This window comes from Myxococcus sp. AM011 (genome assembly GCF_013372595.1).
In the GTDB taxonomy this organism is placed as follows: domain Bacteria; phylum Myxococcota; class Myxococcia; order Myxococcales; family Myxococcaceae; genus Myxococcus; species Myxococcus eversor.
The window spans coordinates 1-41,738 of sequence record NZ_JABXEM010000066.1; the positions used below are offsets into that span (position 1 = coordinate 1).

Sequence of the window (41,738 nt, forward strand, 5' to 3'; positions counted from 1 at the left end):
CCCTCGGCCCCCACCACCAGGGCCAGAGGCCCGTCCAGTCGGGCGCTCCACATGGGCTCGGTCGCGTCCACGTCCGCCGCCGCCACCCAGAGCCCCGCCTCCTTCAGCTGCTCCAGCGCGCGGGAGATGTTCACCACGCGGGCGATGAGGCAGTGCTCCACCGCTCCCGCGGACGCCTTCGCCACCGTTCCCGTGACTTGCACGGCGCGGTCCTTGGCGATGACGACTCCATGCGCGCCCAGCGCGTTGGCCGAGCGGATGATGGCGCCCAGGTTGTGCGGGTCCTGGATGCCGTCGAGCACCACCACCAGGGGAGGCCTCTTGCTGGCCTCGGCCGCGTCGATGATGTCCTCCAGCTCCGAGTACTTGAAGCCCCGCAGCTCGAGCACCACGCCCTGGTGGACGCCGCCGTCGGCCATGGCGGCGAGGCGCTCGCGCGACACCTTCTCCACGCGGACTCCAGCGTCCCGGGCGCGGCTGAGCAGCTCGCCCGCCGCCTTGGCGGCCAGTTGCCCCTCCACGATGAACAGCCGCTCCACTTCTTCCGGCTTGGCCCTGAGGGCCTCGAGGACCGGATTGACGCCATAGACGTGACGCGCCGCGGAGTCCCCGCCATCGCGCTCGCCTCGACCACCCTTGGGGGGACGCTCACGCATGGGAACTAGAGGACCTCGACGGGAACGGAGAACGTCTTCTGCTGGCGGGCGCAGATCTTCTCCGTGCAGATGAAGAAGACGAGCTTCGCGTCCACCGTGCCCTTGCCCGCGGCCGTGGCGGAGAACGGAACCTCGAAGCGGGGGTCCACGAACTCCTGGCCCGCGGCCTTCTTCGCGACGGAGTCCTCGCGCCCCAGCTTCTCCTTCGAGACGGCGACCTGGGTGCCCTTCACCTCGAGCTTCAGCGGGGCCTCTTCGGAGACATGCGCGCCGGGCTTCGTCTTCACCGAGAGCACGAACATGCCCTTCTCACCCGTCTTGACCTGGGTGGAGGAGCCATCCGTGGACACGTCATAGAGGCTGGCGGGGTCCACTTCATCGGCGGACGCCGGGGCCGACCAGACGCAGGCCACCAGCAAGGCGGCGACGGAGGTGAGGCTTCGGATGTGCGACATGGCGGGTCTCCTGAGAGCGGGTGCTGCCTATCATGCCTGCGACGTCGGTCACCCGCTTTCTCTTCACGCGCCCCCTGCTCCGCTCGTGGGCGTGCGACTCGACTTCTTCCTGCGCGGCGCAGGGGAGGAAGGCAGGCCCGGCGCGGGAATACCTCGGGGCGGCAGGAGGTCTGGCATGGACACCGGCTCCGCGCCCGCGACCAGTTCCTCGGCGCGGATGATGATGGGCGTGGCCAGGTCCATGCCAGTGACAGCCTCCATCTCCGGCAACGCGGGGGAGCTGTTCACCTCGAAGACCTTCAACTGCCCCTGGATGTCCAGCAGGTCCACGGCCGCCACTTCCAGCCCCACCAGTCGCGTGGCCTTCTCAGCCGTGGCGCGCTGACCAGGGGACAGCTCCATCGCCTCCAGCCGAGCCCCCTTGATGAGCGTGTGGGCGAGCCGACCGGGACGAGGCCTGCGGCGCACCGCGGCCACCGCCTTGCCCCCGACGACGAGCACGCGCACGTCCTGGCTCGTGCTCTTCACGTACTCCTGCATCACCAGGTTGTGGCCCAGGCCGAGCACCGCCTCGAGCGCGGCCTCCAGGGACTGGAGGCTCTCGCAGACCATCACTCCGTGGTTCTCCTGCCCCTGAAGCAGCTTCACCAGCACGGGCACCCCGCCCACCAGCCCCACCATCTCCTTCAAGTGGGCGGCATCCCGCGCCATCACCGTGGCGGGAATGTCGATGCCGTGTGCGGACAGCAACTGCAGCGAGCGCATCTTGCTGCGCGACTGGGCGATGGCCTGGGCGTGGTTGACGAGTGGCACCCCGCCCAGCGCGAACTGGTTCACCACCGCGAGCCCATACATGTTGATGGACTGGGCGATGCGCGGCAGGACGACGTCCGTGGGCGCCAGCTTCTTGCGGTCGTAGTAGAGGGTGGCGCTGCCCCCGTCCAGATGCATCTGCACCCGGAGCGGGTTGAGCACGCGCATCTTGTGCCCCCGCGCGCGGCCCGCCTCGACAAGACGCCGAGTGGAGGGAATGGAAGCGGACCGCGAGAGGAGGGTGACTTTCATGGGCAGGGGACGACGACCGGGCCGGAGGCGAGGGGACCTATAATCCCCGCACCCTCCCGGGTAAAGCCGCCCCCGGCCGCCTGCCTAGCGTTGACGGATGGCGCGAATCTCGATGCTGATGGGCGCTTCCGGACGGGAGTTCTTGATGCGCTCGCACGCCGCGCCGTTGAAGAGCACGCCGTCGTCCGTCAGGGCCCAGGTCCCATCACCCGCCAGGGTGCGCTCACCCTCGATGTAGACGACGACCAGCTTCGGGTCCGAGGGACGCTGCGGGCCCTTCAGCGGAATCAGGCAAGGCTCCGGGTTGATGACTTCCTTGCTGATGCGCTCCAGCGCCTCGGCCAGCTCCGTCTGGTTGCCCGCCTGGTAGAAGGCACGACCGCACAGGCCCGTCGCCGCGATGCACGTGTCGTTGGCACCACAGGCCGTCGCGTCATCCGCGCAGGAGCGGGCGAAACCACCCGCCGCCGCCATGGACTGGAGCACCACCGGGCCATCACCAGACGCCGTCTCGGCGCCGAAGCCGATGACGATGGTCGTGATTTCCTGGGCCTTCAGCGCCTGCACGGCCTGCACGGAGGCGTTGGTGTCGAGGCAGCCACGACGTTCAAAGGCCGCGCCGCTCGTGCCGCAGGCGCTATTGCCAGCGACGGTGCACTTGCAGAGCGCGGGCTGCTCAACGCCGGAGTACTCATTCTCAGCGTTGCAGTTGGGAAGACCGTCCGTCAGGAGGATGACGAAGTTCTTGCGGTCCTTGACCTGCAAGGCGGGTATCTGCCCGATGAAGTTCAGGCTTCCACTGGTCGGTGTTCCACCGAAGGGCCTGCCGGTGCCGCTGTTGGGGATGCCCTGGATGATGTCGTTGATGGAGTTGGCGTGCGCCAGCAGCGAGGCATCGTCCTCGACGATCGGCAAGTCCTTGCGGACCGAGTTCGAGGAGGCACTGGTGCAGGACTCGATGCTCGAGGAGGTCTCCGTGGCCTGGGGATAGGTCGTGAGCGCGAAGCGGACATAGGGACCGCTGTTCGCGAGGAACTGGGGCACGGCCGCCTGCAGCTCCGACCACCGCGTGGGGCACGTCGCCGTGGGGCACGGGTTGGTGTTGCCACACAGCGTCAGCGGGCCAGTGCCGCGATCCGGCACCTGGCAGGACGGCCGCGTCGTATCCACCGGGAGCGTCATCGAACCGGAGACGTCCACCAACATCATGATGTTGGGCTTGCTCGACAGCGCGGTGATGGTCTCCTCGACCGTCGTCTGCGCGATGGCGAGCGGCTCCACCGGCTCGAAGTCGTAGGACTGACAACCCGCGGCGACGACACCCGAGAGGGCGCCGAAGACGAGAGCGCTCAGGAGGGGCAACTTGGCGCGCATAGGTGATGAATTCCTTCTGCTTCTCATGGGGGGACGCGGAGCTCCGCGCGGCCGGGCTCTTCAGGGGACGGCTTGGGGGAAGAGTAACGCGTGACTCCCCTCGGAGGCTACAGCCTCAAAAGACAGGGTGCATCAGGTTCAACCCATACTGCGAGGTTACAGCAGGAGCCGATGGGCCCCGCTCGGCAGGCACACACCCGGTGTGGCGTGGACGACATTGGCGCCTGCCTGGCTCCTCCACCGGGCGGATCACCTAGAGCGTCAGCGTGCGCGCCCCTTGCGTCAGCCGCCACAGCGAGGCGAGGCCCATCACCTCGTCCAGGGGGCCCTGGAGTGACTCGGGATCGAAGCCGCACAGGCGCACCGTCGTGTCGCAGGCGATCAGCTTCGCGCCCAGCGCCCTCGCCTCCTCCAGCATCCTCAGCGGAGGAGTCACGCCCAGGGATTCCCCTCGCGCGTGCTCTTCACGCTCCCGCTCGCTTTCGGGCTGACCGAAAGTTCCACCCACCCAGGAGCGGAGCGCGTCGAAGGCGAAGACGAAGTAGACCTCGTCGCCCATCGCCACGGCGGTGATGCCCATGGAGCTCGCCTGAAAAGCCGGCTCGTACGTGGCGTGCTGCAGAAAGAAGAAGACGCGTCCGGCCATCAACGCGGCACCATAGCGGGGTTCGAGTCGGAGCGGGCAACCGGCGTATAACCCAGGACGTTCCCCTGCTCGAGGCGCCCCCATGACAACACCGACCTCGCCGCCACCTCGCCATCCCTACGCTCCCCTCCCCTCACGGGGCCGGCAGTGGTGGCATCTCCTGCTCGGAGCGGGACTGCTCGCGAGCTCAGGGAGCACCGCGCTCGCGTACTCGCACGGCTCGGGCGAATCACCCTCGTCCACCCCTTCCGCTCCCGCCCCGGTCCCACCGGTTGACCTGCGGGAGCAGGTACTGACGTTGCTGGATGCCTCCCAGGGGCCGCTTCGAGAGGAGCAGTGGCGGCGGCTCGGGCCACAGGCGGTTCCCGTCCTTCGCTCGCTCGTGGTGGACGGCGCGGTTCCCGCGTCGCGTCGCGAGCGGGCCATGGCGTCACTGGCTCTCCTCGACCCCCAAGGCGCGCCTGCCATCCAGGGAGTCCTGGAGGATCCGCGCGCTCCCGCTGACGTCCGCGCCAGCGCCGCGGGAGCCCTGGCTCGCTGCCTGGGCACCGAGGCCATCCGTCCCCTCGCGGCGCGACTGGTGGACCGTGAGGACCCCGTCCGGGAGGCCGTGGCCCTGGCGCTCGGGCGACTGGGCGGACAGCAGGCCCGTCAGGCACTCGAGGAACGCATCCCCCTGGAGGAACGCCCCCTCGTGCGCGAAGCACTCCAGCGAGGACTCAGCCTCGCGGAGCCCTGAGCGCTCTCGACGTGACTCGGGGCTCGCGTCGGCCCTGGCCTTCCGTTAGATGGGGACCATGCGCCCCACGGTCCTCCTGTTCGATATCGATGGCACCCTCGTCACCACCGGCGGCGCGGGACGCCGGGCCATGGACCGCGCCTTCGAACAGCTTCACGGTCGCCGCGATGCCTGCGACTCGTTCCATATGTCCGGCATGACGGACCGGGGCATCGTCCGCACCGCCCTGCGCATCATCGGCGTCGAGGACACCGAGGCCGCCATCGATGCCGGCATCGCCGCCTACCTCGCCTACCTCGCGGACGAAATCCAGAAGGTCGAAGACGCGCGCTACCGCGTGTTTCCCGGCATGCGCGAGGCCGTCCTCGCCGCGCGCGGTCGTCGTGGTTTCGCAGTGGGCCTGGGCACCGGCAACGTCCGCGACGGCGCGCGCCTGAAGCTGGAACGCGTGGGCATCCATGACCAGTTCGCCTTCGGCGGCTTCGGCTGCGACCATGAGAACCGCGTGGAGCTGATCCGCCGAGGCGCCGAGGCCGGCGCGGCGACGCTCGGCGTCCCTCGCGAGCAGTGCCGGGTGGTCATCATCGGGGATACTCCCAAGGACGTCGACGCGGCCCTCGGCATCGGCGCGGAGTGCATCGGCGTGGGCACGGGGACCTTCACCGCCGAGGCCCTCTTGCAGGCCGGCGCCCATGCGGCCTTCCCGGACTTCTCGCACCGCGAAGCCCTTCCGACGCTGCTCGGCGGAAGCTGACCCTTCCGCCCGCGCTCGGAGCCGAGCCCGGGCTGTGGTATCTCCCGCCGCCCTTCCGAGGAGCCCCGCGCATGTCATCCACGCTCGAGTCCTATGAGCTCATCCGCTTCGCCGAGGCCTTCGAGGGTCGGATCGCGACCGCGGGAGAGATGCTCGCCGGCCGTCCCGGCCTGGAGGCCGAGAAGAGCTGGCTGACCACCGCCCTGGAGCTGGTGCGCACCACCCGCGCTCCCTCCGCTGGCGTGGTCGACCGCGTCAAGGACCTGCCCGAGCTGGACGAGGCCCGGGAGGAATACGCCTTCCATCAACAGGGCCTCTGGGTCGATTCCCTGGAGAAGCTGCACGCGGGCATCACCTTCACCGCCAGCAGCCGCGCGCCTGTCATCGAGGCGCTCTTCCCCCACCTCAAGTTCGCCCAGCTCCGACGTGCGCCTCGAGAAGTCGTCTTCGAGTACGCCACGTCCTACGAGCGGCGCACCCGCAGCTCCTACGTGTCGCGCATCTTCGCTCGCGAGGACTTCGCGCTCGTCCGTCCCGTGATGGACCAGGTCGCCGCCGCGCATGCCGCGTGGCGCGCCAGTCATGAGCCCGCGCCACTCTCGCTCGAACAGGAGGCCGTGCTCCGCGAGGAGCTGGTGAACCTGGGTCGCAAGCTCGAGGTGGCGCTGCGACAGGCGCGACTGCTCTCCGAGGCCGCGCTCGTCCCCGTCCCCAGCGTCCATGAAGCCGCGGCGCTCGGACTCAAGCCCAAGCGCAAGGCAGGTCGTGGGCTGGCGCCTTCCGATGACGGACTGAGCGCGCTCGACCTCGAGCCCTCGGACTCCATGGAGCCCACCGAGGCCGAACTGGCGGAGGTCGCCGCCCTCGGTTCGTCCTCCGATGACGAGGTGCCAACCCGTCCGCCGCACGCGTCGAACAGGGGTGCTCTTCTCGATGGGGAGGCGGTCGACGCTCGCGTGGCGCATGGCAAGGAATCGGCAACGGCCGGACCTCACGATGGCGGCACTGACGCTGCTGGCTCCGAGGAACTGGCAACGAGCGAGCCAGAGACGTCGGTGGATGACGCCGAACCCGGCCAGGGTGGCGCTCGCGGACGCAAGCATGAGGCGCACGTCAACGCGCCCGTGGGCAAGGACACCTCCGATTCTCAGGGCGAAGCGGCTCCGTCCCCTCAAGAGTTCGAGGAGCCGCATAGCCGCGAGGATGAGCGCGGCAACGTGACGGCGGAACCTCGCGAATCGGCGCCTCGTGGACGCAAGCGTGAGCCGGGAGAGGCTTCCTCCTCCGGCGATGGCAGCACGAACTCGGCGGAGGCCTCACGTCCCGGCTCGGGTCGCGGACGCAATCGCGTCGCGGAGGCGGCCTCGACGTCGGGCGAAGCGTCCGGCCCTTCAGAAGTGGATCGAGGACGCCGTGCTCGCGATGAGGACTCGCCTCCAACCACCAGCGACACCTCCAACGCGGCAGAGGGGTCACGCGCACAACCGCCTCGCGGACGTACTCGCGACGCTGGCTCACCTCCTAGCGCTGGTGATGCTTCCAACGAGACAGAGGGCTTACGCGCACAACCGCCTCGCGGACGCGCTCGCGACGCGGGCTCGCCTCGGACCGCCGCCGATACCTCCAACGCGGCAGAGGGTCCGCGCGCGCAGCCTGCTCGCGGACGCACTCGCGACGCTGGCTCGCCTCCAACCGGCAGCGATTCCTCCAATGGGGCGGAGCGCTCACGCGCGCAACCTGCTCGCGGACGCGCTCGCGATTCCGGCGCTCCCCCTTCGTCGGATGACTCGGCCGCTCCGGCCCCCTCGCGTGCCCAGGCTCCCGCCGTCCGCAAGAAGAAGGGCGTGACGTCTACGCCTGGCGCGGCGGGAACCGAGACCCCCTGAGCGAGCTTCGGCTCGCGCGTTAGAGGAACCCGGACATGGCGGACGCAGCCCTTCCCATCGACCCGCTCCTTCCGGACATCGTCACCACCTTGCGCGGTGCTCGTTCGCTCGTGCTCGAGGCACCTCCCGGCGCGGGCAAGACGACGCGCGTGCCTCGCGCATTGCTGGAAGCGGGGCTCGGTGGAGGCAAGGAGATCGTCGTCCTCCAGCCGCGACGCCTCCCCACCCGACTCGCCGCCCAGCGTGTGTCCGAGGAGATCGGCGAGCGCGTGGGCGACACCGTCGGCTACCAGGTCCGCTTCGAGGACGTGCGCAGCGCCAAGACACGCCTGTCCTTCGTCACCGAGGGCGTGCTCGGACGCCGCCTGCTGTCCGACCCCACCCTTCGCGACGTGGGCATCGTCGTGCTCGACGAGTTCCACGAGCGCCACCTGTCCGCCGACATCTCCCTCGCGCTGCTTCGCCGACTGCAAGAGGCTCGTCGCCCCGACCTCAAGCTCGTCGTCATGTCCGCGACCCTGGAGGCCGAACCCGTTCGTGCGTACCTCGGAGGTTGTCCCTCCCTGCGCTCCCAGGGCCGGCGCTTCGACGTCAGCGTGGAGTACCTCCCCGCTCCGGATGACCGACACCTGGACCTGCAGGTCCTCTCCGCCATCAAGCGCCTGTTCACCAACGGAGTGGATGGCGACGTGCTCGTCTTCCTCCCTGGCGCCGGGGAGATTCGCCGCACTCGCGACGCCTGCGCGGAGTTCGCCGAGCGCCACGACACCGACGTCCTCCCTCTCCACGGCGACCTCTCTCCCGCGGAACAGGACCGCGCCGTTCGCAAGAGCCCGCGCCGGAAGATCATCCTCTCCACCAACGTGGCGGAGACGTCCGTCACCATCGACGGCGTCTCCGTGGTCATCGACACGGGACTGGCTCGCGTCGCCAGCCACTCACCCTGGTCCGGCCTGCCCACCCTCAAGCTGTCCAAGGTGAGCCGCGCCTCCGCCATCCAGCGCGCCGGACGCGCGGGCCGCACCCGCGCCGGCCACTGCATCCGCCTCTATACCCAGCATGACTTCGACGGCCGCCCCGAGCAGGAGGCCCCCGAAATCCGCCGCATGGACCTGGCGGAGACCGTGCTCTCCCTGCGCGCCTTCGGCGTCGTCGACCTCGGCGCCTTCCCGTTCTTCGAGCCTCCTCCCGCGGCCTCGCTCGACGCGGCGGAGACCCTGCTTCGTCGACTCGGCGCCGTCGACGCGAAGGGCCTCGTCACCGACGTGGGCCAACGCCTGCTGCGCTTCCCCGTCCACCCCCGCCAGGCCCGCGTCATCGTCGAAGGCGAGCGCCGGGGCGTCGGCGCCGAGGCCGCCACGCTCGCGGCCCTCATGGGCGAGCGGGACATCCGCCGCGAGGCTCGCGCCAACCTGGGCGGAGGTGGACGCGCCGCCGCGGTCGTCAGTGGCCCCTCGGACCTGCTCGAACTGCTGGAGCGCTTCCGAGAAGCCGAGCGCGCGGGATTCGCCTCCGGCCGGCTGCACTCACTCTCTCTCGAACAAGGTGCGGTGCAGTCCGTGGACCGCGTGCAGAAGCAGCTTCGTCGCGCCGTGCGTGGCCAAGGAGAAAAGCCCCACCGCGCGGAGGACATCGAGCAGGCCCTCATGCTCAGCGTCCTCGCGGGCTACCCGGACCGCGTCGCGCGCAGGCGTCGGCCTCGCGCTCCCGAGCTGCTGCTCTTCGGCGGCGGCACCGCGTCCCTCTCCGAGCTGAGCGTCGTACAGGACGCGGACCTCATGGTGGCCGTGGACGCCGAGGAGCGCCCGGGCAAGGGCGCCGTGGTGCGACTGGCCAGCGCCGTGGAACCCGAGTGGCTGCTGGACCTCTACCCGGACACCCTCGAAGAGGTGGACACCCTCCAGTGGAACGCCGAGGCCCGCCGCGTGGAGCGCCTCACCCGCCTCTCCTACGGCAATCTCATGCTCGAGGAGACCCGCGCCCCCGCGCCCGCGTCGGAAGCCACGGCACGGGTGCTCGTCGAAGCGGCGCTCGCCGCGGGCCCCGGTCGCTTCGCCGACCCCGAAGCCCTGCAACAGTGGCGCACGCGCGTGGCCCTGCTCGCCCAGGCCTTCCCGGAGGCGAAGTTCCCCACCGTGGATGACACGTTCCTGCGCGACGCGCTCGCATCCCTCTGCTCGGACGCGCGCAGCTTCAAGGACCTGGAAGGCGTGTCCCTCATCGACGCGCTCTACGCGCGACTCAACTCCGAGCAACAGCGGCTGCTCGCCACCCACGCCCCCGAGCGCGTCACGCTTCCCGGTGGCCGCGGCGTCAAGGTGAACTACGAGCCGGGCAAGCCGCCCTGGGTGGAGTCACGCCTGCAAGACTTCTTCGGGTTGGCCCAGGGGCCCAGCGTGTGCGCGGGCCGCGTGCCGCTCGTGCTGCACCTGCTCGCGCCCAACATGCGCGCCGTTCAGGTGACGACCGACCTGGCGGGTTTCTGGGAGCGGCACTACCCGGCGCTGCGCAAGGAGCTGGGCCGCAAGTACCCGCGCCACTCCTGGCCGGAGGACCCGAGGCACGCGCAGCCGCCCGCGCCCCGTCCTCCGCGCCGCTGACTAGAAGCGCTTGCGCATCTCGAGGTGGTCGATGCCACCCTCGAGGAACACGGTGCCCATCTCGGTGTAGCCGTGCTTCTTGTAGAACTCCAGGGCGTAGAGCTGCGCGTGCAGCATGATGCCCTGGACGCCGCGTCGCCGGGCTTCCTCCTCCAGCGACGTCAGCAGCAGCGAGCCCACGCGCGCCTTGCGGTGCGCCTGCAGTACCGCCATGCGCCCTACTTGGCCCCACAGGCCCTGCTCAGCCGAGGGAGGCTGAGGCAGCATCACCAGCCGCCCCGTGCCGATGGCGTGGCCTCCCTGGTTGGCGATGATGTGGTAGGCGTGCGCGTCTTCTGCATCCCGCTCGATGCCCTCGGGGACGTGCTGCTCCTCGATGAACACCACCTCGCGGATGGCGAGCGCCTGAAAGAGCTCCGCCTCACTCTTGATCTGAGTGATGGAGACGGGCGCGGAAGTATCCGTGGGACTGGCCATGTCGAGGGCAAGGTACACAAAAGGACGCGAGGTCAACAGGCGGAAACGCACCCGGCCATGTCAAGGTCCAAACCGTCCATGAGCCCCCGCCCTGTCGCCAGCCGTCTGCCGCTGGCGGGCTTCTACTTCCTCTACTTCGCCACGGTGGGCATCGTCCTCCCGTTCCTGCCCGCCTGGTACAAGTCGCTCTCCCTCTCGGCGACACAGGTGGGACTCCTGCTGTGCCTGAGCCCCTGCGTCTCGCTGCTCGTCCCGCCGCTGTGGGGGCACCTCGCCGACCGCACCGGCCGTACGTCCCGTGTCCTCACCGTGCTGGCGCTCGGCGCGGCGCTCGCCTTCGGGCTGGTGGCCAGCGCTCGCACCTTCGAGACGCTCGTGCCCGCCATGGCGCTGTACGCGTGCTTCGCGTCCGCCTTCACGCCGCTCATGGACACCCTCACCCTCCACCACGTCGCGCGCACCGGCGACAGCTTCTCGCACCTGCGCCTCTTCGGCTCGCTGGGCTTCATCGCCTCGTCCGTCCTCTTCGGACTGCTCGCCACGGACGTGGACCGGACCGTGGTGCTGGCTCCGCTCGCGCTGCTCGCCTTGCTGGTGCCCTGGAGCCTCACATTGCGCGACACCGCGGCCGCGAGCCGGGGACTGAGCCCCTTCGCGGGACTCCGGCTCCTGCGGCACAAGGACTTGCGCTGGCTGCTCGCCGCCACCTGTCTGCACTGGATGGCGTGCGCGCCGTTCCATGGGACGTTCTCCATCCACGTCATGGCCCTGGGCCTGTCCCCCGCCGTGGTGGGAACGGTGGCGGGCCTGGGCGTACTCGCGGAAGTCGCGGTGATGGCGCTCTACCCCCGCGTGGCGGGAGGGCTCGCGCCGCGCAATGTCCTGGCCTTCGCCTTCGCCATGAGCGCGCTGCGCTGGGGAGGCATGGCCCTGGTGTCGTCTCCCACGGGAATGCTGCTGCTCGCGCCCCTGCATGGCCTCACGTTCGGCGCCTTCTACGTGGGCAGCGTGGCGTTCCTCTCGCGGCGCGTGCCCCCGGAGATGCGGGCTTCCGGCCAGGCCTTGTTCGCCGCGTTCACCTTCGGACTGGGCGGACTGGTGGGGTACCTGTCGGCGGGAGCCGGGTACGACTGGCTCGGGGGACACCGGCTCTTCGCCGTGGCGGGGGTGCTGGAGCTGGTGGCCGCCGGCCTCGTCCTGCGGGCCGCCATCGCCCCCTCGGAGCCCGCGCCAGGCCCCCTCTCCGCGGGGGCCTCGGGGTGATAGGCTGGCGGCCTCATGCGTATCGCCCGACTGCTCGCACTTGCCCTGGGCCTGCTCGCCGGCCCCGCCATCGCTCAGCCGGAGTTCTTCTTCGGCACCGGTGAAGCCCCCACCTTCCGCGAGGAGGCCCTGGACAAGCGCTTCACCCGCACGCGCCTGTACCAGGCCCTCAACCAGGGCACCGCGGATGCGAACTGCGCACAGCTGGTCGGCGCGTTCCTCACGATGCTGGGCGAGGTGGGCACCCAGTTCCACAAGCGCGACGAGAACTTCATGCTGGACCCAGCGCTGGTGCAGGCGCTGAGCACGCAGCTGATGACGGACCGGTTCCCGGGCAACAGCTTCTTCGTGGCCATGGTGCGCCGGGTGCTCATCGACAAGAAGCTGAGCGCCGACTGGCTCCAGACCGCCGAGTCACTCGTCCCCTTCTATCCCGCCATCGACATGGCGCGGATGCGCTTCCTCGCCGACGGAGTGAAGCCCGTGGACAGCTTCCTGCTCACCCTGCCCGTGCTGCGCGAGCGCTACGCGGAGGAGGTCCAGCGCGTCAACTCGGTGGCCATGTCCACCGCCGAGGCGCTGTTCCGCGACAACTACCTGGACCACGAGCTGGCGTTCAGCGGCATGGAGCTGGTGGACGTCAAGCTGGAGAAGCCCAAGAAGAAGAAGCTCAAGAAGGGCGAGGAGCCAGAGCCGGAGCGCATGGTGGCTCGACTCGTCTGGGTGGAGCCCGAGCCGCCCGCGCAGGTCACCTACGAGTTCCAGTTCGGCAAGCCGCGCAAGCGCGAGCGCGTGGACATCACCGCCATCCTCCAGGACAAGCAGTACGTCGACCTCAACAAGCTGCTCAAGGGCAACCGCGTGCTCGTGCGCGGGCGCTTCTGGGAATACAAGAAGGGCATTTCGGCGATCGAGATTCGCGACGCGCTCCTCTTCCAGGAGCGGGACTGGGCGCGCGTAGGGACCCTCGTCGAGCCGATGGCCCTGGCCTCGTGCCCCCTGGCCGTCAACGACTTGTCCGGCATCGCCCCCGTCCAGCCCGGCGCCTTCGGCAGCAAGGGGCGCTGAGCCGTCCCGCGTCGGAGCCTCGCCTCCGAGCGTCGGGACGGTGACGTCCTCCTTCGACACGCGCCTCCACGGTGTCGAAGCCCTGGCATGACGACTGCTTCGTCCCTCGCGCCCATGCCTGCGAGGGATGACATGAAGGTCGACACCGAGGCCCGTACCGAAAGCAGCGCTCCGACGCGGCAACACCCCGACGGAGAGCGGTTCCAGCGAGCCCTCCAGGAAGCCACGTCGAAGAGGCCCGCGCCCCCCACGCCCAGCACCGCCACGCGTGACATCCGGCCCGTGCGGCCCGCAACGCTTCGCCCCCTACCCGCCGCGGTGGGGCCCGGCACCGCACGGACCACGTCGACCCTCCTCGCGACCTCCCGAGGCGCGCTGTCCACGCCCGAGCGACTCACGGTGACGCGACAGGCGATGCATGCCGAGTCCTTCCGACTGGGAAGCGTGCGCGGTGAAGCCCAGACGGCGAGCCAGGAGCGCACCGAGCACCGCCTCACGGACCTCCTCTCGCGGGAGCTTTCTCGGGAGCCTCGCGCGCCCGCCCCTCCGAGCAGCCCCTTCGGCACGGAGCCATCCGCCGCGCCACAGGAGCCCCTTCGGACGCCCAAGGCCGTGGAGGGAATCGGCGCGGAGGGGCGGAGCCCGGCGACTGGAGGCGCGGCGAGGAGCGAGGCCGCGCCGACGTCCCGCGTCGACTCCACGATGGAGGTCATCGAGCGCATCGAGGTCTTCGTGAAGTCGCAGCGTCCGGCGCTGAGCCTCAGTGTCCGGGGGACACTCGACGCCACCGTGGAGGTAGAGCGGACGGGCCCTCGTGAGGTGAGGCTCCACATCCAGGGACACCACGGACCGGTGCCTACCGAACAGGTCATCCGGCTGCGGGATGCCCTGGAGGCACGCGGGCTGAAGCTCCACTCACTGCGCACTGGATGAGCGGGCACGAAACGGCGAAGGCCCTCTCGCCAGCAGCGGGCGGGAGGGCCTCCATGAGACGCACGGGCGCGACAGGCGCCAGCGGGCTACTTGCCGGGCTTCGTGTCCAGCATGGCGCGCTTGCCGTCCTTCTCCTTGTACTCCTCGGCCTCGCCCAGCGGCGACTTCTTCTCCGCGATGTTCGGCCACTTGGTGGAGAAGTCCGCGTTCAGCGTCTTGTACTCGGACCACTTCGAGGGGAGCTCGCTCTCCGGGAAGATGGCCTTGGTGGGGCACACGGGCTCGCAGGCGCCACAGTCGATGCACTCGTCGGGGTGGATGACCAGGAAGTTCGCACCCTCGTAGAAACAATTGACCGGGCAGACCTCGACACAGTCAGTGTACTTGCACTTGATGCAAGGGTCCGCGACGACGTAGGCCATGAAAACTCTCCTCTAGATTTCTTCAGCGCGTCCGTGGGCGCGCAGACTAATGGTTCGTTCCAGGGATGGCACCCTGAATTTGTGGCAGCTGTCCGACGCGTGTCGCTGTCAGCCGAGCAACCCCTGGGCCCGCAGCTGTTCCGCCACGAGGATGGACCCGCGCGCGGCCCCCATCTTGGTGTTGTGGGAGACGAGCACGTACTTGAAGCCGTTCTCCAGCACACCATCCTCGCGCACCCGGCCGACCGTGGTGGCCATGCCCCCATGGGTCTCCCTGTCCAGCCGCGGCTGAGGACGGAAGGGGTCGTCCATCACCTCAATCCACCGGACGGGCGAGGACGGCAAATCCCTGGCCACCTCGGCGCCGCGCCACTCGCGCATCGCCTGGGTGACTTCCGCCACCGTGGCCTTGGTGCCGAGCGAGACGAAGACGGACTCGGTATGCCCCTCCAGCACCGCCACGCGGGTGCAGGTGCAGGACACCCGGACGTCGTGGGGGGTGAGGGCCGCGCCGCCCGCGTTCAGGGCCCCGAGGATCTTCTTCGTCTCCACCTCGACCTTGTGCTCCTCCTTGGGGATGTAGGGGATGACGTTGTCGAGGATGTCCATGCCGATGACGCCCGGAGAGCGTCCGGCGCCGGACATGGCCTGGAGGCTGGTCATCAGCACGGCCTTCACCCCGAAGCGCTCTGCGAGCGGGGCCAGCGTGACGGCCAGGCCCGTCGTGGTGCAGTTGGGGCTGGGGACGATGAAGCCCTTCCAGCCCCGCTTGCGCTGCTGCTCGCGCACGAGCGGCGCGTGAGCGGCGTTGACGGGGGGGATGAGCAGGGGGACGTCGTCGTCGTAGCGGAAGGCGCTGGCGGCGGAGAAGACGGGGATGTCCTTCGCCAGCCGGGGCTCCAGCTCACGCGCCACGTCCGCCTCCACGGCGGAGAAGACGAGGTCGTAGTCCTTGGACTGCAGCGCGTCGCCGCTGACGACCTGCATGCGGGCGACCTCGGGCGACAGCGGCTCGGAGACGAACCACGCCGTCATGCCATTGGCCGTGCGCAGGGCGTCCCCGTAGGATTTGCCCGCCGAACGAGGCGACGCGGCGAGGCCGGTCAGCTCGATGAACGGGTGGTTCCTGAGGGCCGCGATGAATTGCTGACCCGCGAGTCCGGTGGCGCCAACGAGGGCGGCACGAAGCTTGGCCATGGGGACGGTTCTCCGAGGGAGGAAGTCCGCCGCTCCATACACCCTTTGACGACGCACCGCATCCACCGAACCTCAGCGGGGCAGCGCCACCTGGGCACGGCCACGGCGCTCGGTGGGGTAGCCCCCTCGGATCCAAGCGGAGAGTCCCCCGTCGAGGCACACCGCCTCCCGCCCGTGCATGCGCAAGAGCCGGCAGACCCGGCTGACATCGGACCCGTCGTGCGTGCCACCACACAGGACGATGAGCTCGTCATCGGGGAGCATGCGGTGATCCCTGGCCACCTCCGAGGGGGACATTCTCAAGGCGCCGGGGATGTGCAGGTCATGGTGCTCCCATTCAGTGGGGGCGCGACAGTCGATGACGAGGATCTCATCATCGCCCAGGCGCAGGTACAGCTCGGTACACAGGATGCTCGACTCCACGAGGACCTCCGCGGGGGCTCTCGGGGCTCAACCAGGGACACCGCGGGCCTCTTCCATCCCGCCTGGTCGCCTGCTCCTCCCCCGCGGACCGCGGCCCTACAGCCCGAGTTGCTTGGCGATGATCTCGTTCATCACCTCGCTGGCCCCGCCTCCGATGGGGCCCAGGCGGGCGTCGCGCCAATGACGCTGGATGTCGTACTCCATCATGTAGCCGGCGCCCCCGTGGAGCTGGAGGCACTCGTCGGCGACGCGGCATGCCGTCTCGGTGGCCACCTTCTTCGCCATGGAGGTCTGCGCGACGGCCCACTCGCCCGCCGCGTGCAGCCGCAGCGCGTGGTAGGTGAGCTGGCGGGCACACTCGCGGGCGGTGAACAGGTCCGCCAGTTTGTGGCGCACCACCTGGAGCTGGCTGAGCGACTGGCCAAAGGCGCGGCGCGACTTCACGTGCTCGACGACGCGCTCCAGCATGTCCTCCATGGCGCCCAACGCGCCCAGCGCGAGCGAGAGCCGCTCCCACTGGAAGTTGCCCATGATCTGCGAGAAGCCCTGGTTCTCCACCCCCAGCAGGTTCTCCACGGGGATGAGGCAGTCCTCCATGAACAGCTCGGCGGTGTCCGAGGCCCGCCACCCCAGCTTCTTCAGCTTGCGGCTCACCGTGAAGCCAGGCGTGTCCTTCTCCACCACCAGCATGGACAGGCCCTTGTGCCCCGCCGAGGGGTCCGTCTTCACCGCCATGACGACGAAGTCCGCGCGCACGCCGTTGGTGATGTACGTCTTGGAGCCATTCACGACGTAGTGCGCGCCATCGCGCCGGGCCGTGGTGCGCAGGCCCGCGACGTCCGAGCCGGCGTCCGGCTCCGTGATTCCCAGCGCGCCAATCTTCTCGCCCCGAATCGCCGGGGCCAGCCAGCGGCGCTTCTGCTCCTCCGTGCCGAACAGGTGGAGCGGGCCGGTGGCGATGGTGAACTGCGCTCCCAGGCCCGCCGACACGCCGCCCGAGCCACACCGCCCCAGTTCCTCCAACAGCACCGCCTCGTAGTGGCAACCAGCGTCCGTGCCCCCGTACTCGACGGGGTACTTCAAGCCCAGGAAGCCCAGCTCCCCGAAGCGCGCGAAGAGCTCCCGGGGGAACTCCTCCGCCTCCTCCCAACCCGCGACGTGGGGGAGGATCTCCTTCTCCACCACCGCCCTGACGGTGCGGCGAAAGGCCTCGTGCTCTTCCTCGTACACCCCATGCCCATGCAGCATCTGAAACCCCTCGGCCCGTTCGTGCGCGCGCAGCCCACCCACGGGCTCGCTTTTTGACGCGAATCGTACCGGTACACCTCGCCCACCGCTTCCGTTGAATCCTTGACCGGGCGGTGGCGGGCTGCGTATAAACCCGGCCCCAAGCCGTTGGCGCCATAGCCAAGTGGTAAGGCAAAGGTCTGCAAAACCTTCATTCCCCGGTTCGAATCCGGGTGGCGCCTCACAAAGAAAAGGCCCGATGCGGAAGTCGCTCCGCATCGGGCCTTCTCTTTTTTCCGGCAAGCCTGGTGGCCTGCCGGACAGGCGTGGGCCCGCGCGTCAGCAGCCCATTTCGACCGCGCCGATGTCGGGAGCACCGCCGCAGTACGGCAGCCCCACGTCGATGCCCTTGTCCACGGCGAGCAGGCCCGGACCGAAGCCCTCGCCCAGGTCCGCGGAGCCGCTGGCGGACGACGCATCCCCCGCCGTGGTCTTGAACTGCTCCACGCCCACCACCGCGCCGTTGCTCTTGAACTGACCGCTGGCGGCGAAGAGGTTGTTGCCCAGCTTCATGCCCGGCGCCTGGGCACCCATGTCCACGGAGATGGCGCCGTCCAGGATGTTGTTGCGCACCACCGGAGACTGGGTGGCGCCGCCCGTGCCGTGGCCGAGGACGAGGCCGGTGGACACCTTGGTGATGGTGTTGTTCACCACCACGGTGCCCTTGGAGTTCTCCAGGCGGATGCCCGTCCCCTCGCCGCCCGCCGCCGTGGTGATGTCGTGCACGCGATTGCGGCGGATGACGATGCCGGAGGGCACGGGGCCCTCGTGATTCCCACCGACGGAGATGCCCTTGGCGCCGTCGTAGATTTCGTTGTCCTCCACCATCACGTTGTTGGCGGAGTAGTGAATCACCACCACGTCGCCCTTGGCGGTGCTCGTCGGGCGGAACTGGTGCATGCGGTTGTTGCGGATGACCACGCCGTAGCAGGTCTTGATGTCCACCGCGTTCTCACGGTTGCCGTAGAAGTGGTTGTTCTCCACCAGCAGCCCGTTGGCGGGCGGCAGCGAACTGAAGCCCTCGGGCCCGAGGCACTGCACGGAGTCACCCGAGTTGGCGTGGATGTCATTGTTGCGCACGGTGATGTTCTTGGACGTGGGCTGCACGACGACGCCGTGCGAATCCTGGTTGCCCGTCGTCTTCAGGAAGTCGTGGATGTGGTTGTTCTCGATGATGGCGCCCGAGGCATTGTTGTAGGTCGTCACGCCCGCGCCGCCACCACCGTGGTGCAGGTCCGAATTCGCCAGCGTGGAGCCGGCGACGTTGCCCTCGAAGGTGACGCCGAAGATGGGCTGACGCTGCACGTCCAGTTCGAAGCCGTCGATGACCCAGTGCGGCTGACGCACCTGCACCATGGCGCCGCTGCCGGCGCCGGGGATGATGCGCGGGCTGCCCTCGCCCTGGAGGGTGATTTTGCCGCCCTCGGTGCCCGCCTTCGCGTTGGCGCCGATGATGACACGCTCGGCGTAGATGCCGGCCTGCACGCGGATGACCTCGCCGGGGCCCGCCAGGCCGACGGCCTTGGTGATGGTCTTCAGGGGCTTCGCGGCGCTGCCGTCCCCCGCGTCATTGCCCGAGGGACTCACCACCCACTCGCGGGTGAAGGACTTCTTGGACGCCTGCGACAGCGCGTTCGCCTGGATGCCCGGCTGGGGCGAAGGCGTGACGATGCCGGCGTGGTCCGCGTGCGAGGGCAGCGCGGCCACGGGGGTGTCGGGGACGGCCTGCACCCCGATGGGAGGCAGGCTGCCGGTCGCCGCCGAGGCACCGGGCGTCGAGGGGGCGGTTGGCGTCTTGGGCGCCGAAGCGCCGGGGAGCTTCGGCGTCGGGATGAAGGAACCCAGGCCCGCTGCGTGAGCGGTCGAACCGAGCATGAGCAGGCTGGCGGCCAGGCTGGCCACGGGAGTCTTCAGCTTCAGGTACTTGCCTTTGAAAATTCGCATGAGCAGGACGAACGCGTTGCGCGCCGCGTTCTATTCGCCACGTGACAAGCCCACCCGGACGGGCCAGCGGGCGTCCGGTCCGTGACAGGCCCCGCCCCGGCGGGTACGGTGTCGCCCCCCGTGCGCACCGCCGTCCCGCTCCTGCTCTCCGCCGTGCTGCTCGCCTCCTGCGCGAGCCCCAAGCCTCCACCCCACCTGGCGAATCCCTCGGTGGAGGCCCTGGCCGATGAGGGCCAGGACGCCGGGACGGACGCGGGCAGCCTGCCCTCCTCCCAGGACGGGGGAACGAGCGACGGGGGCGTGGACACCAGCGCGCTGCCGGGCGCGCCTGGAGAAGACCCGCTGGCGCAAGGAATCCCAGGCCCCGGTGAGCTGAAGCGCCTGGACTTCCGGGGCGGAGAGCCTCGGCTCCCCATCCGCCTCATGGAGGGACGGCGCGAGGCGACCTTCTCCCCCCGAGGCCGGATGCGGATGCGCTTCGGCGGAGCGGTGGACAAGGTGCTGGACGCCGCGGCGGGGACGCGGTGGACGGTGCGCGTGACGCAGGGGACGCCCGCGGTGCTCTCCGCGCGCGTGCAGTTGGGCGAGCACCGGTTCGCGGACCGGGAGGGGCTCGCCGCCGCGCAGGAGGAGTGGAGGGCCCGGGGCCTCGCGGTGCGCACGCAGGTGCTGGGCGCGGTGTACGGCATCGCCGGCAAGGTCATCGACAACCGGCGTTCACTGCTCCTGGTGGATGAGGTGCTCACCCCCGAGGAGGCCGCGACGCGACAGGCGGAGCTGCTGCGCCAGTTCGGCGCGCGGACCCTTCTCTTCGAGGAGGTCCGCACTCCCGCGCGCGCCATCCTGGAGGTGCGCGATGAGTCCGGCGCGGTGGTGGGCCTGGCGCAGGACAAGCTGGACGCGGACTCCCCGGACGGCGCGGGCTTCGACGTGCGACAGGTGGAGTTCGGCGTCGGCTACGACTTCCACGGCTTCGAGGACCGGACGTTCCGGGGCGCGCTCCAGTTCTCCGTGGACCGCCTGGGCCTGCTGGCGGTGGTGAACGTGGTGCCGCTCGAGGACCTGCTCAAGGGCCTGGTGCCCGCGGAGATTTTCGCCCGCGCCCACTCGGAGGCGCTCAAGGCCCAGGCCGTCACCGCGCGCGGCGAGGTGCTCGCGAAGGTGGGAATCAAACACCTGGCGGACCCCTATCTGCTGTGCTCGGAGCAGCACTGCGCCGTGTACCGGGGGCGCACGGGCGAGGCGGCCAGCACGTCCGCGGCGGTAGAGGCCACCCGGGGCCAGGCCCTCTTCAGCGCGGACGGCCGGCTGGTGGACTCCGTCTACAGCGCGGTGTGCGGAGGCCACACCGAGGACAACGACATCGTCTGGGGCGGCCCGCCGGACCCAAGCCTGCGCGGGCGCCCGGACATCCTGGAGCCCTCGGGCAGCACGCCTTCCCCTTCCCGCCTGGAGGCCTGGCTGGCCGCGCCCGACGTGAGGGCCGCCTGCCGGCTGTCCAGCTTCGCCCAGCCCAGCAAGTTCCGCTGGGAGAAGCGCTTCACGGCGGCCCAGGTGGACGCGCTCGTCACCCGGCTGGGGGTGGGACGCGTCCAGGCCATGAGTCTTCAGGAGCGGGGCGTGTCCGGCCGGGCCCGGGTGCTCGCGTTATCCGGGGACCTGGGGGCCACCCAGGTGCGTGGCGAACTGAACATCCGCCGCCTCTTCGGGATGCTGAACAGCAGCATGGCGGTGGTGGAAGCCGAGCGGGACGCCGAGGGCCGACCCACCCACTGGCTTTTCCGTGGCGGCGGCTGGGGCCACGGAGTAGGGATGTGTCAGACGGGCGCCATCGGCCGAGCCGAGGCCGGGCAGCGCTACGAGGAAATCCTCCGTCACTACTTCAATGGTGCTGAAGTCGCCCCCATCTACTGACCTGAAGAGGGGGCGCGCCTGAGAACCAGTGCACGTCTCGTGAATGTCCTCCCCTGCCCAGGTGTTCCGCCGCGAACGGGACGGGACTAGGCAGCGGGCCCGGAGGTTTATCATCGCGCCGTGAGCACGGGTTCTTCTCCGAAGTCAGACTGGCGCCGCAAGCGGCGGCGAGCATCCCCTTGGCGAGTGGTCGCCGCGGTGCTGCTCGCCCTGGCGCTTCATGGCGCCTACCTGGCCATCGTGCTCTTCACGGGGACGCTTCCGCCGACGGGACGGGAGCGCAAGCCCGTCACCCGCCCCCCCACCTCCGTGGCCGTGCGGCCGTTGACGGAAGACCAGTGGGCCCGGAACCGGGGCAAGACGGACTCGAAGACGCAGACGACCCAGAAGCCCCGCGTCCAGGACAAGAAGCCCGAGGAGAAGAAGCCAGAGACCAGGCCCGAGGGGCAGGTGGTGGACCTGGCGCCGGGCAACGAGCAGCAGGCACCCGACGCGAAGTACCTCGCGGAGCACAACAACCGCGTGGACAAGGAGACGCGGGCCCGGGAGCAGACGCCCTTCTACCGCAACGCCATGCCGCAGCGCACCGCGCCCCAGGAGCAGAAGGGCGCGGACGCGGAGCCGCAGGCGCCGCGCATCGCCGGCAACAACGGCATGGGCAATGACGACCGGCCGCTCGCCGAGGGGGGCCAGAAGTTCGCGTTCGAGGTCCCCGACATCCACAAGAAGAACGAAGTGAAGGTGAAGACGGACCCGAACACGCCCGGCGGCGTGGCGGTGAACAACCAGAACGAGAGCGAAGAGCTGACGGGCAACGCGAAGCGCCTGCGAATCCAGCCGGGCACCGGGGGTGAGCAGGAAGGCTCCGCCGGACGCGTGGGCTCGCCGGGCATCGCCGCGTTGATGCCGTCTCGCGCGGTGATGGACAAGGTTCTGGGCGCCGCTCCCAATGACCACCTGCGCGACGTGGATGAAGGCGATGGCACGCTGCTCAACTCGCGCGAGTGGAAGTACGCCAGCTTCTTCAACCGCGTGAAGCAGAGCGTGGGCATGCACTGGAATCCCAACGAGACGCTGCTCCGGAGAGACCCCACGGGCAGCATGTTCACCGGGAAGGACCGGCACACGATGTTGGAGATCACGTTGGACGAGAAGGGCCGCGTGACGAACATCGAGGTGGAGAAGAGCAGCGGCCTGGACTTCCTGGACATGGAGGCGGTGTCCTCGTTCCAGCGCGCGCAGCCCTTCCCCAACCCACCGCCGGGGTTGTTGAGCGACGACTCGAAGGTGCGCTTCTCTTTCGGGTTCTTCCTGGAGATGGGGGGCGGCCCGCGCATGCGGCTGTTCCGCCAGCCCAACTGACGTTCGCTTCACCACGCGCGGCGTGAGAGGTCCTCGCCGCCGGACTCGGTTCCCACTACGGTGCCGCGCCGTGGACATGTCCTCCGCCGACAGAAGCACCGCGCTCCAGCAGCGCAGCCAGCGCATCCGCAACGTGCTGCTCGCCATCCTCGTGGCCAACTGGGTGGTGGCGGGCGCCAAGCTCCTCTTCGGCTTCCTCAGCCAGTCCGCCGCGGTGACGGCGGATGGACTGCACTCGTTCATCGACGGTGGCTCCAACGTCCTGGGACTGGTCGCCATGGGCGTGGCCTCGCGGCCGGCGGACGAGGACCACCCCTACGGGCACGGCAAGTTCGAGGCGCTCGCATCGCTGGGCATCGGCGCGATGATTGGCATCGGCATGCTGGAGCTGGGGCGCATGGCGCTCGACTCGCTGCTGTATGAGCGTCACGCGCAGGTGACACCGGCCATGGCCGTCGTCATGGTGCTCACCCTCGGCGTCAACCTGGCGGTGACGCGCGTGGAGAGCCACTACGGGCGCAAGTACCAGAGCAGCCTGCTGCTGGCGGACGCGAGCCACACGCTGTCCGACGTCTACGTCACGCTGGCGGTGCTCGCATCGCTGGGACTGGTGGCGCTGGGCTATCCGAAGGCGGACGGCATCATCGCCCTGGGCGTCATGGTCTTCGTGGCGTGGGTGGCCTACGGCATCGTCCGGCAGGCGGTGGGCATCCTCTCCGACACGGCGAGGTTGGACCCCGCGCAGGTGGCGCAGCACACCGTGGGCGTTGCCGGCGTGCGCAGTTGCCGCGACGTGCGCAGCCGGGGCATGGAGGAGAGCGTCTACGTCGACCTCAAAATCGAGGTGGACCCGAACCTCACCACCGCCCAGGCCCACGAGGTGGCGGACCGCGTGGAGCGCACCCTCCACGCCGCCTATCCCCAGGTGGTGGACGTCGTCGTCCACGTGGAGCCCGAGCACGCGGGCACCACCCGAGCAGAGGGCATCGCACCGCACGCGAGCTGAGTCGGACCCGCGCGAAAAACAAGGGCCGCCTCCCCACGTGAGGGAGACGGCCCTGGGACTCACCGAGCTTGCGCGGCCCGTCAGGCGACGGCGGGCTTGGGCTCCGGCGTCATGTAGTCCTCGATGGGCGGGCACGAGCACACGAGCTTGCGGTCACCGAGCACGTTGTTCAGGCGCCCCACGGACGGCCAGAACTTGTTGTCGCGCACCCATGGGGCCGGGAAGACCGCCAGCTCGCGCGAGTAGGGACGGTTCCACTCCGGGCTCGTAATCGTGCGGACGGTGTGGGGTGCGTTCTTCAGGACGTTGTTGTCCTTCGGCATGCGCCCCTCCTCGACTTCACGAATCTCCTGGCGGATGGCGATCATCGCGTCGCAGAAGCGATCCAGCTCCGCGCGGGACTCGCTCTCCGTGGGCTCGATCATCAGCGTGCCCGCGACGGGGAACGACACCGTCGGCGCGTGGAAGCCGTAATCCATCAGCCGCTTGGCCACGTCCTCGACCTCGACACCCGACGTCTTCTTCAGCGGGCGCAGGTCGACGATGCACTCGTGCGCCACCCTGCCCCGCTTGCCCCGGTAGAGCACCGGGTAGTGAGGCTGCAGCCGCTCCGCGATGTAGTTGGCGTTGAGGATGGCCAGCTTCGTCGCCTTCGTCAGGCCCTCGCCGCCCATCATCGAGATGTACATCCAGGAGATGAGCAGGATGCTCGCGCTGCCCCACGGAGCCGCGGAGATGGCGCCAATGGCGTCCGCGCCCCCCGTCTGGATGACCGGGTGCCCCGGCAGGTGCTTCACCAGGTGGCTGGCCACGCAGATGGGACCCATGCCCGGGCCACCACCGCCGTGCGGGATGCAGAACGTCTTGTGCAGGTTGATGTGGCAGACATCCGCGCCCACCAGCCCGGGCGCCGTGAGGCCCACCTGCGCGTTGAGGTTCGCGCCGTCCATGTACACCTGACCACCGCGCTCGTGGATGATGGAGCAGATCTCCTTGATCTCCTCCTCGAACACGCCGTGCGTGGACGGGTACGTCACCATCAGCGCGGCGAGCTTGTCCTTGTGCTCCTCCGCGCGGGCGCGCAAGTCGTTCAGGTCGATGTTGCCGTTCTCATCGCACCTGGTGACGACGACCTTGTAGCCCGCCATGACGGCGGAGGCCGGGTTGGTGCCGTGCGCGGAGGACGGGATGAGGCACACGTCGCGGTGCCCCTGCCCTCGCCCCTGGTGGTACGCGCGGATGACGAGCAGGCCCGCGTACTCGCCCTGGCTGCCCGCGTTCGGCTGCAGCGAGCAGCCCGCGAAGCCCGTGATTTGGGAGAGCATCTGCTCCAGCTGCTCGAAGATGACCTTGTAGCCGGCCGCCTGCGAGGTGGGCGCGAAGGGATGCAGCCGGCCGAACTGCGGCCACGTCACCGGAATCATCTCCGCGGTGGCGTTGAGCTTCATCGTGCAGCTGCCCAGCGGAATCATCGAGTGCGTCAAGGACAGGTCCTTCGCCTCGAGCCGCCGGATGTAGCGCAGCATCTCCGTCTCGGAGTGGTAGCTGTTGAAGACCGCGTGCGTGAGGAACGCGCTCGTGCGGCGCAGCTCCGGCACCACCGGCGTCTCCACGTTGGCGCCCACGTCGTCCAGCGACGAAGGCGCGGCCTTGCCCGCGCCCGTGGCGAAGGCCGCGAGGATGGCCTCCACGTCGGACACGCGGGACGTCTCGTCCAGCGACACACCCAGCGTCTTCTCGTCGATGCGGCGGAAGTTCATCCGCGCCGACTCGGAGGCCGCGAGCACCGCGCGCACCTGCGGCGTCGTCAGCTCCACGCGCAGCGTGTCGAAGTACTGCTCGTGCCGGACCTTCAAGCCCAGCTTCGCGAGGCCGCGAGCCAGCAGCACGGTGAGCCCGTGCACGCGCTCGGCGATGGCCTTCAGACCCTGGGGCCCGTGGTAGACGGCGTACATGCTGGCGATGACGGCCAGCAGCACCTGCGCGGTGCAGATGTTGCTCGTCGCCTTCTCGCGGCGGATGTGCTGCTCGCGCGTCTGGAGCGCCATGCGCAGCGCACGTCGGCCCTGCGCGTCCTCGGACACGCCGATGAGGCGGCCCGGCATCACGCGCGTGTACGCGTTCTTCGTCGCGAAGTAGCCCGCGTGCGGACCGCCGTACCCCATGGGCACGCCGAAGCGCTGCGCGCTGCCCACCGCCACGTCCGCGCCGAACTCGCCCGGAGGCGTCAGCAGCGTGAGGCTCAAGAGGTCCGCGGCGACGATGAGCAGTCCTCCCGCCGCGTGCACCTTCTCGCCGAACGCGCGGTAGTCCAGCACCGCGCCGTCCGTGGCCGGGTACTGCACCAGCGCGCCCACGTACTTCTTCGCGGACAGGTCCACCGTGCGGTGGTCACCGACAACGATTTCCACGCCCAGCGGCTCGGCGCGCGTGCGCACCACGTCCACCGTCTGCGGGTGGCAGCCCTCGGAGACGAAGAAGGCGGCCCCGGCGTCTTCACCCTTCAGGTGCAGCGCCAGCCCCATCGCCTCGGCGGCGGCCGTGCCCTCGTCGAGCAGCGACGCGTTGGCGACCTCCAGGCCCGTCAGGTCCATCACCATCGTCTGGAAGTTGAGCAGCGCCTCCAGCCGACCCTGGGCGATCTCCGCCTGATAGGGCGTGTACTGGGTGTACCAGCCCGGGTTCTGGAAGATGTTGCGCAGGATGACGTTGGGCGTGTGCGTGTCGTGGTAGCCCATGCCGATGAAGGACCGGAACACCTGGTTCTTCGCGGCGATGGTCTCCAGCAGCGCGAGCAGGTCATGCTCCCCCCGCGCCGGCCCCAGCCGCAGCGGCTCCTTGGAACGGATGGCCGGCGGCACGGTCTGGTCGATGAAGGCATCGAGCGAGTCCACGCCCAGCGCGGACAGCATCTGCTTCAGCTCCTGCTCATCCGGACCGATGTGCCGGCCGGCGAACGACTCCTGGTACTTCCAGTTCAGGGACATGGCGGTGGTGGCTCGCGTGCGACTCACGACGGCGGAGTCGGAAAATTCGAGGACCGTCACTAACAACGGCCCTGCGGCGCTTCACTCTCAGGCGTTCTTGAGCAGGTTGCCGTAGGCGGCGGCGTCCAGGAGCTCGCTCACCTGGCTGGTGTCCGAGAGCTCGATTTCGAGGATCCACCCCTCACCGTAGGGGTCCTCGTTCAGCGTCTCCGGGCTCTCGGTGAGCGCGTCGTTCACCTTCACGACCTTGCCGGAGACGGGCGAGAAGAGCTCGGAGACGGCCTTCACGGACTCGACGGTGCCGAACTCGTCGCCCTGGTCGAGGGTGGCGCCCACCTTGGGCAGCTCCACGTAGACGACGTCGCCGAGCGTGGCCTGGGCATGGTGGGTGATTCCCACCACCACCTTGTTCCCGTCGACGCGGGCCCACTCGTGCTCGTTGGTGTACTTGAGGTTACCGGGGATGTTCTGGTCGGACATGGATGCTCCTCGACAGGGCTAGAAGGAACTCACGGCTTCTTGTGGAACGGCGTCTTCACCACCACGGCGGGCACGGCGCGACCGCGAATCTCGACGTCGAACGTGGAGCCTTCCGCGGCCAGCTCCGCGGGCACGTAGCCGATGCCGATGGGCTTCTTCACCGTCGGGCCCATGGTTCCGCTCGTCACCTCGCCCACCGGCTTGCCCTCCTTGTGGATGGGATAGCCGTGACGGGGGATGCCCGGACCCGTCAGCTCGAAGCCCACCAGCTTGCGCTTCACGCCCGCGGCCTTCTGCGCCACCAGCGCGTCCTTGCCGATGAAACCCGCCTTGTCCAGCTTGACGATCCACCCCAGCCCCGCCTCCAGCGCGGTGTGCGAGTCGTCGATGTCATTGCCGTACAGCGCGTACTTCATCTCCGTGCGCAGGCTGTCGCGCGAGGCCAGGCCGCACGCCTTCACGCCGTCCTGCTGGCCCTCGGTGAGCAGCGCGTTCCAGAGCGCCACCGCGTCACCCGGCGCGCAGTACAGCTCGAAGCCGTCCTCGCCCGTGTAGCCGGTGCGCGAGATGATGGCGCCGACGCCCGCCACCTCGCCCTCCGCGAAGCGGTAGGTGCCAATCTTGGAGGTGTCCGTCTTGGTCAGCCGCTGCACCAGGCCCGCGGCCTTGGGGCCCTGCACGGCGATTTGAGCGAAGTCGTCTCCCCGGTCCACGGGCGTGACACCGCGCGCATGCTCCTTCATCCACGCGAAATCCTTGTCGCGGTTGCTCGCGTTGACGCAGATGAGGATGCGCTCGGGGCTGAAGCGGTAGGCGACGATGTCGTCGACGAAGCCACCCTGCTCGTTGAGCAAGCCCGCATAGACGGCCTGCCCGTCCGAGATGCGAGCGAGGTCATTGGAGATGAGGGCGTTGACGGTCTCCAGCGCGCCGGGACCCGTGAACTCCACCTCGCCCATGTGCGACACGTCGAAGAGGCCAACGTGGTTGCGCACCGCCTCGTGCTCGGCGATGACGGAGGTGTACTGAACGGGCATGTCCCAACCCGCGAAGTCGACCATCCGAGCGCCCAGCGCGCGGTGGGCGTCGTTGAGCGGCGTACGCCGGGCCATCGGCTTCTCCTGATGAAGGGGGGGTGAAAACGGCGCGGACTATAGCCGCGCACCTTCGCCGATCAAGGCCAACGGGGACCGTCTACACTGGGTCCAACATGAAGATTCGTAATCGCTTGAATCCGTCCAACCCTTGCTTCTCCTTCGAGTTCTTCCCGCCGAAGACGGATGAAGGGGTGGCCAACCTGCTCAAGGCGCTGGAGGACCTGGCGCCCTTGGAGCCCGGGTTCGTCTCCGTCACGTACGGGGCGGGCGGCAGCACGCGCGACAGGACGGTGGAGCTCGTCACGCGCATCAAGGCGGAGACGGGCATCGAGGCCATGGCCCACCTGACGTGTGTTGGCCACTCGCGTCAGGAGCTGAAGGAGCTGCTCCAGCGACTGGCGGACGCGAAGCTGGACAACGTCCTCATCCTCCGAGGAGATCCGCCGCAGGGACAAAAGTCCTTCGTCACCGCCGAGGGCGGCTTCACCTACGCCTCGGAGCTGGTGCGATTCATCCGAGAAGAGGATTTCAACTTCTGCCTCGGGGGCGCGTGTTATCCGGAGGGCCACGTGGAGACGGCCTCCCGTGACGACGACTTGCGTCATCTGAAGGCGAAGGTCGACGCGGGGCTGGACTTCGTGGTGACGCAGCTCTTCTTCGACAACGCCTTCTACTTCGACTTCGTGGAGCGGGCCCGTCGCGCGGGCATCAACGTCCCCATCGTCCCCGGCATCATGCCCATCACCAACTTCGAGCAGGTGCAGCGCTTCACGCGCATGTGCGGCGCGACGGTGCCCATGCGCCTGGGCCTGCAGTTGGAGCGGGTGAAGGACCAGCCGGACGCGGTGGTGCAGCTCGGCGTGGCGCACGCCACGGTGCAGTGCATGGAGCTCTTGTCGCGCGGCGTGCCCGGCATCCACTTCTACACGCTCAACAAATCCCCGGCGACGCGGATGATCGTGAGCGCATTGAGAGCCCGTACATGAGCGGTCCTGGCATCCAGCTTCCCCCCGATGACCCGCGCGCGAAGGTCATCGAAATCGTCCGCGCCCCGGCCTTCTTCCTGCTGTGCACGGGCGTGCTGAACGTCTTCTTCAACATCCTGGGCTTCGTGCTCGCGGCGCTGAACGTGACGTCGCCGTTCGCGGGCCCGGGCGGGGCGCCGCTGCAGTTGTCGGTCTCGCTGGCGCTGATGCTGCTGGTGGGAATCCTCTGCGGCGTGCTGTCCGCGTGGGGCGCGCTGAGCGCGCTCAGCCTCAAGGGCTACGGGCTGGCCACGGTGGGCGGCATCACCGCGCTGTACATCCTGTCCCCCGGCTGCGTCGTGGGCGTGCCGGTGGCCGTCTGGATGCTCTTCACGCTGCGCCGGGATGGCGTGCGCGAGGCGTTCCGGAGCTGACGGGCCCGCGAACCCGGGTGGGGTTCCAGACAGGCCCGTGCGACTGGCGGTCGGACTGGTGAGGCTCCTTCGCGGGGCTCACTCATCCGACCCCGCGCCTCTTCCGCCGGCAGCCCACGGAGCCGTCCATGTCGTCCAGAGTCCTCCCGTCCACTCTTCCCGCGCTGCTGAGCGCACTCGCCCTCCTGGCCGCGCCCGCCTGGGCGCAGGTGGGCTCGACGGAGCTGACCTGCGCGGGAGGCGCCTATCAGACGTGGGACCCGGGACTGAGGCTGTCGAACCGGCACGTCATCGCGTCGAACTACACGAGCTACGACACGTGCACGTCGAGCGACGCGCTCGTCACCTCGGGCGTGCTCGTGGCGACGACGGAGCTGTCCACCAGTTGCGCTGGCAACCTGGGGCCCACCGAGGCGACCGTCACGTGGGATGACGGCTCGGTCTCCACCTTCACGCTCCAGGGCTCCGGGGTGGACGTCATCAACGGCGCGCGAGTCCACGTCTCCGTCGGCCTGGTGACGGGAGGCCGCTTCCAGGGAGACGCCGTCACCCTGACGCAGGCCATGACTCCCGTGGACCTGCTGTCGTGCCTGTATCCCTCGGGCCTCACCTCCCTCTCGGGCCCGAGCACCCTGCGCCTCACCCGCCTGCGCTGAGCCTCCCTCACGACGGGCAGGCGACCCCGGAGACGGCCCGCACGCGCGGCAGGGAGATGGTGAAGACACTGCCCTCCCCCTCGCGGCTCTCCACCCGCAGCGTCCCACCATGCTGCCGCACGGTGCTGGAGACCACCGTCAGGCCCAGGCCCGTGCCGTGCGCCTTGGTGGTGAAGAGCGGGTCGAAGATGTGGTCCAGCACCCCCGCCGGAATCCCGCCGCCGTTGTCGGCGACGCGAATCTGGAACGCCCGACCGACGCCCAGCTCCGCGCTCACCTCCACCCTGCCCTCGCGACCCAGGGGCATCGCCTCCATCGCGTTCTGCACCAGGTTGATGAGGACCTTGCGGAGCAGCTCCCGGTCCACCCAGGGGGGCTCGAGCGCCGCGGGCACGCGGTTCATCACGGACACTCCGTCGCGCGCGGGCACCACGTCGATGACCTCTTCCATCAGTCCGTGCAGCGAGCACGGCTGGAGCACCAGCGGACGCTCCCGCACGAACTCCAGCATCTCCGACGTGAGGCTGGCGCAGACGCCCAGCTCCCGCTCGATGATGTCGAGGAAGCGCCGCAGCCGGGGGTCGTCCAGCGCCCCCTCCACGTTGCGCAGTCTGCGCACCACCGCCGCGTTCGCCGTGCGCGCCGCCGCCAGGGGATTGCGCAGCTCGTGGCTCACCGTCGCCGTCAACTGCCCCACCGCCGCGAGCTTCTCCAGGCGCGCCATCACCTCCTGGTTGTCCGCCAGCTCCCGGCCACTTCGCTCCGTCGTCCGCTCGCGCTCCTGCTTCTCGCGCTCGTACGCGCGCTCCAGCCGCACCTGCCGCTCCGCGACACACCGCATCTCCCGCGCCACGCCCCGGCACGCGAGCACCAGCACCCCATCCACCAGCCCCACCCAGAACGCCAGCTCCAGCACGCTCCACCCCGACGCGCCGGAGAACGTGGCGCCCGGCGCCGGCCAGCCCATTCCTCGCAGCATGTGCGCGAGCACCGCCGTCACGCCCGCCGTCAGCAGCACCCGTGGGTCTCGATAGAAGCTCAGGAGCGCCAGCGAACCGAAGACATGGAAGTGCGTCTCCAGCCGCGCGCCCGACAGGTGCACGAGCAGCACGGACCACAGCACCTGCGTCACCGCCATCACCTGCCGCGTCACCACCGCGCCAGGCCGCAGCAACGCCAGCGTCACCGGGATGATGCACAGCGGCCCGCCCAGCAGCAGCGCCACCCACAGCGGCTCGGGGCCCGGGTGCATCCGCCAATCCCAGGGATGCGCGGACGTCACCACCGCCAGCGCGAGCGCGAAGACCCACTGGCCCGCCATCAACCAGATGCACAGCCCGTCCGCCCGCCTTCGCACCGCGCCCAGGTACTCCGACAACAGCCACCGCACGCGCGACTCCTGCGTCGCGTCCAGCGGTTTGGATTCCTGTCGTCCGGGCTCCGTCACCGGTGGCAGGGAGCGCAAGGCCTCCCACGTGCCGGAATGACTCGCCAGCGCCCGTCCAGCGAGCGCACCCATTTCATGTTTGTTCGACATCCTCAGGCTCACCCCGGCCGCGCTGGCCCCTCAGGATCCGCCCCATACTAACGCGTCGCGCATATCCAGCAATGCAGTTCTTTCAGCTTAGGCTGGTTGTGGCGCCGTCAACACCTGACTCCGCCCCGCGGGCCGAGGCGCGCCGCATGCCCGCAATGACTGGCATTGTACCTGGGTACAATTCCAAAGCCAGACACCACGACATCCAGTCAATCCGGCTTTGAATCGAGTTGCAGGAAGGCACCCTGGGCATATCATTCGCGGGGTGGTGATGGTGGAGGACGCGGCCCCGCAGGTCAGAGCCTGCTCTGGCCCGGGCCGGTGGACTCCCCGACGGCTGGCGTTGGATTGAAGGCCTCGCTCCGCCCCCGGGGGGGTGGGCGGAGCGAGGCCCGCGGTATCCGGTCAGCGGGAAGCGTGCACCAGCAGCTTGCGCAGCAGGGGCTCCAGCAACTCGCGGCCCCGGAGCGCCGAGCGCCACCGCTCCGGAATGGCCCGCGCGCCCAGCATGACTCCAGCGATGCCGCCGGCCACCGCCGCCGTGGTGTCCGTGTCGTGGCCCAGGCGCACCGCCGCGCGCACCACGTGCTCGAAGCCGTGGTCACCCGCCACGCAGTCCCGCGCCGAGCGAAGGCAGTCCACCACGTACCCGGAGCCGCGCCCGGGCGTGTCCTCGGCGCCGAGCGGGAGGACGGCATCGTCCAGTTCGGCGCGGGCCTCGGTGCCCTCCGGGTACAGCGCGCGGAAGGCCCCGAGCGCGTCGTCCCACGGGCGGGCGGAGCCCTCCAGCGCGCGGCGGGCCCAGAGGCAATACAGCGCGCAGCAGACCCGCGAGCGCAGGTGGCCGTGCGTCACCAGGGACTGGAGCATGGCGTCCGACGCGAGCTCCGCGTCGCTCCCGCGATGCCACAACGCGAGCGGCAGCACGCGCATCAGGGAGCCATTCCCGTTGTCCCGCTGCTCCGAGGGGCCGGAGCTCGCGCCGGGCACACCGGCGCGGAACATGGCCAGGGCGCGGTCGGTCTGGATGCCGACGTCGAAGACCTGTCCATCCACGGCGAGGTAGCCCCACTCGCGCCAGTTCACCAGGCGCCTGCCCAGGTCCTCCAAGTCCAATCGCCCCTGATAGAGCAGCGAGTCCAGGAGGCACAGCGCGTGCGCGCCATCGTCGGACCAGGTGCCCGGGGGCACGCCGGCGTGGGAGCGCTCGAAGCCCGCGGGCGGCTCGAACTCAATCGCGCCTGGGGAGGGAATCCCCTCCGGCGCGTGGAACTCATAGGGCACGCCCAGCGCATCTCCCACCAGCAACCCCAGCAGCCCGCCCTCGATTCGCTCCTCGCGCGTCACCATGGTCCAACCCCCTGGGGCACTCGTCCCAACGTCGGATGACGGACGCTCGCGCTCGCGCCCGCCCGACGTCAAGCGGGCACGCCGGCTCCCGGCGCGGCAAGTGCCTGGCCGGGAGCAGGCGTGCAACGGCCCCCCTGACCGAGCCCGCCGCCAGGGCGATGTTCCCTCCCCGGGAGGTTCGCACCTTCGTCCCCTGAAGAGTCGTTCGCTCCGGAGCCCCCGGCGCCATGCAGGCGATGAGCGACTCCCCGCACCGGGCCAACTGGTGCCAAACACCGGAGGAGGCATTCGCATGGCTTTCAATCTCATCGACATGGTGCGTGAGCGTTTCACTGGCAACGTGATGCAGCAGATGGGTTCCGCGATGGGGGAGGACCCGAGCACCCTGGGCAAGGCACTCCCTGGCGTCATCGCCACCGTGGGTGGAAGCGTCGCGGAGCGAGGCTCCACGGAAGCAGGCGCCCAGCGGCTGATGTCCCAGCTCAACGAAGGCGGCTACACGGGGCCCAACGCGGGCAACGAGGAGATCCTCTCCGCCGACACCGAGGAGCGCGGCCAGGGCATGCTCAATGGCCTGTTCGGAGACAAGCTGGGCAGCATCACCAGCGCGCTCGGTCGCGCGGGCGGGTTCAGCAACAGCAAGTCCGCGGGCGGGATGATGGCGCTGGTGGCGCCCATGATCATGGGTGTCATCGGCAAGCACGTGCGTGACAACCGCATGGGCGCGGCGGGGCTGGGGCAACTGCTCGGCGGCCAGAAGTCGCTGCTGTCGGCCGCGCTTCCCGCGGGGCTGGGCAGCATCCTGGGCATGGGGGGCGCCGCGGTGGGGCCTCGCGTCGTCGAGGAGGTCCACGAGACGCGCGCCGTCCCCACGGTGGAGACGGTGCGGCGGCAGCAGCCGATTGAACGCGCGCCGGTGCACCACGCGGAGCCCAAGAAGAAGAACCTGTCCTGGGTCATCCCCGTGGCGCTGCTCGCGCTCCTGGCCGGTTGGTTCCTCACGCGTGGGCGGCGCCACGAGCCTCGACGCGAGCAGGCGGCCGTCACCCAGCCGGCGCGGCCCCAGGCGCAGCCCCAGCCCCAGCAGCGCCCGGTGGACACGGGCGTGGGCGGTGCCGGCACGGCGGGCACCACGCCTCCCGTCGCCCGGGACGCGCAGACCATGCGTCAGGCCATCGACAGCGGGGCGCGCAGCTTCATCCTCGCCGGCGTGGGCTTCGAGGAAGGCTCCGCGACGCTGACGCCGCAGAGCGACGCGAGCGTCGGGCAGCTCGCCTCCGTGCTGCGTGAGAAGCCCAACTCCCGCGTGCGCATCGCCGGCCACACGGATGCCACGGGCGACGCGAACGTCAACCGCCAGCTCGCCCAGCGCCGCGCCGAGGCGGTGCGCACCGCCCTCGTCGCCGACGGCATCTCCGCCAACCGCGTGGACGTCGCCGCCGTGGGTGCCGAGCAGCCCGTGGCGTCCAACAACACCGAGCAGGGCCGCGACGCGAACCGCCGCATCGAGGTCCAGGTGCTCAGCCGCTGACGCCACCTGACGCGCCCGGCTCATCTGGCGCGTCACCTTGAACGAAGTCAGCCCGGGCCCCCGCGTGGACACTCACGCGGGGGCCCGCTGCGTCGAACAGGCACCACCCGAGGGCCGCGTGTCACCCACCTGGCGCGGAGGCTTCACGAGGCCCCCGCCGCGCATCACACCGTCGGCCCTGCCCTCTCGCGTCAACACCCATTGCCTGTCTGGAAGGGCATGCCGCGTCGCGCCGTCGCCCGCATGGGCTTGCCCGCAAGCAAACCTCCCAGTTCGTTGACTCCGGCAATGAATCCAACAACGCTGACACGCGTCAAGAACGCTCGGAAACCGCCACATCGCCAGGAGTCGCCGACCCATGCTGTGAATTGGCCATCACCTCCCGGCGCGCCTGGGACACGTCGCCCGTCCGGGTTCCTCGTCTGGAAGCGGATGCAATTGTCCCAGCCGAGACAGCACACACCGACCGGCGTCGCACCATGTCGGGCTTTCCAGGCTACTCGGTTTGGCTCACTTTCAGGGGCGAGTCCGGACGCACCACGCCTCCGCGCTCGAACTTCCAAGTCAGGGGGGAAGTCCATGACAGTGATTGCGTTCCGGAGCAGGGAAAGAGAAGTCCTCGACCCTGGCTGCGAGTTGGAACGGCGACTGGGACTGGCTGCGAGCGAGGACCGGGCCCGGGGAATGTTCTTCCTGGGAGTGTTGGATGTGGTGCGCCGCGAGTCGGGCGAGACGGCGGCGGCGAGGTGCCTGGCGGCCTCCGGCGAGCGCCGCTTCGTGCCCTTCTTCCTCTATCCCGTCAGCGCCTTCCTCCGGATGTCCTTCGCGGCGGCGGAAATCCTCGCCCCCAGACTCGGCGGCTTCGAGACGGCGATGCGAATCATTGGCGCCCAGGCGACCCATGACTTCCTGGACTCGGTGGTGGGCCGCAGCTTCTTGATGCTCGCCGCGGGAGACCCTCGGCGCCTCATCAACAACCTGCCCTCCGGCTACCGCACCGCCGTCACCTACGGAGAGCGCCATGTCACGTGGACGGGCGCCCACGAAGGCTGCATCAACGTGTTCAGGGACTTCATGCCCCACACCTACCATGAGGGGGTGTTGCTGGCGGTGCTGCAGGCGGTGGGGACGCGCGTCGCGAGAGTCCGCGGGCGGCCCTTGAGCCTGCTCGACTGCGAATACGTCATGTCCTGGGCGTAGGAAACGCCCTCGTTCCGTCATCCGCCCCGGCGGATGTGAAGTGGCGTTCATCTCCCCGGCGGGGAGGCGTGGGTTTCCCCGCCAAGGGGCGTACCACCAGGAGATGGACGCGAGCACGCGCGGGGACATGGACATGGAGACGGGCGAGGAGCGCGGCGGGGTGGACCCGCTCACGGAGCTCGCACGGAGACTGGCGCTGACCACCGCTCGCGACATGACGCGGGGCATGTTCTTCCTGGGCGTGCTGGAGGTGGTGCGCCGCGTGGCTGGAGAGGCGGCCCGGACGCGGTGCTTCAGGACGTCGAAGGAGCGGCGCTTCGTCCCCTTCTTCCTCTATCCCGTCAATGACTTCCTCCGGCTGACGTACTGCGCCGCCGGCCTGCTCGCGCCACGGCTCGGCGGGTTCGACTCCGCCTTGCGGTCGATGGGTGAGCAGGCCACGCGGGACTTCCTGGCGTCGGCGCTGGGCAGGACGCTGATGACGGCGGCGGGCGGTTCACCGCGTCGGCTGGTGGAGCACCTGCCCTGGAGCTACTCCGCATCCGTCAGCTATGGAGAGCGGCACGTGTCGTGGGAGAGCGAGCGCCAGGGCTGCCTCCACATGCGGCGCGACTTCATGCCGCCCCCGTATCACGAGGGGGGGATGCTCACCGTGCTGCGGACCCTCGGCGCCACGAACGTGCGCGTCGAGGGCCATGAGCGACAGTTGCTGGACTGCGACTACGCGGTGGCGTGGGAGTGAGCCACGCGGTCCCGCGTCACTCGTTCTGGCTGATGTAGTGGATGAGGGCTGAGTAGAACTTTCGCTCGTTGAAGAGGTCCGGCCCGAAGCCCACGACATCCAGGTGGTCCTGGTCGATGACGCTGGACATCGACGTCATCTGCTCGGAGCCCGGAGCGTTCAGGTTGGTGACGGGGTCGATGGACGTGTCCCTGACGATGGTGTCCATCTTGAGCGAAGAGGTGACGGGGGTGTAGCGCAGGCGCGGCCCCATCTGCTGGGAGTTGATGCCCACCACTCCGTCATCGTCGCGCTCGTTGGGAATGCCGTCGCCCCGCCCCGCGGCACCGTCGTTGTCGCAGTCATCCACGCAGTAGCCGTCACCGTCGATGTCGACGAACAACTGCTGAACCGCCAGGAAGGAGGGGTTGAGGTTCAGCCCCCACTGCGCGGTCATCAACGACGCATAGTGGGAGGCATAGCGCGAGTCCATGGGATTGGCCGCGTTGAAGGCCTTCGCACCCGTGGTGACGCCGTCGTTGGGGTCATAGTCGTTGTAGACCAGCTGCTTGACGGCCGCGATGGGGTCGCTGTCCTCGTCGTAGACCGCGTCCCCGTAGATCTTCGCCAGGAAGTCAGCCAGGTCCGTCACCGTCGGCCCCGTGTCGAGCACGAACTTGGCCACGGGCGAGCCCCGGAGTGGAGAGGAGACACTCACCATGACGTCCACCACGGCGCGACGCTTGCGCGTGTAGAGCGTGCGCGCGGCCTTGAGCGAGTCGCTGCCACCCTGGGAGTGGCCGATGAGGTTCACCCGCGTCGCGCCGGTGGTCGCCAGCACGCCCTCAATCTCATCCGCCAGTTGCAGCCCGCGCACCTCCGAGGATTGGAAGGGCGCGACCTGCGCGCTGTAGGCCCGCTGGCCTGCATTCAGGTAGGGATTGCAGGCCACCTCGAACGGCTCGTCACAGGCGTCACCCACGAAGGTCCCCAGGTCGTCCCCGAAGTAGAGAAGCCCCAGCAGGTTGTCGAATCCGCCCAGGCCATGCGCGAAGACCACCGGATAGCGCGTCTTCTGCGCGCGTTCGTTGAACTGTGCCCGCGCGCTGTCCGGACTCGTCAGGAGGAATACACAGACGAGCAGGGCCGCGTTTCGAATGCCACTCATGTCACACCGCTCCTTGCCCGCGCCACGCGCGGGACGCAACGCCATGCGGGCATCCCCCGTTCCCGCACGACTCAGGTCCGGCCCGTGGAAACCAGGCAGGCACTCGCCGACGGACAAGGTGCGACGCGAGACAGACAGGCCTTGCTGGAGGACTCGTCGGAGAGTGCGCCCTAGTTAGTCACGAGCGGACGCGCGCGAGCCTTCGAACCCGGGAGCGTCGCGAAACACACACGCCATCTGTGTATCGGCGCGACACCGCACCAGTCAAAGTCTGTCAATGAGAGGAAGGGACAACACTCCGGATGGCGGCCTCGAGCGTGTTGCGGATGAGCATGGCGATGGTCATCGGCCCCACCCCGCCGGGCACGGGGGTGATGAACGACGCACGCTCGGAGGCGGCGGCGAACTCCACGTCCCCCACCAGCTTGTTGTCCTCTTCCTTCCGGTTCATCCCCACGTCGATGACCACCGCGCCGGGCTTTATCCAGGCGCCCTTCACCAGTTCGCGCACGCCCACCGCCACGACGAGGATGTCCGCCCGCGACACCTCGCTCGGCAGGTCGCTCTTGCTGTGGCAGAGGGTGACGGTGGCGTTGCGCTGAAGCAGCATCAGCGCCATCGGCTTGCCGACGATGTTGCTGCGGCCCACGACGACGGCGTTCTTGCCGGACGGCTCACAGCCAATCTCCTCCAACAGCCGCATGACGCCCAGCGGCGTGCACGCCCGCGTCGCGGGGCGGCCCAGCAGCAGGCTGCCCGCGTTCATCGGGTGGAAGCCATCCGCGTCCTTCTCCGGCCTCACCGCGGAGATGATGACGTCCGCGTCGATGTGCCGGGGCAGCGGCAGTTGCACCAGGATGCCGTGCACCGTGGGGTCCTCGTTGAGCCGGTGCACCAGGGCGAGCAGCTCCTCCTGGGACACCGTGGAATCCCGGTGGTGCTCCCAGGAGTGGAAGCCCACCTCCTCGGCGGCCTTCTTCTTTCCGGTGACGTACGTCTTGGACGCGGGGTCCTCCCCCACCCGCACCACGGCGAGGCCAGGGACGAGGCCCCGCTCCGCCTTGAGCCGGGCCACCTCCGCCTTCACCTCCGCTCGCACCCGCGCCGCCACTGCCTTGCCGTCAATCAACTGGGCCATAGCGCGGCCCACTCTATGAGAGACTCCCCACCCGGCAGGGAGGGAAACCGCGGCCATGGGCTCAGGAAAAGTGCTCGGGGTGATGATAGGTCTCTGTGTCGGGCTGCTCATCGGCAGCCCGTGGGCCATTGTCTTGCTGGGGGCCGTGGGCGGCTTCGTCGGGCATCGCTTCGACGAGATGAACGCCCTGCCGGCCGAGTCCCCTGACGCGCTCGCCGACTTCCCCCCGCTGTCGCCCTCCGCCTTCGTCGCACGCGGCGGGCCGCGCGATGCCGCCTCCGTCCAGGAGGAAGCCGACGCGCACCTGACGCGCAGCCTCTGCGCCCTCTTCGTGGAGGTCGCCCGCGCCGACGGTGAGGTGCGCCGCGAGGAGGTTCGCGAAATCCGCCGCTACTTCGAGGAGGTCCTCAAGTACGGCCCGGACTCGCTGGAGTTCGTGCGGGGGCGCCTCAAGGACTTCATCGCCGTGCCGCCGAACCTGGATGACGCCGTGGCCGCCTGCCAGGAGGCCATGCCTTCCAGCGAGCGGCGGCGGCTGTTGGACGCGCTCTTCGAACTGTCGCTCGTGGACGGCTCCCTCCAGCGCTCCGAGCGCGAGATTCTCAGCCGGGTGGGCGACGGCCTGGAGCTGTCCCCCGAGGAGCAGCACACCATCGCCACGCTCCACCTGGGTGACAGCTCGTCGCACTACGAGGCGCTCGGGCTGACGCCAGACGCCACGAACTCCGAGGTGAAGAGCGCCTTCCGGCGGCTCGCCGCGGAGCTGCACCCGGACAAGCATGCCCACCTGAAGGGCGAGGACGCCGACGAGGTGGCCCGCCACTTCCAGGATGTCCGCGACGCCTACGAGGAAATCCGGCGCCTGCGCGGGATGTAGCCCAGGGTTACATCCCGCCATCGCCCACGACGAGGTCTTCTCCCGCCATGAGCTCGCAGAAAAAAGCCCCCCCGAAGAAGAAGGACGAGGCGTTCCACAACAACCCCTTCAAGGGCGCCATCAAGTCCCTCCAGGAGCAGGAGAAGAAGGAGGCCCAGGCCCGCGCCGCCGCCGAGGCCGAGAAGCGCAAGCCGGCTCCCGCTCCCGCGCGCGCCACCAAGGCGAAGCCCGTCCGCGAGAGCGCCGAGGACGACGCCGCCCTCTTCTATTCCGCCATGGACGGCGTGGCCCAAATCACCCACCGGGGCGAGCCGCCCAAGTCGAACCCGCGCCTGCCGGAGCTCATCGACGAGAACGCGGAGGCGCTCGCGCAGCTCTCCGAGCTGGTCGCCGGCCAGGGAGACTTCGACATCTCCTCCGGCGCGGACGAGTTCCTGGAGGGCACCAGCCCTGGCGTGGACCGCAACCTGCTGCGCGCCCTGCGCCGGGGTGACTTCTCCATCCAGGGCCAGTTGGACCTGCACGGCATGACACAGGCCGAGGCGAAGGCGGCGCTGGAGCGTTTCCTCGCCGACAGTCGCCGCGCCCGTCACCGGTGCGTGCTCATCGTCCACGGGCGCGGTTTGCACTCCAAGGATTCGATGCCGGTGCTGAAGGAGCTGATGAAGTCGTGGCTGTCACAGAAGCGCATTGGAGGACTGCTGCTGGCGTTCTCCACCGCACGTCCGCAAGACGGAGGAACGGGGGCGGTCTACGTCCTGCTGAGACGGTGACGGCGGTATCCTTTACGTGTGCCCGGCACTGTGCATACATACCGCCATGGCACGTGAACTGATCGACCTCCACATCCACGTGGGCGGCTCGGTGGCCCCCCACATCCTCTGGTCCATCGCCCATCAGCAAGGCTTCAAGCTCCCGGTCAAGACGTACTTCGACTTCGTGGAGCTCATCACCTCCCGTCCGGGCAAGGTGGGGAGCCTGGATGACTACCTGAAGATCCTCCACACCTGGACGGAGAAGATTCAGTCGTCACCCAGCGCGATTGAGCGCTCCGTCTACGAAATCATCGGCAAGGAGTACCGGGGCAGCCGGGTGACGCAAATCGAGCTGCGCTTCAATCCGATGAAGCGCAACCTCCAGTCCGAGTTGGATCTGGACCACATCATCCACGCGGCGCTGCGGGGCATGGACCGCGCGGTGCTCGAGTACGGCGTGAAGGTGGGCTTCATCTTCTGTCTGGCCCGTGAGTTCGACCACCGGCTCAACAGCATCCTCGTGGACAAGGCCATCAAGTACCGCACGCGCGGCGTGTACGGCATCGACCTGGCCGGCACGGAGACCAACGCCATGGAGCTCAAGCCCGAAGTCGTGGCGCAGTACGAGGACCTCTTCGGCCGGGCGCGGCGCGCGGGCCTGAAGTGCACGGTGCACACCGGCGAGACACGCGGCACGGGCGCCGAGGGCGTCATGTCCGTGGTGGAGAAGCTCAAGCCGCACCGCATCGGCCATGGCATCCGCGCGGCCTATGACGAGGCGGCCATGAAGGTGCTGCGGGAGAACGACATCGTCCTGGAGTTGTGCCCGACGTCGAACCTGCACACCAAGGCGGTGGAGGGCGTGGAGGAGCTGCGCCACATCATCCGCACCTTCTGGGACCGCAAGGTGAAGTTCACCATCAACACCGATGGCCCCTACCTGCTCGAGACGGACATGCGCCGTGAAATCGAGCTGGTGGAGAACAACGGCATCCTCACGCCGGAGCAGGTGGACCAGACGCTCGCCTGGGCCCGCCAGGCGTCGTTCATCCCCGCCTGAGCCCCAAGCGCATGTATGGACTGACTCGTTCGCTGCTCTTCCGGCTCCCGGCGGAGCCCGCGCACCGGCTCGGCCTCTTCGGCCTGCGGGAGCTGGGGCACTCCCAGGAGCTGTGCCAGTCCCTGCGAGGACGGGCCCTCCGGGGCGTCTCCGACGCGCTGTCCGTGGAGGTGGCGGGCCTGCGCTTCGCCCACCCCGTGGCCCTGGCCGCGGGCCTGGACAAGGACGCGGAGGCGGTGGACGGCCTGTTCGCCTGCGGCTTCTCCGCCGTGGAGATTGGCACCGTCACGCCCCGCCCCCAGCCCGGCAAC

Annotated in this window: 37 protein-coding genes, 1 tRNA gene and 1 pseudogene; 21 read left to right on the forward strand and 18 right to left on the reverse strand. The window is 69.3% G+C overall.

All coding sequences use genetic code 11. The annotated features are described in order from the left end of the window. From rlmB to HUW62_RS15990, 5 genes are all read right to left on the reverse strand, one after another. On the reverse strand, positions 1-656 hold a 656-nt coding region (gene rlmB, locus HUW62_RS15970), incomplete at its 3' end, for a 23S rRNA (guanosine(2251)-2'-O)-methyltransferase RlmB (protein ID WP_176434957.1). A gap of 5 nt (positions 657-661) precedes the next feature. Beyond that, positions 662-1,111, reverse strand: coding sequence for a hypothetical protein (locus tag HUW62_RS15975; protein ID WP_176434958.1), 450 nt, complete (start codon positions 1,109-1,111; stop codon positions 662-664). 63 nt (positions 1,112-1,174) lie between these two features. Next, positions 1,175-2,176, reverse strand: coding sequence for a RimK family alpha-L-glutamate ligase (locus HUW62_RS15980; RefSeq protein WP_163865523.1), 1,002 nt, complete (start codon positions 2,174-2,176; stop codon positions 1,175-1,177). A gap of 84 nt (positions 2,177-2,260) precedes the next feature. Then, positions 2,261-3,550, reverse strand: a complete 1,290-nt coding sequence (gene cglB / locus HUW62_RS15985; RefSeq protein ID WP_163865524.1) for an adventurous gliding motility lipoprotein CglB — start codon at positions 3,548-3,550, stop codon at positions 2,261-2,263. 253 nt (positions 3,551-3,803) lie between these two features. Further along, positions 3,804-4,196: a hypothetical protein gene (locus HUW62_RS15990; protein WP_176434959.1), complete on the reverse strand. Its 393-nt coding sequence runs from the start codon at positions 4,194-4,196 to the stop codon at positions 3,804-3,806. Between the two features lie 82 nt (positions 4,197-4,278). Here HUW62_RS15990 and HUW62_RS15995 point away from each other — a divergent pair, with 82 nt between their 5' ends. The 4 genes from HUW62_RS15995 to hrpB all read left to right on the forward strand — a co-directional run bounded on the left by HUW62_RS15995 (position 4,279) and on the right by hrpB (position 10,175). Further along, a complete protein-coding gene (locus tag HUW62_RS15995; RefSeq protein ID WP_163865526.1) occupies positions 4,279-4,935 on the forward strand; it encodes a HEAT repeat domain-containing protein in 657 nt (218 codons plus the stop codon). Between the two features lie 49 nt (positions 4,936-4,984). Then, complete coding sequence (locus HUW62_RS16000; protein WP_163865527.1) at positions 4,985-5,689, forward strand: HAD family hydrolase; 705 nt, start codon at positions 4,985-4,987, stop codon at positions 5,687-5,689. Between the two features lie 71 nt (positions 5,690-5,760). Beyond that, positions 5,761-7,575, forward strand: a complete 1,815-nt coding sequence (locus HUW62_RS16005; RefSeq protein ID WP_176434960.1) for a hypothetical protein — start codon at positions 5,761-5,763, stop codon at positions 7,573-7,575. A 35-nt stretch (positions 7,576-7,610) separates the two neighbouring features. Continuing rightward, positions 7,611-10,175, forward strand: a complete 2,565-nt coding sequence (gene hrpB, locus HUW62_RS16010; protein ID WP_176434961.1) for an ATP-dependent helicase HrpB — start codon at positions 7,611-7,613, stop codon at positions 10,173-10,175. Here the strand turns inward: hrpB and HUW62_RS16015 are convergent, their stop codons facing one another. Continuing rightward, on the reverse strand, positions 10,176-10,652 hold the full coding sequence (locus tag HUW62_RS16015) for a GNAT family N-acetyltransferase (RefSeq protein WP_163865530.1): 477 nt from the start codon (positions 10,650-10,652) through the stop codon (positions 10,176-10,178). Between the two features lie 78 nt (positions 10,653-10,730). Between HUW62_RS16015 and HUW62_RS16020 the strand changes: the two genes are divergently transcribed. The 3 genes from HUW62_RS16020 (at position 10,731) to HUW62_RS16030 (ending at position 13,916) form a co-directional block, all read left to right on the forward strand. Further along, entirely contained in the window at positions 10,731-11,915 is a 1,185-nt protein-coding gene (locus HUW62_RS16020; protein WP_176434962.1) for an MFS transporter, read from the forward strand. Positions 11,916-11,930: 15 nt separating this feature from the next. Continuing rightward, a complete protein-coding gene (locus tag HUW62_RS16025; protein WP_163865532.1) occupies positions 11,931-12,983 on the forward strand; it encodes a hypothetical protein in 1,053 nt (350 codons plus the stop codon). A gap of 132 nt (positions 12,984-13,115) precedes the next feature. Then, a complete protein-coding gene (locus tag HUW62_RS16030; protein ID WP_176434963.1) occupies positions 13,116-13,916 on the forward strand; it encodes a hypothetical protein in 801 nt (266 codons plus the stop codon). An 86-nt stretch (positions 13,917-14,002) separates the two neighbouring features. Here the strand turns inward: HUW62_RS16030 and fdxA are convergent, their stop codons facing one another. From fdxA to HUW62_RS16050, 4 genes are all read right to left on the reverse strand, one after another. Beyond that, positions 14,003-14,338, reverse strand: a complete 336-nt coding sequence (fdxA, locus tag HUW62_RS16035) for a ferredoxin FdxA (protein ID WP_163865534.1) — start codon at positions 14,336-14,338, stop codon at positions 14,003-14,005. 108 nt (positions 14,339-14,446) lie between these two features. Next, positions 14,447-15,535 carry an aspartate-semialdehyde dehydrogenase gene (gene asd, locus HUW62_RS16040; RefSeq protein ID WP_176434964.1) on the reverse strand — a complete coding sequence of 363 codons (1,089 nt, stop codon included), beginning with the start codon at positions 15,533-15,535 and terminating at the stop codon, positions 14,447-14,449. 72 nt (positions 15,536-15,607) lie between these two features. Next, positions 15,608-15,958 carry a rhodanese-like domain-containing protein gene (locus HUW62_RS16045; protein WP_163865536.1) on the reverse strand — a complete coding sequence of 117 codons (351 nt, stop codon included), beginning with the start codon at positions 15,956-15,958 and terminating at the stop codon, positions 15,608-15,610. Positions 15,959-16,054: 96 nt separating this feature from the next. After that, on the reverse strand, positions 16,055-17,206 hold the full coding sequence (locus HUW62_RS16050; RefSeq protein WP_163865537.1) for an acyl-CoA dehydrogenase family protein: 1,152 nt from the start codon (positions 17,204-17,206) through the stop codon (positions 16,055-16,057). A 149-nt stretch (positions 17,207-17,355) separates the two neighbouring features. On the opposite strand from HUW62_RS16050, the gene HUW62_RS16055 reads away from it, so the two are divergent. Further along, positions 17,356-17,427: transfer RNA gene (locus HUW62_RS16055), tRNA-Cys, on the forward strand. A gap of 97 nt (positions 17,428-17,524) precedes the next feature. Here the strand turns inward: HUW62_RS16055 and HUW62_RS16060 are convergent. Continuing rightward, positions 17,525-19,189 (reverse strand): nitrous oxide reductase family maturation protein NosD, encoded by a 1,665-nt coding sequence (locus HUW62_RS16060; RefSeq protein WP_163865538.1) that lies wholly within the window; start codon positions 19,187-19,189, stop codon positions 17,525-17,527. A gap of 120 nt (positions 19,190-19,309) precedes the next feature. Between HUW62_RS16060 and HUW62_RS16065 the strand changes: the two genes are divergently transcribed. From HUW62_RS16065 to HUW62_RS16075, 3 genes are all read left to right on the forward strand, one after another. Next, positions 19,310-21,103, forward strand: coding sequence for a SpoIID/LytB domain-containing protein (locus tag HUW62_RS16065; protein WP_368670423.1), 1,794 nt, complete (start codon positions 19,310-19,312; stop codon positions 21,101-21,103). 120 nt (positions 21,104-21,223) lie between these two features. Further along, the gene (locus tag HUW62_RS16070) at positions 21,224-22,465 is read left to right on the forward strand and encodes an energy transducer TonB (RefSeq protein WP_163865540.1); all 1,242 of its coding nucleotides are present in this window, start codon (positions 21,224-21,226) and stop codon (positions 22,463-22,465) included. Positions 22,466-22,541: 76 nt separating this feature from the next. Beyond that, positions 22,542-23,471 carry a cation diffusion facilitator family transporter gene (locus HUW62_RS16075; protein ID WP_163865541.1) on the forward strand — a complete coding sequence of 310 codons (930 nt, stop codon included), beginning with the start codon at positions 22,542-22,544 and terminating at the stop codon, positions 23,469-23,471. A gap of 80 nt (positions 23,472-23,551) precedes the next feature. On the opposite strand, the gene gcvP is transcribed toward HUW62_RS16075, so the two are convergent. From gcvP to gcvT, 3 genes are all read right to left on the reverse strand, one after another. Next, entirely contained in the window at positions 23,552-26,458 is a 2,907-nt protein-coding gene (gcvP, locus tag HUW62_RS16080) for an aminomethyl-transferring glycine dehydrogenase (RefSeq protein WP_163865542.1), read from the reverse strand. 87 nt (positions 26,459-26,545) lie between these two features. Next, the gene (gcvH, locus tag HUW62_RS16085) at positions 26,546-26,938 is read right to left on the reverse strand and encodes a glycine cleavage system protein GcvH (RefSeq protein WP_176434965.1); all 393 of its coding nucleotides are present in this window, start codon (positions 26,936-26,938) and stop codon (positions 26,546-26,548) included. A 29-nt stretch (positions 26,939-26,967) separates the two neighbouring features. Next, a complete protein-coding gene (gene gcvT / locus HUW62_RS16090; protein WP_163865544.1) occupies positions 26,968-28,050 on the reverse strand; it encodes a glycine cleavage system aminomethyltransferase GcvT in 1,083 nt (360 codons plus the stop codon). Between the two features lie 98 nt (positions 28,051-28,148). Here gcvT and metF point away from each other — a divergent pair, with 98 nt between their 5' ends. From metF to HUW62_RS16105, 3 genes are all read left to right on the forward strand, one after another. Beyond that, a complete protein-coding gene (metF, locus tag HUW62_RS16095; protein WP_163865545.1) occupies positions 28,149-29,021 on the forward strand; it encodes a methylenetetrahydrofolate reductase [NAD(P)H] in 873 nt (290 codons plus the stop codon). Continuing rightward, positions 29,018-29,434 carry a hypothetical protein gene (locus tag HUW62_RS16100; RefSeq protein WP_163865546.1) on the forward strand — a complete coding sequence of 139 codons (417 nt, stop codon included), beginning with the start codon at positions 29,018-29,020 and terminating at the stop codon, positions 29,432-29,434. Before metF ends, HUW62_RS16100 begins: the two co-directional genes overlap by 4 nt. Before the next feature lie 128 nt (positions 29,435-29,562). Beyond that, positions 29,563-30,090 (forward strand): hypothetical protein, encoded by a 528-nt coding sequence (locus HUW62_RS16105; RefSeq protein WP_163865547.1) that lies wholly within the window; start codon positions 29,563-29,565, stop codon positions 30,088-30,090. Between the two features lie 7 nt (positions 30,091-30,097). Here the strand turns inward: HUW62_RS16105 and HUW62_RS16110 are convergent, their stop codons facing one another. Then, positions 30,098-31,627 (reverse strand): sensor histidine kinase, encoded by a 1,530-nt coding sequence (locus HUW62_RS16110; protein WP_163865548.1) that lies wholly within the window; start codon positions 31,625-31,627, stop codon positions 30,098-30,100. A gap of 405 nt (positions 31,628-32,032) precedes the next feature. Then, positions 32,033-32,977 (reverse strand): ADP-ribosylglycohydrolase family protein, encoded by a 945-nt coding sequence (locus HUW62_RS16115; RefSeq protein WP_163865549.1) that lies wholly within the window; start codon positions 32,975-32,977, stop codon positions 32,033-32,035. Positions 32,978-33,269: 292 nt separating this feature from the next. Here HUW62_RS16115 and HUW62_RS16120 point away from each other — a divergent pair, with 292 nt between their 5' ends. From HUW62_RS16120 to HUW62_RS16130, 3 genes are all read left to right on the forward strand, one after another. Continuing rightward, positions 33,270-34,508: an OmpA family protein gene (locus HUW62_RS16120; RefSeq protein ID WP_176434966.1), complete on the forward strand. Its 1,239-nt coding sequence runs from the start codon at positions 33,270-33,272 to the stop codon at positions 34,506-34,508. Between the two features lie 579 nt (positions 34,509-35,087). Continuing rightward, entirely contained in the window at positions 35,088-35,708 is a 621-nt protein-coding gene (locus HUW62_RS16125) for a TIGR02265 family protein (protein ID WP_163865551.1), read from the forward strand. A gap of 103 nt (positions 35,709-35,811) precedes the next feature. Continuing rightward, complete coding sequence (locus HUW62_RS16130) at positions 35,812-36,450, forward strand: TIGR02265 family protein (protein WP_255203459.1); 639 nt, start codon at positions 35,812-35,814, stop codon at positions 36,448-36,450. Between the two features lie 16 nt (positions 36,451-36,466). On the opposite strand, the gene HUW62_RS16135 is transcribed toward HUW62_RS16130, so the two are convergent. Together HUW62_RS16135 and folD are read right to left on the reverse strand one after the other, a co-directional pair. Beyond that, on the reverse strand, positions 36,467-37,597 hold the full coding sequence (locus HUW62_RS16135; RefSeq protein WP_176434967.1) for a triacylglycerol lipase: 1,131 nt from the start codon (positions 37,595-37,597) through the stop codon (positions 36,467-36,469). Positions 37,598-37,871: 274 nt separating this feature from the next. Next, a complete protein-coding gene (gene folD, locus HUW62_RS16140; protein WP_163865554.1) occupies positions 37,872-38,735 on the reverse strand; it encodes a bifunctional methylenetetrahydrofolate dehydrogenase/methenyltetrahydrofolate cyclohydrolase FolD in 864 nt (287 codons plus the stop codon). Between the two features lie 55 nt (positions 38,736-38,790). On the opposite strand from folD, the gene HUW62_RS16145 reads away from it, so the two are divergent. The 4 genes and pseudogenes from HUW62_RS16145 to HUW62_RS16160 all read left to right on the forward strand — a co-directional run. Further along, entirely contained in the window at positions 38,791-39,612 is an 822-nt protein-coding gene (locus tag HUW62_RS16145; RefSeq protein ID WP_176434968.1) for a TerB family tellurite resistance protein, read from the forward strand. Positions 39,613-39,659: 47 nt separating this feature from the next. Then, entirely contained in the window at positions 39,660-40,385 is a 726-nt protein-coding gene (locus tag HUW62_RS16150) for a Smr/MutS family protein (protein WP_163865556.1), read from the forward strand. Between the two features lie 46 nt (positions 40,386-40,431). Beyond that, the gene (locus tag HUW62_RS16155) at positions 40,432-41,427 is read left to right on the forward strand and encodes an adenosine deaminase (RefSeq protein ID WP_163865557.1); all 996 of its coding nucleotides are present in this window, start codon (positions 40,432-40,434) and stop codon (positions 41,425-41,427) included. 11 nt (positions 41,428-41,438) lie between these two features. After that, positions 41,439-41,738 (forward strand): annotated as a pseudogene (locus tag HUW62_RS16160) (dihydroorotate dehydrogenase (quinone)); the annotation flags it as partial.

Excerpts from the sequence above, each read along its gene's own strand:
- HUW62_RS15975 (WP_176434958.1), bottom strand. The coding sequence starts at position 1,111 with ATGTCGCACATCCGAAGCCTCACCTCCGTCGCCGCCTTGCTGGTGGCC.
- HUW62_RS15980 (WP_163865523.1), bottom strand. The coding sequence starts at position 2,176 with ATGAAAGTCACCCTCCTCTCGCGGTCCGCTTCCATTCCCTCCACTCGG.
- cglB (WP_163865524.1), bottom strand. The coding sequence starts at position 3,550 with ATGCGCGCCAAGTTGCCCCTCCTGAGCGCTCTCGTCTTCGGCGCCCTC.
- HUW62_RS15990 (WP_176434959.1), bottom strand. The coding sequence starts at position 4,196 with ATGGCCGGACGCGTCTTCTTCTTTCTGCAGCACGCCACGTACGAGCCG.
- HUW62_RS15995 (WP_163865526.1), top strand. The coding sequence starts at position 4,279 with ATGACAACACCGACCTCGCCGCCACCTCGCCATCCCTACGCTCCCCTC.
- HUW62_RS16000 (WP_163865527.1), top strand. The coding sequence starts at position 4,985 with ATGGGGACCATGCGCCCCACGGTCCTCCTGTTCGATATCGATGGCACC.
- HUW62_RS16005 (WP_176434960.1), top strand. The coding sequence starts at position 5,761 with ATGTCATCCACGCTCGAGTCCTATGAGCTCATCCGCTTCGCCGAGGCC.
- hrpB (WP_176434961.1), top strand. The coding sequence starts at position 7,611 with ATGGCGGACGCAGCCCTTCCCATCGACCCGCTCCTTCCGGACATCGTC.
- HUW62_RS16015 (WP_163865530.1), bottom strand. The coding sequence starts at position 10,652 with ATGGCCAGTCCCACGGATACTTCCGCGCCCGTCTCCATCACTCAGATC.
- HUW62_RS16020 (WP_176434962.1), top strand. The coding sequence starts at position 10,731 with ATGAGCCCCCGCCCTGTCGCCAGCCGTCTGCCGCTGGCGGGCTTCTAC.
- HUW62_RS16025 (WP_163865532.1), top strand. The coding sequence starts at position 11,931 with ATGCGTATCGCCCGACTGCTCGCACTTGCCCTGGGCCTGCTCGCCGGC.
- HUW62_RS16030 (WP_176434963.1), top strand. The coding sequence starts at position 13,116 with ATGAAGGTCGACACCGAGGCCCGTACCGAAAGCAGCGCTCCGACGCGG.
- fdxA (WP_163865534.1), bottom strand. The coding sequence starts at position 14,338 with ATGGCCTACGTCGTCGCGGACCCTTGCATCAAGTGCAAGTACACTGAC.
- asd (WP_176434964.1), bottom strand. The coding sequence starts at position 15,535 with ATGGCCAAGCTTCGTGCCGCCCTCGTTGGCGCCACCGGACTCGCGGGT.
- HUW62_RS16050 (WP_163865537.1), bottom strand. The coding sequence starts at position 17,206 with ATGCTGCATGGGCATGGGGTGTACGAGGAAGAGCACGAGGCCTTTCGC.
- HUW62_RS16060 (WP_163865538.1), bottom strand. The coding sequence starts at position 19,189 with ATGCGAATTTTCAAAGGCAAGTACCTGAAGCTGAAGACTCCCGTGGCC.
- HUW62_RS16075 (WP_163865541.1), top strand. The coding sequence starts at position 22,542 with ATGTCCTCCGCCGACAGAAGCACCGCGCTCCAGCAGCGCAGCCAGCGC.
- gcvP (WP_163865542.1), bottom strand. The coding sequence starts at position 26,458 with ATGTCCCTGAACTGGAAGTACCAGGAGTCGTTCGCCGGCCGGCACATC.
- gcvH (WP_176434965.1), bottom strand. The coding sequence starts at position 26,938 with ATGTCCGACCAGAACATCCCCGGTAACCTCAAGTACACCAACGAGCAC.
- gcvT (WP_163865544.1), bottom strand. The coding sequence starts at position 28,050 with ATGGCCCGGCGTACGCCGCTCAACGACGCCCACCGCGCGCTGGGCGCT.
- metF (WP_163865545.1), top strand. The coding sequence starts at position 28,149 with ATGAAGATTCGTAATCGCTTGAATCCGTCCAACCCTTGCTTCTCCTTC.
- HUW62_RS16100 (WP_163865546.1), top strand. The coding sequence starts at position 29,018 with ATGAGCGGTCCTGGCATCCAGCTTCCCCCCGATGACCCGCGCGCGAAG.
- HUW62_RS16105 (WP_163865547.1), top strand. The coding sequence starts at position 29,563 with ATGTCGTCCAGAGTCCTCCCGTCCACTCTTCCCGCGCTGCTGAGCGCA.
- HUW62_RS16110 (WP_163865548.1), bottom strand. The coding sequence starts at position 31,627 with ATGTCGAACAAACATGAAATGGGTGCGCTCGCTGGACGGGCGCTGGCG.
- HUW62_RS16115 (WP_163865549.1), bottom strand. The coding sequence starts at position 32,977 with ATGGTGACGCGCGAGGAGCGAATCGAGGGCGGGCTGCTGGGGTTGCTG.
- HUW62_RS16120 (WP_176434966.1), top strand. The coding sequence starts at position 33,270 with ATGGCTTTCAATCTCATCGACATGGTGCGTGAGCGTTTCACTGGCAAC.
- HUW62_RS16125 (WP_163865551.1), top strand. The coding sequence starts at position 35,088 with ATGACAGTGATTGCGTTCCGGAGCAGGGAAAGAGAAGTCCTCGACCCT.
- HUW62_RS16130 (WP_255203459.1), top strand. The coding sequence starts at position 35,812 with ATGGACGCGAGCACGCGCGGGGACATGGACATGGAGACGGGCGAGGAG.
- HUW62_RS16135 (WP_176434967.1), bottom strand. The coding sequence starts at position 37,597 with ATGAGTGGCATTCGAAACGCGGCCCTGCTCGTCTGTGTATTCCTCCTG.
- folD (WP_163865554.1), bottom strand. The coding sequence starts at position 38,735 with ATGGCCCAGTTGATTGACGGCAAGGCAGTGGCGGCGCGGGTGCGAGCG.
- HUW62_RS16145 (WP_176434968.1), top strand. The coding sequence starts at position 38,791 with ATGGGCTCAGGAAAAGTGCTCGGGGTGATGATAGGTCTCTGTGTCGGG.
- HUW62_RS16150 (WP_163865556.1), top strand. The coding sequence starts at position 39,660 with ATGAGCTCGCAGAAAAAAGCCCCCCCGAAGAAGAAGGACGAGGCGTTC.
- HUW62_RS16155 (WP_163865557.1), top strand. The coding sequence starts at position 40,432 with ATGGCACGTGAACTGATCGACCTCCACATCCACGTGGGCGGCTCGGTG.